Raw genomic sequence first — 57,671 nt, forward strand, 5'->3', positions numbered from 1 at the left:
GAGTGGGACAATAGTTGGTGATTGTCCATAAACTCTTAATGTGATCGGTGAGTCTGTTGTGAAGCCAAATTGATCCGTGGTTCTAATTGAAAAACTAAAAACTCCTGACTCTGGCTGTTGGTTTTGCCTTACTCTGATATTGCCGTTGGTCAACAATTCCGCCCAGATTGGTAAAGAGCCTCCTATCAACGAAGCGTTTATTACTCCGCCATCACTGTCGCTTGCTGTTGCTAATACATCACCGCTCCGGTAGTCATTGACAAACTTGGGTGGATTTATGATATATTGAGCGGGACAGTTGATGGTTATTTCAACTGTACTAGCTGAAGTAACCTGACTTGTTTGACCACAGCTGGTCCTAATTGTCCAGGTGAAGGTATGTATGCCAGATGGTAGGCCAGTCACAGTAGTGCGAGGGTTATTGGGTTCAGTGATCGTACCTCCTTCTGGACCTCCTGTTTTAGTCCAGGTTCCAATACCAGGGGAAGCGTTATTGGCTGCTAAGGTTACTGTGCCGCACGCTGTTCGGCTTGTGCCTGCATTAGACTGTACTGGGGTTGAGGAAGGTGTCGCTGACACCTCTGTGATTAATCTGACAGGGGTGGTGGCGCAACCGCCTAATACCTCCACATAAAAGCTTCTGGTACTGGTGATGCCTCCGGTGTAAGAGGTTGTTCTTGAAACTACTGCTCCTGTTCCTGTGAAGCTGGATCCTATGGCAGTTCCCGTATTGTCACGAATAGTATAGGTGTAAGCGCTGTTGAACTCCGTAGCAACGCTAATAGTGACCTGCTCCCCAGAGCATGGTGAGGGCTTATCTATGCTGACAGCTTGCTGCAGTCGTGGCCCCTGATTTACAGTAACCGTTGCTGTTCTGTCACTTTGCGAAGTGCATATCGTAGTGCCTGTGGGAGTAATCAATACACCTAAGTTTGTCGTGGCATAAAATGTTTGATTTGACACTAAGGTTATATTGGCTGTAGATTGAGCTGTTACTGCTGGGCCAATTGTAGCACGGGTATTTAGATTGATTAGCTGGTAAGTGAAGTTGGTAGAAGGTCCTGTAAGCGTTACGTTCGTCGTAACAGAAGAACAACCTGTCGCATTAGAGAGCACCAGACCAGTTGGCTGCGTCGGAGGGGCTGTCACAGTCACTGTTTTGTTGCCTCCTATACCTGTAGTAGGAGGACAGGTGCTGCCTGGTATTACGGCTCTAACTGAAAGAGTAGTAGTGGAGTTGGTGAGCTGCCCTGAGGTGAGTGTGATTGACCCACCTGTTCCTAATACGGATGCGCCGGTGGGTACTCCGCCGTTTGTGATAGCATAAGATACGCCTGCCTCAGAACCTCCTAACGTAACGCTGACAGTGCCATTGTAACAAATTGAGGTAGGGTTCACAGTGGTGGTGAAAGTTGAGGTCAGCGCACGACATTGTACTGTGGTCGTGATAGGAGCGCTTGGGCAGTTGGAAGACCCATTGCTGAAAGTAGCAGTAATTATTGCTCCAGGAAATATCTCGAGTCCGCTTAAGCCGTTCAGTAGCCAGGTGCCCGTCGAAGAAGTAGCAACTGGTGGGTATATAGTACCATCAACATCGAGTGAAACCTGGTAAGTAGTCGTGCTAGTGCTGGCAGGGCCTGTACCTGAAATGTTTACCAAATCTGTGGTTGAAGCGGGAGCTATTACAGGATTTATGGAAAACGTGGCACCTTGCGGTATAGCCAGTGGCAAAGGACCACTCACCGGAACTGAGTTGACGCTCCGCACCTTTCCAGGAGCCTTGGCACGAGCAGTTACTGCTGTGCCAGCAGATATGCCACCGCCTGCCACACTAGTGAAATTAGCCACCCAAGTGCCCTGTGCCGTAACAGTTGCCGTGATCGGGGTAGTATTGCCGCTTTGTGTAATCAATGTTCCGCTTCTAGTACCTGCCGTGCCCCCTGTATAAAACTGCAGTACTGTGCCTGCTGGTTCTGTAGAAGTGCCGGTTAAAGATGTGATACGTCCACATGCAGGGGCGTTGATGGTCGGTGCTGCCGTAGTCGCTTGGACTGTCAATAAATTAGAGGCGCTTGAATAAGAGTTAGGGCATGTAGTTTGACCACCGCCAGTTAGCGTCACACTCGTCCTGACATTAAGAATATCTCCCGGTACTAGAATCGCTGTCAAACTTGCAGGTATGTCGATGGCCCAGGTCGTAGTAGCTGTCGTAAATGGGACTGAAACATTGGTGGGTGATCCGTTCCTGAACACAACAAAGTCCCCCTGCAAAGAAGTGCCTCCCAAAGCTAGCGTTCCCGAAATGCGGGTAACATTGGTTGGGATCTCGTTCCAGCTAGTAGAAGTAGTGCTGCTTTGTGTAGTTCCATCATACACTACGTTCGTTATCTGTACAATCTGATTATTGACACTTGGTTGTCCATTTCTATAGCAAATCTGATTTGAACGCAGCGATTCGCATCCTGTTAATGTTGAGCCGCTCAGTGGGGTGGTGGTGGCAAAGAAGCTATTGTCTCCTAGATTTGTTACAGTAGCAGTTGTCCAAGTCGCTCCTGCTGTTGCTGCAGTAAAGTCCAAAGAAATTACTACAGTCGTAGGAGCACTGGTTGCATATACCCGGATTCTTTGAGTGCCGGTCAATGCAGTGGTTCCTGTGAAGCTTCTATTCTGCCCACTACCTCCAAGACCTGTAATTATTGGTGCAGGAGTAGAGGTACACAACCCTGTAACTACGGTAACTGGTGCTGACAAGGCAGAGACGGTTTTATTAGTAGGGGTAACGGTGGCTGTGATGATATTTCCTGGTTGAAGGACAGTCTTGCTATACCTGTTAAAGTCCATGTGCCGTTTGCGTTAACGGTAGTGGTACCAATGGATACGCCGCTCCTGAAAACAGTAATGGTTGAGCCCGCTGCTTCTACAGAGGTTCCTGAAATAGAAGTGCTATTTGCTTGAATGAGAGAATTAATCACAGGGGGAGTCGCCGCTATTTTAGGAAACTCTCCCGCTTGCAATTGATTAAGGCTGGTGGCAGGGAATGTATTAATTAAAGCATTCCAGGCACGCTGCTTGCTGAAGTCGTAAGATGCAAAATTTACTCCGCCTACATCAGACACGGAACCAGTGATGCCACTCTGTGCACTCGTCACGGTTATACCTGACATACGCAAAGGGGTACTTGCCGTAAGCAAGTCTGGTCCGGTGGTTGGGAAGGCGGATAAAGGAACAAAGAAATCGTAAAAATAGTCCGTGTTGTTGCTGTACGTAGATGCCGCCACAGCTCTCTGCGAAAACTGATCAACCGACCCTGACCAGATTTTAGCACCACCCGATGGGTTGCCTCTGTGGTCATATATACTTACATCGAAGTTTGATGCCATTACGACTTCAAACTCAAATCCTGGATTAGGTGTGGTAGAGGGATTGCCACCTGCCACCAAGTCTCCGAATCTTTGATTTGTGTCAATCAGAACGCTGTATCCTTTAGAAGCTGTGGAAGCTCCCCCTAGTCTTATGCGGAACATAAGGTGTGTGCCATTGAAGTACGCTGCTATGGGGGAACCAGTAGAGCCTATATCAGCTGCTGAAACCAAATCCGTATGTCCCCCAGTCGATCCGGTTGTCAGGTCACCAGTAGGTTCGTTTACCAAAGCAGGGAAAGGCCGGTAAGGAATCTCACTAAAATTGGGGCCTTCGTCCCTTACAGTAGCAAAGCCAGGAGGGGTTCGAGGCACTGAAGCATAGCCGTCTAGGTTCGGATCCAACACAGCTCTGCCGCTGCCAACGGCGGGTTTGTAAATAAGTCCTGGGGTTTGAGCTGCTACTTCAAAAAAACTGACCGAGAAGAAAAGAATAACTAGAAAAGCTGTAATGTATTGACTGTAGTATAAGTTTGTCTTCATAAAGTTGAATATAATTGCGCATTTTGCACTACAATGGATATGCAATCAGAGTTTAAATTGGACTATATATAAATTGTTGATTTTAAATGAAGGTATGATATACGGGCCTTTATTGGTTTAGCTACGTGTAGAGGCTCATTTAAGTACTATCTAAGAAGGATTTTTGTTTACATTAAATTGTATACAAATTGTTAAGAATTGACTGAGTCAATATGGCTGAATATATGAGTGTGTTAAACCTGGCAACTCTTATTATAAATCTGTCGGATGAGAGTTTGTTTGGAAAAGCATAGTAGAAGCATTTTAGAAATGGTCGCTTGGGTACTTACTTTCTTTGTTTCTTTATACCTGATAAAACATGGCCATTATGCGATTCCTATATTGATAATAGGATGTGGAGGGGGAATTTTTAGCGAATGATTATTTTAGAACACATGTCTTTTCACTAGATTTTTTAATGTAGAGGTATAGGACCGAAGGTGACAAAAGCTACCTCAAATTTAAAATGTGTCTTTAAAGAAAGAAGAGATAATTGAGGTCAAATCAGACATGTTGTTAGCCGTAGCTAACCTATTACACTTAAAATAATACTTGCAGCATTTCCGCCAAAACCAGCAGCATTGATCATAATTCGATTTGCATCAGCAGGAGATAAGCCAGGTAGTTGCGAAGTATAGCCTGGTAAAGAAATTTGTTGATGTGCAAACAGGTATAAAGCATACTGTAAGCTGAGTGCACCTGAAGCACCTAGTGTATGACCAAGCATGTGCTTATTAGTGGTGATGCAAGGTAGATTTTCTTTGAACACGGCCTTGATCGCATTCAGTTCAGCTTGATCGCCGGCTCTTGTACCAGGAGAATGGGTAATCATCACATCAACGGACTGCATGTGCTTTGGAAGCTGCGCTAAAGCGTGTCGCATGGACTGCTGAAAGTTTAGTCCTTTCGTTGTAATACCAGTTTTGCTTTTGATCTGCTCAAAACCAAAGCCTACAGCTTCAATGATCACATCACCTTTTTGAAGCTGAGAAATCAAAGTTTTCTCGAGTGCCAACACAGCGGCGCCTTCACCCAGCACAAAAGTGTTTTGGCCGGAAACACCATAAGGTTGACAAGGGAATGAGGCATCCTGTAGCTTGGAGTAGATGCCTATTGCCTTCATCTGAGCGATTGTGAAATCAGTAAGTGGAGCCTCTGTTCCGCCAGCCAGAAAACGATATGCCATACCTGCTCTGAGCCAGGCTACTCCGTTTGCAACAGCCATGAGAGCAGTGCTGCAGGTGATGGAGTGGCTGATCTGAGCTCCTCCGGCATTAACGGCATGGGCTACCCAACTAGAAAGATTTCCAAGGGTGGTGGTGGGAGAGGAAGAAGCAGAAAGCTGCCCTTGCTGAAAAGCATCGTAATGGTGCTCAAACAAGCCTGTAGCGCCTCTGGAGGAGCCTATGTTCACAGCCAGATTTTCCTGCAGCTCAGTATCAAACCAGCCTGCCTGCGTTACTGCCTGCTTGGCAGCATAGATGGCCAGCAGCACAGATCGGTCCAATTGTCGGTAATTTGCATTCGTGTCAATCAGCGCCTGCAACTGCGCCTCCGCCTCTGCTGATAGCGAAGCAACAGGCGTAGAACTGCCACCATGCTGTATGTACTTGAAGGCGGGTTTGCTTTCCAGATAAGCCTTTGTAGTGGAAGATGCATCGAACCCTAGCGGTGAAATAACACCACAGCCCCTGATCACGATATGTTCTTTCACGCTTTCCAATGCGGATGCAAAGGTATAAACAAAGATCGGGGTGACAAGCACATGGCTTGTCACCCCGATCAATATTCACCTGCTCTGACTAATTACCTTTGTTTAACCAGCTTGGAAGTAGTGTCAATGTCAGTCCCTTTTATTTTCAGGAAGTAGATGCCTGTGGCTAGATTCTGGGTCGGTAGCTCGAGCTCCGTGAATCTTCCCTCAATCACAAGCCTTTGATCGATGATTACACGACCTTGAGCATCCAATACGGTTACCTGAACCACTCCTGTCGATTCTGTTGCCAACTCCACACGAACGTTGTCAGTGAATGGGTTTGGGTACGCTTTTACTGAAGCAGTGACCGCTTTGATGTTAGCGGCTACTGTCTTACTATACTCAAACGTACCGTCGAAGTCTACCTGGCGCAGGCGGTAATAGTTGTTACCCGTGCCAGGGTTTATATCTTTGAAGGTATAGTGATTTGTCAAGCTGCTGGTACCTTTACCCTTCACAGTACCGATTTTGGTAAAGTTACGGCCGTCCTGGCTGCGCTCGAGTTCAAAACGGTCATTATCACGCTCCGAAGCAGTGCTCCAGTTAAGTATTACTTGATTCTGCTGCGCTGTAGCTTTAAACGAAACAAGTTCTACAGGAAGTGGGATCACAGGAATTGTACGAATTGTATAAGTGGCAGCAGACTCAGACTCAAAACCCATGTTGTCGATAGCAGAATATGTAAAGGTGGTCGGACTCACGTAGGCGGTTCCTTGTGTGAAAGTGAGTAGTGCAGCATCACCAATACTGATGATCTGGTTTGCAAGCACTGGAGTGCCATTGAGTCGTACAATACCCATATTCTCAGCCGGAAGTGACTTAATCATAAATGCTTCCACACTGCGGTCGTCCGATCCTTTGAGAGGGTCCAGTCGAACGGCATCTGGTATATCAGCATCAAACTCAAACACGACCGCTTCTGCCACAGGTCTTGTAGTAACAGGTATCGTGTAGCTTGCATCTGGAGAAAGCACGTTGTTTGTACTACTCACGCGGTAACTGAACTCAATTGTTCCGGTGAAGTTCGTATTTGGCTGGAAGAAAAGGTTAGCCGCCTGTTCTGGCGTCAGGATTCTATAGCCATTCACAAGTGGTAAGGAAGTAACAGGTGTTGTACCAGTGTATAGTATGCCCTGTGTGGAGGTCGGAAGCGAGGTAGCTAAAATTCCGAAGTTAAGTACATCATCCGTTGTTGCCCCCAACGATGTTATAGTCACAGTGCCAACTGAGTTCAACATCGGGTTTTCAATTATGTTTACTGCAAAAGGTGGCGGTGTGATAGTTACAAAAAGATAGTATGTAGCAATGTTTGATACGGCTCCTGCATTGTCCGTTGCACGGTAAGTAAATTCACGTGTAAAGGTATTATTGGCATTGTCTGTAATATAATATAGCCTATTCGTCGATATTGTTTGACCTATTGCCAAGGCCGTACCACCAGTTTCGGATGTGTATAATGCGCCGCGTGTAGGAATTGACAGAATAGTATAGCTTACCACGTTTCCGTCTGAATCGAAGGCATCCAGAGCAGGTATTTCTACTCTGCTGTTGCTTCTTGCCAGGTTGCCAGATGAAACATTGTTTGCAACAGGAGCCGCATTGACCGGGATAGAGTAAACTGCTGTATTGCTGCTGATGGCTCCCTGGTTGTCTGTAGCTGTAAAGGTAAAGGAAGCGGTGCCATAGAATTCCGCTGCAGGATCGAAAGTTAACTGAGAGGCCTGTGCTACTGAGATAACCTGTCCTGCTGTTGCTGCAACTCCATTCACAAACAACGTACCTTGTCCGGGAGATGGTAGTGTGTTGATAGTGAACGAAGCAATACTGCCATCGCTATCAGTTGCCATTAGCGCATCAATTGCTCTTTGAGCATCGGTATTGGAAATAACAGAAGATGAGTGGGTTGTGTTCTGAGCAACTGGTGATACGTTACCCGGCAAAACCAAATCAATTGAATAGGTGGCCGGAGTTAAGTCCTCAGCATTCTGGTTGTCTATGGCTGAGTAGGTAAACGTAAAAGTACCTGTGCCTCCGTTTGGCAAGAAGCGTAGGGAGTTTACATCAGTAGCCAATACCTCACTGCCTACTGAGAGAGGTGTAGTACCCAGGTATAGCCTACCCTGTGCAGCCGTTCCGGCGATTGAAGTAATTACGAATTTCGTAACTGAGCCAGGAGCTGTGTCTGCGCCTGTAAAGGGAGGTATAACTTTGTAACCGGGTGTGTTAGGTAAATTTACTACAGTTTTGTCATCAGTAGTAGGGCGGATGTTGTTAATCACCGGAATAGTGTAAGTGTTTGGTGACAGATCCTCAGCTTCTAGATTGTCTACTGCTGCATAGGTAAAGGTAATGTTCCCGGTAACAGCGCCATCTACAGGGTCAAAAAACAGATTACTTACCTGCGATGCGAGCACCTCGCTACCAACTGTCAATACTGTTGTGCCAAGGTATAGCGTGCCTTGCGTACTTGCATTCGGAAGAGTTCTGATAATGTATTTTGTAACCGAACCAGGGCTAGTGTCTGAACCAGAGAAGGCACTGATGGCTGTAAGGCCATTTGTGCTTGGAATAGAGGCAGTAGTTATATCGTTTGTCGTTGGACGGACATTGTTCGTTACCGTGAGCGTATGTGTAGCATTGTTGCCGCTTTCAGCACCTAGGTTGTCTACTGCTGCATAAGCAAAAGTAACAGTTCCACTAGCTGCATCTACAGGGTCAAAACGAAGATTGCCCAGTTGGGAAACCGGTACAAGCGTTCCGGCTGCTACAGGAGTTGTGCCAAGATAAAGCGTGCCTTGCGTACTTACATTCGGAAGAGTTCTGATAATATAGCCTGTTACTGTGCCTGGTGAAGTGTCAGTGCCAGAAAAGGTGCTTATGGCAGTTGGACCGTTGGTGCTTGGTATCGCTGTGCTGGTAGATGAGTTAACAGCCAATGGTCTGGTATTAACTGTTATATCTTCATTGGTGGTAGAACTTGAAACATAGTTAGACCCTGAAATTATAGCTGTAGATGTCTGGTAGGTTGTGTTTACACCGACAGCGGCACCGGTAGGAGGAGTAATTTTTCTAGTCGCCGTTGAGCGTGTTGGATCCAGATAAGATGCAGTCGCCGGGTTTTGGTATGTTCCCTCTACCACAGTGCCTGGGATGTTAACTTCGAATGTAATCGCTACCGTTGTTCCTGAAGGTATGCTCAGCGAACCAAATGAAACGGTGGTTTGACCAGCTGTAGGCAATGAAAAATTACCGGAAGGACTAACAGCTCCTGTTGTTGAATTGCCGCCATCGTCTGTGATTGCATTACCAAGACTCGCTCCTATATATGATTTGTAAGTAAACCCGGCAGGTAACACATCCTGAATAGTTACACCCTGTGCTGTTCCGCCGCTGTTTGTAACAGATATAGTATAAACGCCTACCGCTGCAGCGCCGCTCGTACGATTCAGTAAGGGGGTAGTAGTCGACTTAGTAACAGTTAGCTGAGGTAAACAAGCGGCTCCAGAAGCGCTGTTTGTTAGAGAGGCAAGACCTAAATTCTGTATCAGCACACCATTGTTGCCATTTGCAGCTCCAAATGCACTAGAACCAAATGTGGTGCCTGCGGTGCCTGCCACAACATTGCTTGCAGTGTTGAGTGCTGAGTTGGTATATATAACGCCGCCACCGCCACCGCCGCCAGGACCGTGTGCAGAGCCGCCGCCTGTATTTGTGCCACCATTACCACCGATTGCAGTTACTGTAACATTGCTTAGACTACCTGTGGCAGTGGTGATGAGCACACTACCACCTGCTCCACCTCCGCCACTGCCATCGTTTGTAACAGTGTTGTTGGCAGCAGCGCCGTTTGCACTTATTGTTCCTGTTCCAGACACAGAACCGGCACGTACCATAACAATACCACCACCGGCGGCACCGCTGCTTGCAAAACCACTGCCCGGGCTACCTGTACTGTTGTTGGTTGTACCGGCACCGCCGCCGCCGCCCATAACTAAGCGAGAGCCAGAGTTTGCTGAGAAAACAGCGCCGCCTATACCTCCAACAGATAAATTAGAGCTCCACGAGTTACCACCGCGGCCACCTAATCCACCGTTGGCACCGCCACCGCCGCCTGAGTTTTGGTCGTTGGCAGACGGATTGCCGTCGGTGCCACCACCACCTGCATTACCAGGTGCACCCCTGCCCATGCTGCCATTGGGATAGCCTTCGGAGCCTGTGTTCAATAATGTTCCATTGTTGTTAACGTAGGCTGGTGTTCCAGCAATACCTTCACCTTTCTGGGCATTGGCATTGTTCGTAGACAGCGTTCTTATGTCTGAATTAGAACCCGACCCGCCAGTTAGGTTTCTGCCGGCGCCTCCTCTAAAGCCTTTCCCGGTTACATCAATCGTTCTTCCATTAAAGTTAAGGCTGCCAGCAACATCCAGGGCCACAACGCCACCTGTACGACCATCCCATGCTGGACCAGTGAGTGTTGTACCAAGCGTAGCTGAACTATACTGTGGAATACGAATAACCTGAAAACGCTTCTGGCCCTGGCTTGTACCACCAGTATTATCAGTGTTTGTGTAAGAGTTTATCAGATTTGCAACTGTAAGCGTGCCACCCGTAACCGGAACAGCGTTTGTCGCTATTGCATATTCGTATTGACCAGCTGTAAAATTAGAGGTCAAATATCCTCGTCCGGAGCTATTGCTGGCGCCGTAACTCAGGTTATTTTCAGAGTTAATCTCAGCTCCCTGCATCTGAATGATCATCACGAGGTCACCCGCTGCAATTGGTACTGTTGCTCCGGCAGCATTATACGCTCCCAATGTAATACTTCTATTTGTACCAGCATTTACAGAATTAGTAGCTGGGTAGTAGGTGTTCACCACGGTAACAGCACCGCTTAAAATACCATCTTTACCTGGAGCTGCGCATACCTGTGCCACTGATTGGGTAGAAATCAATTGTAAGAAAAGCACTGATACAATGGTAACCAGCTTCATTAAGGGTAAATGTTTTTGCATAACTAAGTGTGTTTTATTTCGCTTTTAATCTTGAGCAATTGCATTTGGCTACTCTCTTAGTTGATGGTGATTTGACACACTGAAAGAATAGATTGCATTTGCACGCCTATATGAAATAAAAGTGCCACTTTAGGTGCAATTTTGCATGGAAGAGAAAATTATTTGAACAGGTAAAATATAAATTAATAATCAGTTAGTTACATAATTGAACAGTGACTATGACAAAGCCAAGCTGTAAGGAAAACTCAAATTGAATTGGAATACTATCCCATATTGGGAAAAAGTGTCTAAAGCGTGGAATTAACTTAAACTAGCTCTATAGAGGATGATGAAAACCAATATAGGATAATAGTATTAATTGCCAGGTAGGATGATTATTGAAGGATGTCTGCTAAGCAGAAGTTAATGTTAAATTAAACTTTTGATAACAGTGAAATTTAGGCAGACAGATTTAGGAAAATAAATTAAGCTTAAGGCTGGTTAAATCAATGGATGATAGAAATGCCTAAATAACATTTCTGATTTTAAGTGAAAAATGTTTCAGCCTAATCATGAAGTGTCGTTTGCGCTGGCGGCTCAAAATAGCGGTCCCCTGTGATGAGTTCCCGCATACCTTGTATCGTACGGTATACCTTGTCTAACTGCTCGTCGGTGATGCAGTAAGGTGGGATGACATAAATAATGTTGCCAAGTGGTCGTAGAATGACGCCTTGCTCAAGCGCAAAACTGTAAAGCGTATCACCCAATTTATTGAAGTAAGAGGTGCCATCGGCCTCAAACTCTACAGCTAGTATAGTGCCTTGCTGTCTTGCCTCTGCTACTTTAGTCTTACCCCTCAACTGATCGGCAAAAGCTGCGTGGCGCTGGCTGATGCGCGCGATATGATGTTGTGTTTCATCCTGCAGCAGCAAGTCCATGCTGGCCAGACCAGAAGCGCAGGCAACGGGGTTACCCGTATAGCTGTGCCCATGAAACAGCGTCTTGTGCTTGTCATCGCTTAAAAAAGCTTCATAGATTTTTTCATTGCAGGACGTGGCGCCTAATGCCATAGTGCCTCCTGTCAGTCCTTTCGACATAGTCACCATGTCGGGCTGCTGCTGCAGGTAATCACTGGCAAAGGTTCGGCCGGTGCGGCCAAAGCCGGTCATCACTTCATCCGCAATGGTCAGGATCTCGTGTTGCTGGCAGATGGAGAGCAGTCGGTCAAGAACGGATGGGCTATACATGACCATGCCCGCCGTACCGAGCACCAATGGTTCATAAATGAAAGCGGCTATATTCCCGTCGTGGGCATAAGCTTCCAATTGCTTTACTGTCTCCTCTTCCTGTCCAGGTATAGGCACATCAATGAAGCAAACTTCAAACAAATAAGACCAAAAGGGAGCCGTGAAAGCACTACGGGCGCTCACGGCCATGGCGCCGAAGGTATCGCCATGGTAGCTGTCGCGAAAGGCGATGATTTTACGCTTCGGCATACCTTTGTTCTGCCAATACTGGATCGCCATTTTGAGAGCGACTTCCACCGCCGTCGAGCCATTGTCAGAGTAAAAGATGCGGCTTTGACCTTGCGGCAGTATTTGAAGCAGTCTTTCGGCAAAAGTAACAGCGGCAGGGTGCGTGAAGCCGGCGAAAATCACATGTTCGAGTGTCTGTAGTTGTTCCGCTACTTTCTGCGCGATGTAAGGGTGGGCATGACCATGCAAGTTCACCCACCAGGATGCTACAGCATCTATATAGCTTTTGCCGTCCTCCGCATAGAGGAGCGCCCCTTCGCCCCGTACGATCGGTATAGGGAGTGCAGCGGTTTTCATTTGCGTATAAGGATGCCAGATAACTTGCTGGTCACGGCTGGCGAGATTGTCGGAAGCAGACATAGATGATATAGGCTTTGATGCGAAAGTATAAAAGACGGCGGGTAATGCCTACGGATCGTGCCTGAAAAACTGCTTCAGTATCCTTTTGCCCCGGCTGAGCATGGCGGGAGAGCCATCTTTTAGTAGAAATTCAATTTGGTCTTTCAGCTCGTCTTTTATCCACGGAAACTCATCCTGCAGGTATACCAGTACATCCAGGCAGTTGACTTTTACGGCAACGGGGGTGCGTGTCTGGATCAACCAATCAAACATTGTCTCTACTACGACGGAACGGTCAGGTAGAGCACGCCAGGCAGCTTTGTAGATCGGCTTTGTCTCAGGGTTAGCGCAGCACATGAGTATTTTGGTGAAATGCCTCTGGCAACTCAGGTTTTGCTGCTCGGGTAGCTGCGTGATGAATACAGGCAAACAAGGCATGAACTGTTTCGGGAAGGTATAGGCCACATGTTCCAACACCCAGGCTGCCCGAAAAGCAACAGGAGAGGTATGCTTAACAAAGCACAGATCCAGCAAATCATGCACCAGTAATTTACCTGAACTTGATTTTGCAGCAAGTTCCTGCACCTGCACTTTGCCAAGTGGATAACTTAATGCCTGTAACAGTGCTACTGAATCCATCTGCCGGATTTAAATTTTCAGGTAAAGTACCAGGTAAAAGATGGGTTATAAACCGTGTTATACCTGATAGACAGAAACCCTTGTCTGGGACCTATCCTGCATTATAATCAGAAATAGCGTCTAATGTATAGTAGAGTATAATCGATAGTCAATCGTTTAGTTTATCCTTTGTTATGTGAGCTTAAAGGTATGGTACAAAACTCTTAGCATACTCAGCAACAGCCTCTTGACAGAAGTCGGCTTCCTGGCGGATAGATGGCAGTCGGCGCAAACCTGTATACTTGATAATGAAGTCTTCGGATGTCTGGTTCTCCTCGCCATTGAAAATAATGCCCGCCACCGGCACTTTGCGGTAACGCAACACTTCTGCTGTGAGCAAGGTATGGTTAATGCTGCCGAGGTAGTTTCTGGAAACCAGAATCACTTCCAATCCCAGTTGCTGCACCAGGTCCAGCACCAGGTAGCGCTTGTTCAAGGGCACCATCAAACCGCCCGCACCTTCTACGATCAGGTTGTTCTGGGTTTCGGGTAGCTTCAATCCGTGCACGTCGATCTCTATACCTTCAGCGGCTGCCGCTTTGTGCGGAGAGGCGGCCATCTTGAGGCGGTAGGCTTCGGGATGAAATACGGATTTTTCATTTGAAATAAGACTCTTAACCGTATCTGTATCGGTAAAGTCCAGACCGCCCGCCTGTACGGGTTTCCAGTAGTCAGCTTGCAGGGCTTCGGTTAGAATGGCTGCGGCAACTGTTTTGCCAACGTCCGTTCCGATGCCTGTTACAAAATATCTTTTCATGTACCTTTCGCTATGGCCTGCACGAGGCCGTCAATTTCTTCTTCACTATTATAAGCATGCACGATCACGCGGAGCCGCTCTGTACCAATGGGAACAGTAGGGGGCATCACGGGGCGCACATCAAATCCTGCTTGTTGCAGTGCAGCCGCCAACGCCTTGAGCTGCCGGGGCTGTTGCGGGAAAACAGATAGAATTACACTGTCTTCCGGGGTGCAGCGTATGCCGCTAAGTTTGTTCAGTTTTTGGTACAGTCGGGTCGCGAGTTGCTGCACGCGCTCACGCTCAGGCTTGAGCTCGGGCAACAGGGTATAAGCGCACTTCAGGGTCACCAGCGCATGCGTCGGCAATCCTGTCGTGTATATAAATGCTCTACTGTAATTTATCAAAAAGTCGCGTAACACCTGGGGGCCAACCACAGCTGCCCCGTGACTGCCCATGGCTTTGCCGTAGGTGATCACTTGCGCAAATACCTGGTCCTGCAGTCCAAGTGCCACTGTTAATCCTTCGCCGTTCGGTCCGTACAAACCTACGGCATGGGCCTCGTCTACAATCAAGGCGGCTCCTTGTTCCTCACATACCTGAGCCAGTTCTTTTAACGGAGCTTTGTCGCCATCCATAGAGTAGACCGACTCTACCACCACGTATACCTGACCGGTTGCATGCTTCAGCTTCTGCCGCAAATCCTTCACGTTGTTGTGGCGAAATGCATAAGTTTTGGCAAAGCTCAGCCGTAGGCCGTCTTTCATGGAGGCATGGCTGGCCTCGTCATAAAATACAGTATCGCCACGCTGCGGCAATGCAGACAACAGGCCCACGTTAGCCGTATACCCTGAGTTGAAAAGCAAAGCTGCCTCTCCCTTGTGGTAGGACGCAATGATACCTTCCAGCTCTTCGAAGAGGCCATGGTTGCCCGATAGCAGTCGGGAGCCCGTTGCTCCCAATGGTAAATGTCTATAGTGCTCCTCTTCCTTGTGGATAAGCGCCCGCAATTTCTCACTGCGAGCAAGGCCGAGGTAATCGTTGGAACAAAAGTCAATCAGTCCGGCAGTGATTTTGAGCGTTCGCAGGGTATCCTGTGCCGCTCTATCCGCCAGCTTCTGCCGTAGTTTATTTTTCAGGACATCAGACATGGATTAGAACTCAGTTTTCTGATTTCAATATAGGGTTAATGTCTTGATGCCTCTGCTATTTGGAGATTGAAATGATGTAATCTCCTGATGAATCATCCCCCTACCCCCTTCAAAGGGGGACTTTTCTCAATGCGTACTCTAATAATGATTTACGCATATTGAGTGTCCCCCTTTGAAGGGGGCAGGGGGATGATAATCATTCACAGAAAAGCTATTGCTCTATTTACAGGGGTTTTGCCGAACAGTCTTCAGCCAAACGGCTAGCAAACGTGCTGTGCTTCTTCCTTGAAGGATTTTCTTGGGGTCAGACCCAAGAGGTCGAACATGGCTTTGTCGGCGTCAAAATCCGGGTTTGGCGTTGTCAGAAGCTTTTCGCCTGTGAAGATGGAGTTCGCACCAGCAAGGAAACAAAGGGCCTGATCGGTTACGCTCATGCGCTCACGGCCAGCTGACAGGCGTACCATGGTTTTCGGCATCAGGATACGAGCGGTCGCAATCATACGCACCATTTCCCAAACGGTAACCAAAGGTTGGTTTTCCAGTGGTGTGCCTTTTACAGGAACCAATGCATTTACCGGCACTGACTCTGGGTGCTGCACCAGGGTAGACAAGGTGTGGAGCATGCCGATGCGGTCTTCGTCTGTTTCGCCCAAACCGATAATGCCACCCGAGCAAACCGATATACCAGCCTTGCGCACGTTCTCAATCGTGTCGAGACGGTCGTCGTAGGTGCGGGTCGTGATGATATTGGAGTAGTTCTCCTCAGATGTATCGAGGTTGTGGTTGTAGGCGTACAGGCCGGCTTCTTTCAGCTTCTCAGCCTGGTACTCGTTTACCATACCTAAGGTACAGCAAACTTCCAGGCCCATCTCGTTCACGCCTTTCACCATGTCAAGCACTTTGTCGAAGTCGCGGTTGTCGCGCACTTCACGCCAGGCAGCACCCATGCAGAAACGGGTAGAACCACCGTCTTTGGCACGCTGTGCAGCCGTGAGTACTTGGTCCTGGCTTAACAGTTTGTGCACATCCACACCCGTATGAAAACGAGCTGCCTGCGGACAGTAAGAACAATCTTCAGGGCAACCGCCGGTTTTTACTGACAACAAAGTACATACCTGCACTTCACCAGTGGCTTGATGCTGTTTATGCACGTTAGCTGCTTCTACGATTAGCTCTAATACTGGCTTGTAGTAAATCGCTTTGATTTCATCTAGCGTCCAGTTGTTTCGAATCTCTGTATTTAGTCCGTCTTGCGTCATTTCACTCGGGTTTGGATTACGAAGGTAATTTGAAGATTTAGGAATAAAAAATCAAGGATGGGGGTAGTTTTGGTGGATAACTTGTTAACTTATTCAGCAACTGACCTATTTGTGTGGAAAAAATGGTTTGTTAATTTGTTGGGAAGCTGAGTTTGACTCCTTTGCGACGCTATGGCTTTGCGGGTTTATTTGGCAGGAAGCATAAGCATTGGGGATGTCGATGATGCATGCGGTAACTGAATACCTGATTTTACGGTATATCTGAATCTGTATTTTGTACCCACATTTTCTGGTTTGTTGATATATGCATTTAACCTCTACTCCTCCTACCATTACCCCCTTTTTGCTTTCTCCTGAAAATGTACTTCGCAAGCTCGCTGTAGTCATCTTTGTCCTGCTTGTAGCTGATATAGCAGGCATTCTGCTAGAAAGTGTTTTTGCATACGAATCCCGGTTGACCAGGCTTTTGGTGCATTACTTTAATTTCAATGGCGAGAGCAACGTCCCTGCTTTTTTCTCTTCGGTCATGTTGTTAACCGCAAGCGGTCTGCTTTTCTTGCTTCACCGGCAGCTCAAAAACGCACAAAAGGAGGGGTATACGCGCCACTGGTTCATCCTGGGCTGCATTTTCCTGTTTATGGCTATTGACGAAAACGTACAGCTGCACGAACGGGTGGCGGATTTTGTGCGTCCACGTCTGGTAACAGATTTGTCTGGTCTGCTACATTGGGCATGGGTGGTACCCTACAGTGTGCTGACCCTCGCGGTAGTGGCTTACTTTTTGGGTTTTGTGCTCCGCCTGCCGAACTATACCCGCAATCTGATTATACTGGCTGGAGCTCTGTTTGTGGGCGGTGCGCTGGGGCTGGAGTTTTTTGAAGGCTATCTCTATAAGCGTTACGGACTTGATCACCTCTACAACCGCATCCTCTATTGCCTGGAAGAACTGATGGAGATGTCGGGTGTGGCGCTATTCATTTACGCCCTACTCGACTACTTGGCCAGGTATAGCACCCAGGTGGTTTTTGTATCCAAAGACAGAGACGTATAATATTCGTAACTTTGCCGGCGCCCGGGTAGGTTGCCCGCCGCTTCATTTCTGAATTTATGTCATTTTCGTCACTGGGCCTTTCGGCACCACTTCTTCGTTCCATCACAGCGCAAGGTTACACCGCTCCTTATCCTATACAGACACAGGCTATACCTGCAATCCTGAAAGGGAAGGACCTGTTAGGTATAGCCCAGACGGGTTCCGGCAAGACCGCCAGTTTCGCACTGCCAATTTTGGAGGCATACCAAAAGAAGCAGGCCGGTCGAAACCGCTATGTACGTACACTGGTGCTGGTACCAACCAGGGAACTTGCCGTTCAGATCGAAGAGGTGTTCCGGGCTTTCGGAAAAGAACTTGACAGACCGGTAAAAACACTGGCAGTGTATGGGGGCATTTCCATCAACCCGCAGATGATGAAAATGAGCGGGACGGATGTGCTTGTCGCTACCCCCGGCCGTCTCCTTGACCTGATCGAACATAAGGCAGTGCATCTATCGGAAGTGGAAACGCTGGTGCTGGATGAAGCGGATAAAATGCTGAATCTGGGTTTTCAGGAGGAAGTTAATAAGTTGCTAGGCATGATGCCTACCCGTCGGCAGAACCTGTTATTCTCGGCTACGCTGAGTCAGGATGTAGAAGATTTGATCAGTAAGCTATTAACTGACCCTGTACGGGTAACAGTACAGGAGGAAGCTACAGTGCCGGAACTGATCAAGCAAGTGGCTTACCAGGTGGATCCTGAAAAGAAGGGACCTTTGCTACGTTATTTGATCAGACAGTACGACATGCAACAGGTGCTGGTGTTTGCCTCGTCTATTCGCACGGCCGATAATGTGGTGGGGAAACTCAAGAAGCATGGGATAGAAGCTGCTGCTTTTCACGGTGACAAAAGCCAGGGGGGCAGAACAGAAGCGCTTCGTCAGTTCAAAGCCGGTAAGCTTCGTGTGCTGGTAGCCACTGACCTTGCCTCCCGCGGTATAGACATCAAGTTTCTGCCTTACGTGGTCAACTATGAACTGCCTCGCTCCCCCAAAGACTACGTGCACCGAATAGGCCGCACAGGTCGCGCCGAAGCATCCGGAGAAGCTATATCCCTGATCACGCCGGAAGACGCTCACCACTTCAAGATCATCCAGAAGAAAATGGGAGTAAGAGTTGAGATTCTACCTACCGACGATATTGACCTGCAGGGGCAATAATCTGTAAAATACGCGTGAAAGGTCGCAAGCTTGTTGGACCTTTCACGCGTACACTAGAACGTATTCAGGTTATTTCTTTTTCAATAAGTGACCCAAATCTCCCGCTCTGAACCAACGGTAGCCATAGGCGTCCAGTGTGATATAATGCTTGCCCTTGTCATCAGCCTTGCTTTCGTAGTTCACCATCAGGTCGACTAGCTTGTGCTCTTTTTCCTTTTCATCGTTCTTTTTCCTTTTAAGATCGAGCACTACTTCATGTGCTTTCTCGTCAAAGTTATGCATGATGATCAACGAACTACCTTGCCAGCTGTAGTGGATGCAAAGCACTTTTGGTTTGTTCGTTTTCAAAATCTGCCAATCACCAAAACCGATCTCCGTGCACTCCTGCCTTAATCGGATTAGGGCCGTCATCCAGTTAAGAAGCGATTCAGGCTCACGGCGCTGGTTTTCGACGTTCACATGATGGTAGGAATAAGGGCCTTTGTCTATCACAGGATGCACTAGCTTATCAGCTGTAGAAAACCCCGCCTGATGGTCGTCCGTCCACTGCATAGGGGTGCGCACGGCATCACGTTCATTCAGGCTCAGGTCATCGCCCATCCCTATCTCGTCGCCGTAGCGGATCACCGGGGTACCCGGAAGGGAGAACATCAGACTATAAGCCAGTTCACTTTGCTGACGATTCCCCAGCATGGTAGAAAGCCGTCGGCGTATACCTCGACCGTAGAGTTGCATATTTTCTTCCGGAGCAAAGCGTGCAAATACTTTTTCGCGCTGCTCGTCTGTCAGACGGCCCAGATCCAGTTCATCGTGGTTGCGCAGGAAGTGTGCCCATTGCACGGTGGGCATGTGGGTGCGGGTATCTTCCAAGGCATCTATCAGCGGTTCTATTTCGCCTGTTGCAAGGGCGTAAAACAGATGCTGGTTTACATAAAAGTTGAACATCATCTGAATGCCGTCGCCATTGTCGCCGAAGTATTTTTTGGTTTCCTCAGGTAACACATTGGCTTCACCGAGCAAGATCGCATCGCCCTGTCGCCACTGCAGGAAGCGACGCATGTCTTTTAAATAATCGAAATTCAGTGCATGGTTATCCGACCCTGGCTCAGGTGACTCGATCATGAAAGGAACGGCATCCACCCGAAACCCGCATACGCCTAATTGCAACCAGAAACCCATGATGCGCTGTATCTCTTCACGCACCTTCGGGTTGTCCATGTTCAGGTCAGGCTGGAATTCATAGAAGCGATGGAAATACCAGGACTTGGCTTTCTTGTCATAGGTCCAGGTGGAGTCTTGCACACCCGGAAACACCATGCCCTCATCCCAGTCAGAAGGCTTCTTCTTGGACCAGACATACCAGTCGCGGTGCTCAGCGTCTTCGCTGCTGCGGGCATCCTGAAACCAGGGGTGCTGGTCGGAGGTATGGTTCACCACCAAATCGATGATAACCTTGATGCCACGCTTGTTGGCCTGGTGCATGAACTCAACAAAGTCGCCGCTGGAGCCATGCCGTTGATCTACGCCGTAGTAGTCACAGACGTCATAGCCATTGTCCTTATTCGGGGAAGGCTGAAAGGGGGCAAGCCAGACGCAGTCAATGCCCATGGCGTTGAGGTAATCGAGGCGGCGGGCCAGACCAGCAAAGTCGCCCACGCCGTCGCCGTTCAGGTCCATGAATGTTTCAAGATCGAGACTATAGATGATGGCATTTTTGTACCAGAGCTCTTCCAGCATAGCGAATCGGTTTTTTGTTGGTTAAAACTTGATTCGTCTATACGGGAGAATGTAGGCAAAAGTCGGAGGGAGGCGTGAACGGAAGGGCCGCTCAATACATATTTCGGCTTAACCAGTCGTCGTAGCGCATTTCAAATTTGACTTCGGAGTTGCCGTGTATACCTGTTTCGCGCCAACCCTGGCGACGGTAAAACTGCTCGGCTCTTGTGCCGGGGTCTGTACCCAGCCAGATGGTTTCTTTGGTTTGCAGGAAATACCAGTCCAGCATCATGCGATGCAGTTGTTTGCCTATACCTTGCCCTTCGTACTCCGGCAGAAGGAACAGCGCCCAAACATTGTTCTCCTCCATGTCAACAATCGAAAAGCCCACCACTTGCCCATCTGTTTCGCATACCCAGCCTTTGCCGCGCTCCGTCAGGTATAGCGCACAGAGTTCATTTGTTACCAGTGTCGGGTCGGAGAGAATGTTCTCTTTAACAGAATGGCGGATGATCTGGAGTTGCGGGATGTCGTCGGGTGAGGCTTCGCGGAATGTCATGGTTGTTTCAGGTATAGGCTGCAGTTTAGGAGCTTGACAATAAACAAAAAATCCCCCACTCTCTCAAGGGGGGATTTTGCTATACCTTCGTGAATCCTACTTCTCCTTCTCCTCTACAACTTCACCGTTGCGGTAGAGGCGGGTCTTGTATACCTTGCCTTCGTCGTTGTGATACTTCCAGGTGCCGGTCGCTCTGTTGTTGCGGTGTTGGCCGGTCACTTCCACTTTGCCGTCCTCGAAGTACTGCTTGTAAGCTCCGAAGCGTAAACCGTCTTTGTAGCTGGTTTCAGACTTCAGCTTGCCACTTTCATAGAACTCCTGACTGCTCACGATTTTACCGCTGTTGTTTTTGTCGTACTTATATTTTTCCTTGACCTGTCCACTTTCATAATAGACCAGTCGCTCTCCGGTTAACTTGTCCGCGTTATATGTTTCCGCAGTGTGCACTTTCTTTCCGGGAGCATCATAATAAGTTTTCCAGTTGCCTTGTCGCAATTTGGCTTTGTGCTGCGTTTCCGCTTTCAGGTTACCTGATGGATAGTAGGTACTCTCTTTGCGGTCGTCGCCTTTCTTGCTGTAAGTTCCTTCTTCTTTTAACGTACCGGAAGGATAGTACAGCCTGATTTTGCTGTCTTCCGCGTTGTTGCTGTAGTTGCCTTCCTCTTTCAGGGTGCCGTCCTCATAATAGACCTGGGATAGACCATGCAGATTGCCGTTGCGGTAAGTAGCTATGCCACGCGTAGATCCGTTTTCGAAATAGGACTTGGATGGACCGTGCATTTTACCAGCCATGAAACTGCCCTCCGTGCTCAGCTTGCCACTGCGGTAATAGCTCTTGAAAGAACCATTGCGTTGGCCTGCCACATTGATCACTTCCGTTTCGAGTTGCCCGTTGTCATAATAGGTTTTGTAGGAGCCTTCCAACATGCCATTGCTGTAGGTCGCCTCGGTTTCCAGGTTGCCGTTCTCATAATAAGTTTTAGCCGGACCGTTCTGCTTACTGTTTCTGTAAGTAATTTCAGACTTGGGTTTGCCATTCGGATAAAATTCCCGCACCAGCCCTTCGGGGAAACCATTCACAAAAGAAGTTTCCTTGCGCACTTTACCGTCAGCATAGAAAGTCTTGAACACATCGCTCTGCTGGTCTTTGTCATAACTGCCTTCTTGCAACAAACGACCGTCAGGATGGAAGGCTTTGAAAGGCCCCTGCTTCTGGTCCTGCACATAGGTGACCTGCATGCGGGGCTGTCCGTTTTGATAGAACTCTGTGAACACACTGTCCTTCTTACCCTCCACGAATTTGGCAAAAGCCTCCCGCTCACCGGTAGGGTAGAAGCGGTTGTAATAGCCTACAATAGCTGAGTCAGCCGTCATGTAATAGACCTCTTTGATGGCGTATGCGGAGCCCTCATGGTAAGTCACCACCTTGCGGGCCTGTCCATAAGCGGCTGCACTAGTGAATAAACCAACAAGCAAGATTGAAAGCAATTTCGACATAGGTACTAATTTCTGTCTATTGAATTTGAACAAGGTATAAGCATAGGCAGGTGAAGAATTCAAAGCAGATCTCTTTGCCGGATCACCTGGTTTATACCTTTTTTTTGGTGATCTCTTTTGCCACTAGTTTCATAAACGGGTCGGTGTCTCTCACGTATTGCCGGGCCAGTTCCACTGCCTTGGCATGATTAACTTTGCTCAAACTCAGCAAGGCGCGTCTGATCACATACTTGTCCTCCTCACTATTGATCAGGTGCAGTAGCATCTTTTCGCGACCCTCCACATCTTCGTTTCCAAGCAGTTCAGCCATTTGCCACCTGGCTTGTGGCTGGTTTGAAAAAACACCCTTCCGTACAAACCGGAGCTTATTCTCCAATTTCTCCTCCACGCTTTTCAGCACCTCGCCAGCTTCGTTGTCAATGGCCAGCGCATACACCAGTAACTGCGCCAGATCATGATTAAATTCCCTGTTGAGCTCCTCCAGCGCTTCATTGGCTGATTTATAGAGTGCGTCCCATTCGGGATACTCGGCTTCCCACTCTCCTAAACCTCTGTTTTCGTTATAAGTATCGGGCGTCATACCGGCCCATTCCCAGAACTTAGCTAGTTCGGTTTCTAGTGACATATGTGCTTCAAATTGGATAAACACCAAAAGTATGGCAAACAGTTTAATATACAGCCAAGGTATAAAAAAGAAGCCCTACGTATTAACGTAAGGCTTCCTGCAAAAAATATACCGCAAAGCGGAGATTACATTTTCTCGATCACAAGGGCAGAGGCACCGCCGCCGCCGTTGCAAATACCGGTTACACCGATCTTGCCGCCTTTTTTATCCAGCACGTTGCAAAGAGTCGTTACGATACGGGCTCCGGAAGCGCCAAGTGGGTGACCCAACGATACAGCACCACCGAATACGTTTACGTTGCCGCCTTCCAGACCCAGTTTTTGGTTGTTAGCGATCGATACTACCGAAAAGGCTTCGTTGATCTCGTAGAAGTCCACTTCCTCAGGCGATACACCAGCGTTTTTCAAAGCCTTAGGTATAGCCAGTGAAGGCGTCGTTGTAAACCAGATCGGATCCTGCTCCGCGTCAGCGAAACCACGGATTTTCGCGATTGGCTTCACACCCAGTTCTTCTGCTTTCTCTTTGCTCATTAGCAACAAGGCTGCAGCACCGTCATTCAGGGTAGAGGCGTTAGCAGCCGTTACCGTACCGGCTTTGTCAAACACAGGGCGCAGGCCAGCGATCTTGTCGAAGCTTACTTTCTTGTATTCTTCATCTTCAGAAACTACGATTGGGTCTTTGCCGCGCTGCGGAATCTCCACAGGCACGATTTCGTCCTTCATCATGCCAGCCTCAGCGGCTTCGGCAGATTTCTTGTAAGAGCTGATCGCGTATTCGTCCTGCATTTCGCGGGTGATCTTCATCTCACGGGCTGTGTTTTCAGCGGCGTTACCCATGTGGAAGTCATTGTAAACATCCCACAGGCCGTCTTTCATAAGACCGTCGATCATCTGACCATGTCCCAATTTCGCACCGAAACGGGCTTTATCCAAGTAATAAGGCACATTCGACATGCTCTCCATTCCACCTGCCACGATCACGTCTTTGTGACCCAGCATGATGGCTTGTGCCGCATACATGATCGCCTTCGTGCCTGAAGCACATACCTTATTAATAGTCGTACACTCTACTTCATAACCCAGGCCCGCTTTTACAGCAGCCTGACGGGCAGGAGCCTGTCCCACGTTAGCAGAAAGCACGTTGCCCATGATCACTTCCTGTACTAAGCTTTTGTCTACACCGGCTTTTTCCAGTGCGCCTTTAATAGCGGCTGCACCTAGTTCCGTGGCAGAAAGGCTGGCTAGCGCGCCGCCAAAGCTTCCGATCGGGGTACGTACAGCCGAAATGATATATACTTCTTTAGTTTGCATAAAATTGTGTCTAATAGTTTTATTCAGTGTGAAATTATCAGGATTAAGCCGGAAAACCAAACAATCGTTAGGTAAAAGGCTTGCTCATGGTTTAATGTTTTAATTGTTAAACTGTTAAGCCAGTTGAGAAGGGTTGTGCAGCATCTAAATGTTTGAGTGGAACTATCTGCCTTTAAACCTTTCTTATAGTTTTGTCTCTAAAGGGTATAACGCGCATGGGCGCAAAAAAATTTGTACATTTAGAGAACTAACCAAAACGCTAATCCAAAGCTTACCTATCTGCAATGAAGAAATTCTTATTGTTGATGGCGCTGTTCGGGACCGGCCTTAGTCAGGCAGAGGCACAGCAGCAAGCCACCAAAAAACCACTCACTCACGACGTATACGACAGTTGGAAAGGCGTAGCCGGAGACAAGATCTCCAACAATGGCCAATACGTGCTTTTCAACGTTGATCCGCAGGAAGGCGATGGCGCCCTGTACATCCGGAACTATGCCAATAGGGCTATGCAAGAGTTTGCCCGAGGTACCAAGGCAGAGTTTACGAACGACAGCCGCTACGCAGTTTTCCAGATCAAGCCGGAGTATAACAAGGTACGTGCGCTCAAGCTGAAGAAAAAGAAAGGCGACGATCTACCGAAAGACTCACTGGCGATTGTGGCGCTGGAGAACATGAACGTGGTGAAACTGCCGCGTGTGAAATCCTACAAATTGCCGAAGGAGGGGAACAATTGGGTAGCTTATCAACTGGAAAAACCACTTCCTGCTAAAAAAGAAACGGCCAGGAAAGAGGAGCCGAAAAAAGAAGGCCTCGAAATACCGGAAGCACCAAAAACAGTTGAAGCCAAAACTGAGCCTGCTAAAACAGCTGCCGCAAAGCCTGCTGCTAAGCCGAAGCAGAAGAAGTCAGAAGGGACGGAGTTGGTGCTTCGCAACCTACAAAACGGACAGGAACACCGCTTCAACCGTGTAGTAGACTACATGTTCTCTGAAAAGGGTAACATGCTCTACTTTGTGAAGGATGAACTCGACTCGCTGCATACGGCTGGGGTATATGCTTTCAACACAGTTGATCTTAAAGTAATGCCGATCGACACAGGTAAGGTGACCTACAAAGGCATCAGCACCGACAAGGCGGGCGAGCAACTAGCTTACGTAGCGACCACTGACACGGTGGGAGCGGAGCTGCGCTACTTCAACCTCTACCACTGGAATAGAAAAGACAACAAAGCAGTGACGCTGGCCGATACCATTACCAAAGGGATGCCAACGGCCTGGATGGTGAGCGAGCACGGCACCCTGCGCTTCTCAGAAGACGGCAAGCGTTTGTTCTTCGGTACTTTCCCGCGCCCGACCCGCTTCGAAAAAGACACTACGAAACTCGAAGAGGAGAAAGTAAGCCTCGATATCTGGTCTTACAAAGATCCGCTGATCCAGCCGATGCAGCTTAAGCAGTTAAGCCGAGACCAGAAGCGCTCTTTCTTGGCCATGTACGACCTGCGTGGCAAGAAAATGCAGCAGCTCGCCACCCTCGAAATGCCCGACGTATACCTGGACGCCTACGGACAGTCGGATGTAGCCCTGGCGGTAAGCGACGAGAAGTATAAAGTAACCATCGGATATGACACGCCAACCCGCAAAGATGCCTACCTGATCGATCTGAAGAAAGGAACAGCAAAACAAATTCTGAAAGAAACAAGAGGGTACCCACGCCTGTCGCCACAGGGGCAATATGTGTACTGGTACGAACCAACCGACAGCAGCTGGCATGCCATGACTACCAAAGGCGGCGCCAACATCAATCTGACCAAGCGCATCGGCTTGCCTTTCTATGAAGAAGACAACGATGTGCCTGCGCTACCGAGTTCTTACGGCGAGGCTGGCTGGGTAGAGAAAGATAATGCCTTTCTGGTATACGACCGTTTCGATATCTGGAAACTGGACCCAAGCGGCAAAAAAGCCCCTGAGAACCTGACAGACAAGTATGGACGCAACAACAAACTGCGCCTGCGCTACGAGCAACTCGACAACGAAGAGAAGTTTATACCTGCCGACGCCACGCTATACCTGAGCGCCTTTAATTATACTGACAAGTCATCCGGCTTCTTCCGTGACCATGTAAGCAAATCGATGCAGCCGGAGAAACTGGTGATGACACCACATTCCTATGCAGCCTTCCGTAAGGCTAAGAACAGTGATCGTACCACTTTCCGCCGTGGTTCTTTCCGGGAGTACAATGACCTCTATACCTCTGATCTGAGCTTTGCCAATGTTGAGAAATTGAGCAACGCCAATCCGCAGATGAACGAGTACCTGTGGGGCAGTGTGGAGTTGGTAAGCTGGAAGTCGACGGACGGTATACCTTTGGAAGGCCTCCTGTACAAGCCGGAGAACTTTGATCCGAAAAAGAAATACCCGATGCTGGTGTACTTCTACGAGCGCTCTTCTGATGGCATTCACAACCACCGCGTGCCGGCCCCGAGTGCCTCTACTATCAACATCCCATACTTTGTAAGCAACGACTACCTGGTGTTCGTGCCGGACATTGTGTATACCGAAGGCTATCCAGGTGAGAGTGCCATGGACTGCATTATACCTGGTGTGCAGCGTATTGTAGCTCAGGGCTTCGTGGACGACAAGAACATGGCCTTGCAGGGACAGAGCTGGGGCGGTTACCAGATAGCCTACATGGTGACGCGCACGAATCTGTTCAAAGCGGCCATGGCTGGTGCACCGGTGTCGAACATGACGAGTGCTTATGGTGGTATCCGCTGGGGCACAGGGCTGAGCCGTCAGTTCCAGTACGAGCGCACCCAGAGCCGCATTGGCGGTACGCTGTGGGAGAAGCCGATGCAGTTTATCGAGAACTCACCACTCTTCTTTGCCGACCGCGTGAAGACGCCATTGCTGATCATGCACAATGACCAGGACGGGGCTGTGCCGTGGTACCAAGGCATCGAGTTCTTTATGGCGCTGCGCCGTCTCGACAAACCTGTTTGGATGCTGGTGTATAATGGCGAAGACCATAACCTGATGCAGCGCAAAAACCGCAAAGACCTTTCGGTGCGCATGTCACAGTTCTTTGACCACTACCTGAAAGGCGCTCCGGCTCCGAAGTGGATGGACCAAGGTGTTCCGACTTTGCTTAAAGGCAAGGATTATGGCTTTGAACTGACTGAGCCGCAGGTTTCTTCTGCACCGAAGGAGTAGTTGCGATAAATAGCAACAAAAAGGGGAGCAGCCAGCTGGCTGCTCCCCTTTTTGTTTTAAAAGTCAGGCAGGTTATTTCCCCTTTTTTCCATTGTTCATCACTTTGATCGCTCCACAGGCCACAGGTAGTGTTGGCCAGTACTCACCGTCCACAGTCATGCCATGTAGTACAATTACATTATTCTGAAGTGGCAGTAAGGCTGCAGAGACCTCGAAAGTCTGCTTATAATCAATAGTGCCATCAGGTGCGGTTGAGAACGGCTCAAGCGGAAGAAGTACTGGACCATAGAATGGCAAACCTTCTCCTAGCTCAATTAAACCATCGCCATCCGTATCAGCTGACATAGGTGGACAGACAGCATTTTTGTTATTATCCACAAAGCCGTGAATGTGCTGCGGGTGTACCATACCTGGCTCCAGGCCACTTGCCATGATGTGCACTGTTACCATGTTGCCTTCCAGCGTCAAAGTAGCTGTACCCATCACACCAGAATCATTCAGAGACATCAAGTCAGCAGTATAAGTTTTGTTGAGGTTGAAAGAATTGTTTCTGTGAGCTTCCTGTAAGTTAGCAGATTGTAATGCGGCGTCAGGCGCTACTTCAGCTTGCTCGCAGGCGTTGAAAGTAAAGACTATAGCGGCTGCTGCTACATAAGTGGATGTTTTTTGGATTAGTTTTTTCATAATTTTTTATAATTTTTTTAATGTGACATACATACGATACATAATCAGTGAACTGAAATAATGTTTGTTGATTATGGGTAAACATGCTTAAAATTAGTGTGAGCGTATCAGAATAACTGGTGAATGGAAAATCCATGCCTTTGCTAAATATAATATACTGAGTTTATTATATTGTAAAAAATATATGTGGCTTCTTCAGTTAAGGCCTAGGCTTAAAAGCAGTGTGACAGGGTTTGTAATAATATGCTAAAATGAACTGAGATAGGATTATTCTTTTAACCAAGCAGTTTGCAACGATCTTGATTCGATAAGATATGCCGGTAGTTCCAGGTACTTGGTTTCGTTTTGTTAAAATTCAATAAAAACTTGCATTTGATATAGTCATTACTTAGCTTCAATTATCTATTAACTAAAGAAATAGAAGCTTGAAACGTCGCGATTTTATGTACCTGGCAGGTATGGGCGCTGGTGCGCTGATGCTGCCCATACCTGTAATGGGAAATCATGTGCCACCAGAAGTCCTTTTAGGTCAAATGGACGTGGCCTTGAAGAAAGAACTGGCTGATGTAGCCCTGAATTCAGCTCGCTCCAGTGGCGCGACTTATGCCGATATTCGCATTGGGCGCTACCTCAACCAGTTTGTGATCACCCGTGATAATAAGGTGGAGAATACAGTGAATACCGAGTCCTATGGGGCAGGTATACGTGTGATTGCCGACGGGGCCTGGGGCTTTGTCGCAGCTGATAACATCACGAAAGACAACATAGCCAACATGGCAAAACAGGCCGTCGCCATTGCCAAAGCCAACGCTAAACTTCTGGAAGAACCAGTTGTGCTGGCGCCGCAGCAAGGGTATGGCGAGGTAAGCTGGAAAACTCCGATTGAGAAAAACGCGTTGGCTATACCTATCAAAGAGAAAGCTGACCTGTTGCTGGCCGCTAATGATGCTGCCATGAAGAGTGGGGCCAACTACATGAACTCTCTTCTCTTCATCGTGAACGAACAGAAGTATTTTGCCTCTACTGATGGCTCATATATCGATCAGGATGTGCACCGCATCTGGCCAGTCTTCACCGCTACGGCCATTGACCCGGCCACAGGCAAGTTCGAGACACGGCAGTCGCTGAGTGCGCCGATGGGCATGGGCTATGAATACCTCGATGGTCGCAAAGAAAGCAAAATTGCCAGTGTGACGACACTCTACGGCAAGCACTACGACATACTGGAAGACGCCACCGCAGCTGGCAAACAAGCAGTCGAAAAACTGAAAGCTAAATCGGTGGAGGCAGGCAAGTATGACCTTGTGCTCGATCCTTCGCACCTCTGGCTTACCATACACGAGTCGGTAGGTCACCCGCTGGAGCTGGACCGCGTGTTAGGCTACGAAGCCAACTTTGCCGGCACCTCTTTTGCCACGCTGGACAAATGGAAATCCAAGAACTTCAAATACGGATCAGACAGGGTACACCTATTTGCGGATAAGACACAGCCGGGCTCACTCGGGGCTGTCGGGTATGATGACGAGGGCGTGAAGACCAAGCAATGGGATCTGGTGAAAGACGGTATACTGGTGAACTATCAGGCAACCCGAGACCAAGCGCACATTATCGGTGAGAAGGAATCGCATGGTTGCTGTTACGCCGACAGCTGGAGCTCGGTACAGTTTCAGCGCATGCCAAACGTGTCATTGGCAGCTGGCAAGACACCGCTCAGCGTGCAGGACATGATCAAAGATGTGAAGAAAGGCATCTACATCATCGGGGATGGTTCCTTTTCGATAGACCAGCAGCGCTATAACTTCCAGTTCGGCGGGCAGCTTTTCTATGAGATCAAAGACGGACAGATTGCCGGTCAGCTCCGCGATGTGGCTTACCAGAGCAATACACAGGAATTCTGGAATTCCTGCACTGCCATCTGCGACGAACGCGACTACCGACTAGGCGGTTCCTTCTTCGACGGGAAAGGCCAGCCGATGCAGTCAAGCGCCGTATCCCACGGCAGCTCCACTACCCGCTTCAACGGCGTGAACGTGATCAATACGGCTAGAAAAATCTGACAAGTTTAGGAGTTGGGGAGTTTAGAAGTAAACGAAGGGAGAGTGGTGACATGAAGATGGTGGAAACACTTGCCAAGTTTTATGAAAGTTCTCTCACCTTTCTAACTTCCAGCCTTTCTAATTACATAACTCTCAAACTCCTGAACTCTCCAACTCTTTAACTCAAGAAATTATGATATTCACAGAACAACAGGCAAGGGAGATCATGCAGAAGGTGCTGCAGTTTTCCAAAGCGGATGAATGCGTTGTAAACCTGCAGGGAAGCAATAGCGGCAATATCCGGTATGCAAACAATGCCGTGTCGACAAGCGGCGAGAACAGCACTACCAGCCTTGTGGTTACTTCTGCCTTTGGCAAGAAAACAGGTATAGCGACCATCAATGAGTTTGATGATGCCTCACTGGAGAAGGTGGTACGCCGATCGGAAGAACTAGCTCAGCTGGCACCCGAAAACCCGGAGTACATGCCGATACTGGGTCCTCAAAAATACCGCAGCTCCAACGCTTTTTTTAAGAGCACCGCTGATTTCTCTCCTCAACAGCGGGCGGAAGCAGCGGCGGCCAGCATACTGCCTGCCCGAGAGCGCAAACTGAAGGCCGCTGGCTACCTGCAGCACAACGCCGGCTTCCAGGCCATGCTCAATTCCAAAGGACTGTTTGCCTACCATCCGAGCACCGATGTGGAATTCTCGGTGACGGTGCGCAACGAGGCAGGCACAGGCTCCGGCTACGCCTCCCGCGGGTATAACGACATCACGAAACTAAACACAGCCACGGCCTCCAAAATTGCCATGGACAAGGCAGAAGGTTCTGCCAAAGCAGTAGCCATCGAGCCGGGCAAGTATACCGTGATACTGGAACCTGCAGCTGTGGCGGTGCTCCTGGAGAATATGTTCTTCAACATGGATGCCCGCAACGCCGATGAAGGCCGCAGCTTTATGAGCAAGCAGGGCGGCAAGACCAAGATAGGGGAAAAGCTGGTGGATGCGAAGGTGAACATTTACTCAGACCCTAGCCATCCAGAATTGCCGACCGCTACCTGGAGTGGTGACGGCAGACCCCTGGAGAAAACACATTGGATTGAGAACGGGGTATTGAAGAACTTATATGCGTCGCGTTACTGGGCAGAGAACAAAGGGGCGAAATCGATTCCGATGCCAAACAACGCGATCATGGAAGGAGGGAAGGCATCGCTCGATGAAATGATCAAAAACACAAAACGCGGCATCCTGGTTACGCGTCTGTGGTACATCCGCTCCGTGGATCCGCAGACACTCTTACTGACAGGCCTCACACGGGATGGTACCTTTTTGATCGAGAACGGGAAAATAAAACACCCGGTTAAGAACTTCCGCTTCAATGAGAGTCCGATCATTATGCTGAACAACCTGGAGGAAATGGGGCGTCCGGAAAGGGTGGTGAGTGGCGAGTCGAACGTGAATTACATTCTGCCGCCGCTTAAGGTACGTGACTTTACGTTCAGCAGTCTCTCAGACGCTGTGTAAATGGAACAGGACGTATTTTAAGGTGCCTTTTAACTGATAATATTAAAACCGCTTCGGTCAATCCGGGCGGTTTTTACTTTATACCTACTGGTAGTTTTCCAGGCTTTCCCACGGCTGCGCAGTACGCATAAACTGTCCGGTTCCAAATGCCACTTCCTTGCCGCGATCATTATACAAGGTTGCCTCCGCTATGAACAGATTTTTAGCGATAGAACGCACTGTGCCAACCGCTCGCAAGGTGCCACTATTCACAGGTCTTATCAAATTGATCTGGAAAGAGGAGGTAACGATAAACACATCCGTTACAAGCGAGGCAACAGCAAAGTAGGCGGCATCGTCGAGCAGCTTAAAGTAAGTAGCGCCGTGTATCGCCTGTGCACCGTGAAAGTACTTTGGGTCAACAGGAAGGGTGATTTCCGATTTGCTATGCGAAACCGTAATCGTACTGCCATGGAACAATTGCTGCACATTGGCGCTCAGGTATAGCTTCTCGAGTTTTCGGTAATGCTCTTCTGTTTTAATCGACATAAGGCGTTTATTTTAGGTGCAAGTATACGCAATGGTGCTCAGGTGATTGCGCTTTCGTAGCAGAAAGAAAAGAAAGGGATTGTAGGAATGTTAGTATATTGGCGAGGTGTATGATGCCGCAAGAACGAAGCAGTTCAGCTGCCATCAAAACCGTTACATATGCATTAAACGATAGCATTTCAAACAAAATACTATGTCAGAAGAATTAAAGCAGTGCCCTAAATGTAGCTCACCTTACGGCTACGCGATGAGCGATGAATTATACGCTTGCCCTGAATGTGGCAACGAATGGAATCCGAACGAAGTGGAAGAAGAGGCAGGCTTGAAAGTCGTAGATGCGAACGGCAACGTACTTCAGGATGGGGATACGGTTGTGGTCATCAAAGATCTGCCTGTGAAAGGAGCTCCCAAACCTGTGAAAGCTGGTACCAAAGTGAAGAATATACGCTTGACCGACGGAGACCATAACATCGACTGTAAGATCGACGGCTTTGGCTCTATGGGGCTTAAATCTGAGTTTGTGCGAAAGGCATAAATAAGAGGTATTCCTTCATACTTCTCCCTCTTTCTATGGTCGATATCTTCACTGAAATAATCATCAACAGACCGCTGACAGAAGTTTCGGCTTATGCTGCTGATCCGGATAATGCGCCTGTATGGTATGATAACATAAAGACGGTGGAATGGAAGTCACCGAAGCCTTTGGGAATTGGTTCGCAGGTAGCTTTCGTCGCTCACTTTTTGGGAAAAAAGCTTGCCTATACCTACGAGATCGTGGAGTATATCCCTGGTCAAAAACTGGTGATGCGAACTGCTGAAGGGCCCTTTCCGATGGAAACAACCTATACCTGGAATGCGATTGATGCGGGTAGCACACAGATGACCTTGCGCAATGCCGGTCAGCCTTCAGGTTTCTCAAAAGTATTCGCTCCCTTTATGGCTGGCATGATGCGAAAAGCCAATAACAAGGATCTGAAAAAGCTGAAAGATATACTGGAACACAATTAACCTATCATCTTCTGTAAGACAATGAATTATCCTTACAGCCCCGGCATCAATCACATAGAGTTCTGGGTAAAAGACCTGGCTGAATCGGTGCGTTTCTATGGGGAGCTATTTCCGATGATTGGCTGGTATGCGCTCAACGAAACTTCTTTTAGCTGTGGCCAGCACGAAATCTATTTTAAGCAAATGCCAGTTGCATTTTGTGATAGCCTGGGTGTGCGGCATATTTGTTTTCACGCAACTAGCCGGGAGGTGGTTGACCAGGTAGGACAGTGGCTGCGCCTGCAGAAAGCAGATATCATTCGCGGTCCACAGGAGATGCCGCAGTATAGCGCAGGGTATTACACGATCGATTTTCGTGACCCAAATGGTTTCGTATTGGAAGTAGCATTTACTCCTGACGCCAAGCTTTAAAGAACGCGAATCAAGCGCATAAAAAAACAAAGGCAGCTAATACTAGCTGCCCGTTTTCATAGTTATATTTTGTGCTATGAATTCATTATACTCCTATTCCAAAACTATGTTGTGGCAGGGGCATAAATTCCTGTTGACGTGCACTTTTGCTTAGCAAATACTGCCTGATTTAAGGTAGCACCACCGATGCCATACGCAGTTCTTTTACACGGTCTTCAAAGTACTCCGCAGGTTTCCCTTCGCCAAGTATAGACACACTGCCGAATAGGTCTGTCAGCTCTTGGCTATGCTCCGCTTTCTGACCTTTGCGAATGTCGATGTAAGCAAAGCGCGTCCAGATCACTGAGATGATCGCGCCTGTTTCCGGATCGACCATCTGACCTTCCATCATAAGGTCCGAACCGCTATACCAGCGCAAACAGGTTTTGATCGTCACCGTTTCCATGAACTTCACTTCACGCAGGTAAGCGATCTGATTGGACGCAACTACCCAAGCTTTACCGGTCTTTTTTCCCATGGCATAAATATCGAGACCATAATTGTCGCGCAACTGATCTTCACGGGCATTCAGGTAGTAGTCAATGTAACGTCCGTTGTTCAGGTGACCGAATGGGTCGCAGTCCTCGAAGCGAATCAAGGCTTTACTTTCCAGTATTTTGCTATACTCTTTTTCCATCATATTAAATTTTTAAAAAAGACCGATTGGTTTATTTTAGATCAAAAAAAATCAGGTTTTCAAGTCAGACTCGAGCATATGCTCCAGTTGTGATATAACTGTATTAAGGTATTTATTGTCGCCGTAGGCTTTCGAAAGCATGATGCCACCTTCCACCATACTCACAAACAGAATAGAAAATCTGTGAGCATCCGTTTCACGCTTGAATTCACCTCTCTCTATACCTTGCAGCACAATATTAGCGACAGCTTTATGTAGCCTGTTGAGCACTTTGACAACACTTGCTCTTAGCAGTGGATTGGTATCATCGGCTTCAACTGCCGTATTCAAAACCGGGCATCCGCCTTGTACAGGAGGCGAAAATAGGTAGGTTTTGTAAAATTGAAGAATTGCTTTCAGCTTATCGGAGGCACTTTCTTTACTGGTTATTCGCTCCCCGATCATGCGGGTGATAATGCCAGCCGCGTGTTCAAAAGCTGCCAGGGCAATCTCCTCTTTGCTATCAAAATGCCCGTAAATTCCTCCTTTTGTCAATCCGGAAGCGGCCATAATGTCCTGCATCGACGTGCCGGCATACCCCTTCTGATTAAACAGAGGGGCTGATCGCTCTATGATAAGCTGGCGTGTACGTTCTGCTTTAGATAAGACTGTATCCATGATTACTAGATGATTACGCAAAATAAACCAATCGGTTTGTTATTTCCAAATGGGGACTTACCAATCTGGTTTAGAGGGATCAGACTTACGGGTAGCTTTTTTGGGCAATTGCTGTATGTACTGCTGTTCAGCGCTGCGCATAGCTTCCAGCATCAGGCGGGCCTTCTCGGGGTTAATGTTGTGTTGATGTAGTCGGTTGTTGCGGGTCTGCGCTCTTTGCTCGGCCTCAGAGAGCGGTTCTGCGCTACGGCTTCGCTCCGGTCGGTTCGGGTCGAAGTTGCTTTCCGGGTTCATTCCTTGTGTATCGCCCGGCTCACGGCCGCTTATCTCTGTCTTTTCAGAGGGCTTGCCGTTTTCTTTCCCATTCTGCTCCTGACCTGTTCCGCCTTGTTCCTGCTGCTGTCCCTGATCATCCTGTTGGGGTTTGTCCGCCTCAGCTTCCTGGTCACCTTCGCTGTCAGGATTTTTGCGCGGTTGCTCCACCTGATCCTCTTCTTCCTGGTTCGGCTGCTGAGGTTTAGGCTGGCCTTGAGCGGCTTGCTGATCGGCAGCAAACTCTTCGTCCTCTTCATCAATCTGAGCCAGATCAGGACGGTCCTCCAATAGCTTTTTGATCAGTTCGTAGTTATACCTGGCGGCTTCGTTGCCTGGTTCTACAATCAGTGTTTGGCGGAAGTAAGTGAGGGCCTGTTTGTATTTTTTACTTTGTGCAGAGATGGACCCAAGCTGAAGAAGCGATACAGCCTTGATGTGGCGGGACGCATGGTTAGACAGAAGGGTATACTGTTGCTGTGCTTTTTGCAATTCGCCTAATCGGTAATAGGCGTGCCCCAGGTTGAGCCGTACCTGATCATCCTGCACATCAAGGTCTTCCAGCAAGTACTCATAAGAGGCCACAGCTTCTATGTAGTCTCCTCGTTTATAGGCCGCCGCAGCCAGTTTTGCATGCTCATTCATGAGCGAGACGGTACGTAGTCCCCCCGACAGAAATCCGATCAACAGTATGGCAGCTACAATTGCTTTCATATCCTGATCAGTTTAACGGTAATAAGTATATCGAGCAGTATAAGCAGCAGAGCCAAGGCCAAAGGATAAACATATTTATTGGCGGTAACATCAATAGTTTTGCTTTCGCGCAGCTCACCCTCAATGTTATTGATGGCATTGATAAGGCGGCTCACTTCACTGATGCGGCCATTCACCTCAAAGTACTCACCATCGGTTGCTTCCGCCAATTGCTCGAGTCCCTCCGGGTGCAGACGAGTGAGGACAGGGTTACCCTGCTGGTCTTTCTTAAATGATGAGCCAACCGGTATCTGAGCGCCGTCTGTGGTGCCAATGCCGAGTGCAAAGACCCTGATATTTTGCTCACGTAATCTGTCGGCCCAGTCGGACGTGCGGCCTCCGTAATCTTCACCATCACTTATGAGCACCAGGATGCGGGCTTTTTGTTCACTTGCTTCCGGAGATGCTGCCTGCCCAAATTTCTGAGAGACGAGCTCGAGAACAGGTATAAAGCTAGTGCCTCCATGCGGTAGCAAACCGGTACGAAGGGTTTGTGTGTACAGCGTGAGTGCTTGCTGGTCGTAAGTGAGCGGGCTTTGCAGATAGGCTTCTGAATCGAACACGATCAGGCCGATACGATCGGAGTTGAAGCGGCTGATCAGTCGTATGATATCATGTTTCGCCCGTTCCAGGCGGGAAGGCTGTACATCGTTGGCATCCATGGAAGTCGAAAGGTCCACAGCAATGTAAATATCCTTTCCAATGGTCTTGATCTCTTTTTTCATGGCCCCGAATGAGGGGCCAAGAATAGCGATGATAAGCAGCACGATGTAGGCGTGTCGTAGCACAAACTTTACCCAAACACCGTGAGGACGCTGACCAAAAAAAGCCGACACCTTGCGTACGCGCCATAAATAGCCGATGTACAGCCCCAGAAAGAGGATGCCGAATAGTGTTTCGAGCAGCGTAAGCGTTTGGTACCAGGTCATATTGTGCAGGCTTGGGCAATTGCCCGATGACAAATATAAGAAACGAAAGCCAATGTACAGGGCTCTTGCGTAGCGCTAAAAGCGGATACAGGTATAGGTAGTGATGTCGATGCAGTAATAATGAAGTGAACAGGGGGGATCAGCGTAATTTTTTTTAAAAATTTATCGCTTCGGAAAGCTGAATAGAATCAAGTAGTTAGTTTTCGAAAAAGGAGTTTAGAGGTATGTCAGGCGGGTTTATTTGCTAAAATTTTGGTGAGTGCTATTGTGTGGGCAAATTTAATGTAGTATGTTTGCAATCTCTTCAGCAGGGAGAGACCCGGAGGGGTGGGTGAGTGGCTTAAACCAGCAGTTTGCTAAACTGCCGTACTGGAAACGGTACCGGGGGTTCGAATCCCCCCTCCTCCGCAAGCGAAAAAAATAAATTGAAAAAGTTTTGACAATTTAAATTCTTCGCTTACTTTTGCACCGCGTTCAACATTAACAGCGACATCAAAATCGCTAACCGGAGTTGAAAGCATAGTTCGGGGTGTAGCGTAGCCCGGTATCGCGCCACATTTGGGATGTGGAGGTCGTAGGTTCGAATCCTGCCACCCCGACTTAAAAATTTCGGAAGCAATTCCGAAATTTTTTGTTTAAGGGTAGAGCTAAGCTCTCCTAAGGACGCTGGTCTCGTAGCTCAGCTGGATAGAGCAACTGCCTTCTAAGCAGTAGGTCTTTGGTTCGAATCCAAACGGGATCACTTCAGTATCAAGCACTTATAAGGTAAAACTTGTAAGTGCTTTTTTTATTTGCACACGTTTTGTACAGCGTCAGTTGATGATATTTTGTTCCATCCTGAAAAGAGCTTGATAGAAATGGCCGGCACTCCTAATGCTAGCAACCTAAAGGGATAGTGACCTCAATTTTTCATCTTGAAACAGCTAAAAGATCTGAAAATATCTGTGCTGAAAATATATTCCAGACTTCTGCCAGTGGTTGAAATGTAATACGGAGAATAAATTTGGTAGGCTTGTTACTAACTCATGCGTAGCAAAGGCTTAATTCCCCTTCTTATTTCCTACAGAAACTTCACAGTGATATAGCTGTCCGTATTCCTGCCCTGATCATCCGTACACGATATCTTATACCTGCCAGCCTGTTTGGGCTCAAAGAATACCTTCTCGTTAGCGGCCGTGGACTTCAGAAATTTGTCGTTGATGTACCAGTATACCTGCTTTACCTCGTTGTGGGCGTTGCAGTGCAGCATCAGTTGCTGGCGTTCGGCTTGTTCCAGCAAGTACTCCATACCGGCGGCAGGAGAGGTGATCAGCGGAGCATACTCTTTAAAAATTCGGCTGCAGTTAGGGTTGTGTGCGGGAATCGGTTGGTAAGGGATTTTCTCAGCATCATAAAAAGTAAGCAACTCCGGAGCATGGTTGGGATAGAGCTGTTGTACAAAACCTGTCGGGGGCTGGCAACTGGTACAGTAGCTATACCTATGGTTTTCAGAAACGGCAATGCGTTTCAAGTGGCTGCACTTTTGGGTGGAGGAGATGCCAGGAATAAACGTGTCCAGCACCTGGTTACTGCAGAAACTGTTGGCTGGGCTGCCGCTTTCGGTGCACACCGCCCTTAAACCAATGCCCTTGGGTTGCTGAAACCACCCGTCAGTGGAATTATAATCGATGCTGTTGAAGATGTCGAAGAGCAGGGGAGTAGCCGTGTCAGTGCCGTTGAGTTCGGGTACACCCTCGCCGGAAAAGTTGCCCACCCAGACGCCTATGGTATACTTTCTATTATAGCCAATGCTCCAGGCATCTTTGCGGCCATAGGAAGTGCCGGTTTTCCAGGCGATCTTAGGCAGGTTCGGACTGTTGTGGGCGTTGTGCGGCAGGTCAGGACGTGTAAGCTGTGTCAGGATCTGGTTGACCATATAGGCCGATCCCGGCGATAACAGCTGCGTTTCCTGTTCTATTGAGTCCTGTTGCAGCCACTGGATAGGGCTATACCTCCCTTGGTTGGCAAAAGCGGCGTACAGTGCAGTCAGTTCCTCCAGCTTTACATCGCATCCACCCAAAATCAAAGACAAACCAAGTTGGTTGCCCATGCGCTTCATCTCCGAAAATTCCGCCTGCTTCAATTTCTGTACAAAGGTATGTACGCCTAGCTGGTCGAGCACTTTCACAGCGGGCACATTGAGCGAGGTTGCCAGTGCGTGTTCTATGGTGACGTTGCCGTTGTAGTTGCCGAAGTAATTTTGCGGTCGATAACCAGCATAATCCACAGGTACATCGGTAACCACGGTTTTAGGGGTGAGCAGGCCTTTGTCGAAAGCGGCGGCATAGAGGAATGGCTTTAAGGTGCTGCCTGGCGAGCGAACCGCCCGCACGCCGTCTACTTGCCCATGGTGTGCAAAGTCATTGAAATCGGCAGAACCCAGGTAGGCCTCTACGGCTCTGGTTTGGTTGTTGATTACCAGCACCGCCGCATTGTGGATGTTTTTGTAGCGCAGCCGCTGCATGTAGTTATAGGCCAGTTGCTCCACTTTTTCCTGCACCTGCCGGTTAAGGGTTGTTTTGATGATCGGCTGGTCTTTGTATCTGCGGAACATGCGGTAAGCGAAGTGCGGCGCCACCTTGGGGGCATCCTGCCTGCGGGCCTCCAGCGGTTCTAGCATGGCATCCTCAATCTCTGCGGCCGGAAAAGCCTGTTGTTCCTGGTAGTATTTCAGCCACTTATTCCGAAAGGCTACAATCCGTTCATTCTGTTCCCCAATGCGCAGTGAAGAAGGTTTGTTAGGTATAACCGTCAGCGTGACCGCCTGCGCCAGACTCAACTGTTTGGGAGATTGATGAAAGTATAAAACAGAAGCCGCCTTTACACCTTCTATATTCCCACCAAAAGGTACCAGGTTCAGGTATAGCTGCAGGATCTCGTCTTTGCTGTAACGCCATTCCAATTGCAGTGCCCGGAACATTTCATAAGCCTTGTTGGCATAGGTGCGCTGCTGCGGGTATAGCAACCGGGCCACCTGCATGGTAATGGTAGAGGCACCGGAGGTTTTTCGGTCACTGATAATGTTGTAGGCTATGGCTCTGGAAATGGCAAATGGGTTGACCCCGGGGTGATAGTAAAAATACTTGTCCTCCTTTAGCAGTACCGTTTTTTTAAGGACAGGATTTATCTCGTCCGGCTCCAGCTGCATCCGCCACTTATCGTCACGACTCAGAAAAGCATTGATCACGCTGCCATCGGAAGCGGTGATCACAGTAGAGTAGGAGATGTTTACTTTTAGTGGGTAGAGGTGGTTGAGGATGGTAAAGGTGATGCAATGAAGAAGCGCAAAGTATAGCGTATACCTGAGCCAGGGCTTGCTAAAAATTAGCAGCCGATGGCTTAGATGATACTTTGGTTCTTGTGTTTGCATTTGTTTAAGGTATTATCTTTCATATAGTTGTCATCCCCTGCCCCCTTCAAAGGGGGACTTTTCTCTATTATAGTTCCCCCTTTTGTAAGGGGAAGGGGTGGGTTTTATCTCTGTAGCTTCCGCTTAACCTCCCTTCTACCAAGTTCCTTTCAGGATGACAAATACAGGTTGTTGGACCAAAGTCCCCCTTTGAAGGGGGCAGGGGGATGACTTACGTATGCTGAAAATGAACTCTTCCTTCTCAAACTTTCTAACTCCCAAACTTTCTAACTTCTTTACCTTACTTTCACAACCCCACCTCCCGAATAACTATGATACTCTGCATTGTACATGGCATCTGCTCCGATCGGGCCTAACTGGAAATCACCTTTCGAGACCGCACGCACCTGGTAGAAGAAGTATTGCTGGGCTGGTTTAGCGGTGGCGTATAGGTTTATCCTATCGTCACGGATGTCAATATGATCCGGCGTGGCGGGTTTTTGGGCTTCTATCCAACCGAACTCACGGGCTGTCATCAGGCGAGGGTTTTCTATCTCGAAGCCGGCCGGCAGCATGTCGGTAATGGCTACATTCGGTATGCTCCTGCCGTCCAGCGACTCCAGTTCTACCCGCACTATCACTAGGTCATTTTGTTTAAAAGTGTTGTTCGTAATCTCGTTGCCATTCCGGTCGAAGAAGGCTTTGCGGACCTTCAGGTAATTGTCTTCCTTTTTGATGTCGCCGCTCTGGCTGATACCTTCGAGCTCCCAGAAATAGTACAGGCTACCTGTTCCTTTGCCGCGCAGGCTGATCGGACCGCTGCCAACTGAATTCGTTAGCGTTAGGTCGTTGCCGGTAAAGGTGCCGATCACTTTGCCGTTCTGGTATACCTGTGCCGTTTGGTTGCCCTGGTTCCTACTTGTTAGCTTACCTAAAGCCATCAAGGCAAAAGCACGTTCCTGGGTATTGTACCAGCGCTTAGAGCGCAGTTCATCCGATAAATGACGAGCCAATGTACCGATCTGCGGGTTATCCGGATCAGCCTCTATCAAACTGTTCAGCGAGATCGCCATGTCGCGGATCGGGGAGTAGAAGCTGCCGCCCAAAGCTCGTACCGAGGTTTCGCCGGAGAAGGAGCGAGGCAGGATCTGGTTAAAGCTTTCGCGACTTCCGTTCAGGGCATAGGTGCTAGCCAGCAGGTAGCGGGCGTCGATCGACAGCAGTTCCGGTTTGGCTTTGTAGTAATTCATGGTAGACCAGTCCACTTTGCCGGCTATACTGAGCACGTACAGCGAGTAAGTGGTTTCACGGGCGGCGATGTACTTGCTTTGCACCTGGCGGCTGGCATCGTAGTAACGGTACTCTTCCATGGCCTTGCCCTTTACCTTTTGCTGCAGGTAGCTGACGGCTTTGTCCAGCACCTGTTGCGTTACGGGGAATCCGGCTTTCTTCGCTTCCAGCAGAAAGTGCGTGGCATAGGTGCTGCTCCACCAGTCAGTGTAGGTAGCGCCGGGCCAGTAGGTAAAGCCGCCGTCGTACTGCTGCATCAACTCGATTTTAGTGATGGCCTCCTGTACCAGGTAGTTCGGGTTAAAGGTACGGCTCTTCTGGTCCTGGTTCAGGGAACGGGCCAGATCGGTGTAGTAGAGCAGTGGGAAGGCTGTAGAAGTAGTCTGCTCCAGACAACCATGCGGGTAACGCAGCAGGAAGGTAATATCATCGGTGAACTGTGCCAGCGGCGAGCGGCTCACCACCAGCTTAGCCGATACCGACGAAGGTATAAAATCATTGGCCAGTTTGATGTCGGCGTTGGCGCCGTCTTTTACACTTCCGGCTTCGGTTACTTTGGTCAGCGGGGCAATGGGGCGAACGGTGATGTCGGTGTTGCTGGCGAAAGACTCATTCAGCGCATTTACCACCACTTTTACTGTTGCTTGCCCAATGGCAGGCATAGCCACTACTTTATAAGTCACCTGAGCCTCAGCATTCGGGTTTATACCTGTTGACTTCCTGGTTTCGCCGACCACACGCAGCGGACCTGTAACCGAAATAGTGCTGGCTGCCGTGGTTTTCGTCGTAGTGGTATTGCTGAGCGTTACCGGTACAAATATGGTGTCACGCGGGCTTACAAAACGAGGAAGCGCCGTGCTGATCACCACCGGATCAGAAACACGCATCATCTTTTCAGACGAGCCGAAGGCATTGTCCTTGTAAGCCACGGCCATGATGCGTACTGCTCCCGAAAACTCCGGTATACGCACCCGCACCGTGGCCTCACCGTTGCTGTTTGCTTTTAGCTGTCCGCTCCACAGCGAGACCAGCTTAACCCGTTTGTTGGTAAGCGGATTGATGCGTTTGGCCAGGTCATACCCGTCACCGCCAACGCTGGAACGAGCACCCAACTCAGGGAATAAGTAGGGGTATAGGTCGTAGCCGGTCACCTCCAACGCTCGCTTCTGGTAGAAAAAGCCATGCGGGTCGGGTGTCTGGTAATCCTTTATCTGCAGGATGCCTTCATCCACCACAGCCAGGGTTAGCTGCGCGTTAGGAGCAGTCTTTACTTTCACCTCCTGCACCCTGCTTGACCGGGACGCTTCCGGGGCCAGTATGGCGACATCCAGTTTTGTGCTCTTTTTGGTAACCGATAAGGGCTTAAAGCCACGGGCAATGGTTAGCGGCATCTGGCTGTCTTTTACCTGCCGCAGCGCGATGGCGGTGATGTAGGCTGTTGGCAGATGCTCGTCTTTGATCGGCAGGGTAAGCGATGCCGCCTTTTTGTCGGTTTTGAGGTAGTAGTAGCTCAGTACTTTGTTCTGCTCAACCGTGACCAGAATTTTGCCTGCAAACGGCGATTTGAACAGGATTTTAGCCTGGTCGCCAACTTCATACTGCGACTTGTCCAGCGAGATGTCCACTTCGCCTTCGGTATTCACGGCAAATGAAGTGCTTTCAGTGTCACCCCAACCATAGGCATAGAATTCCTGCGCCACGTAATTGTAGGCGCCGGGTCGCATTACACGAATTTCATACTGGCCAGAAGAAACAGGTGTAAAGTTAAACGTGGCGCCGCTGGCAGGTATGGTCATGTTTTGGCTGATGATCACGTTTTCTTTGCGCTGCGACTTATAGTTATACTCATCGCTGTAGCGCTCAATCACCGACTCGTAGGTATAGCGTACCAGTTGCACTTTGGCAGTAGTCGAAATAGGTGCTCCATTTCGGTCCAGGGCGATAAGCGGTATGTTCATAGCGCGGCGGGTACTCACGTAATCATCAAAATCCCGTATACCGAAGAAGGCCCGCTGCGTACTCACATCAAACTTGCTGAGGCGGTTTACCGGCCGGCCTGTCTCGTCAAAAACCGTGGTATAAAGCGACCCATCCAGTAAACCGATATCCTGAAAATTCTCTAACTCAAATACTTCCTGCGCTTTGCCCTGTGCATCTGTCTGGCCCTGGCGGGTGCTGGTCTGGATGTTTACGGAACCGGAAGTACGGATGTCAAAGGTATAATCGGGATAGCGTTTGGCTTCGAAGGCTTTCTTCTTCAGGCTGAGTTGCGTTTCGTAGTTGCGATTGGCTGCTGGCGGCCCAAACAGGTTTTGCGCCGTTAGGTTAAGTGTGAGTTTCTCGCCGGAGTTGTAAGTGCTTTTGTTGAGCACAGCTGTCACCTTCAAGCGGTCCGGCATAAACTCTTCTACACCTATTTTCTTCGAATTGAGCAGCACATCGTTGCCGGAGTATACTTCCAGGGTATATGTGCCTGTCACGGCAGCGCCATTCAGTATAAAACTGGTTTCGCTGGCGCCCTGGCTGTTCAGTTTGCCTTTGGTGCTGCGGTACTCTTTGCCATTGGGCAGCAGCAATTTTACTTTGATGGGCAGGCTTGCCACCGTTTTCCAATCCGGGGTTCGGACGATGGTGTTGACATGTATGGTGTCGCCGGGGCGATAGAGGTCGCGGTCGCCATAGATAAAGGCATCATAGTTCAGGTCGGTCAGGCGTTTGCCACCGACATCAAAACGGGAGGTGTTGACCTGCGTCTGGCTGTAAGGCATGTAGTTAAAGTCGTCGCCTTTGCGGGCTGTGATCATACCCATCTTAAAGTCCGGGGCAGTAGTGCTGATGTTGCTGAACCGGGCTACACCATCTTTATCGGTCGTAGCTTTGTGCACCACCTGGTTATTCGTGCTGATAAAGCGGATCTCGACCCCGTCCAGCGTGTTCGCATCGCGTATGGAGTTGGCAAAAACCACCACTTCATCCTTGCCCTGCTTAGCGATCAAGCCGATATCCGAAACTGATACGATCTTGGAATCCTTCAGCCAGTTTTTGTCAGTGCTTGCCACTGTGATCACATACAGGCCTTTGAACTGGCTGTCGAAGTCGAGATCGTGCAGGTTGAGGTTGAGCAGGTGGGCATTGCCTTGTTTGCGCAGGCTTTCGGTATTGTATTCGCGCTCAAACAAAGTATTGCCGTTGTTTTCATTTACATCAAAGTAAGAACTGGAGTAATATTCTTCTGTCTCTTCGTCGTAGTAACCATCGTACATTTTGCCCTCGCGGAGGTAGTGCAGAATGTTGTTTTCGTATACCTTACTGATGCTCACCTTAATGCGCGGAACGCCGCTCAGGTTAAGGGCAATGTTGCGGGCCCCCTGGCTGCTGAGGTAGATGCTTTTAGCATTGGCAAAGCTGATGCCTGGCTGTGCAGCAGCAAAGGTGACGCTATGCCGGTAAGGCTGTCCCATCTGTTTTCCTGCCATACCTGCCAGGTCGCCGGAGAGTGTCAAGGTATAGGTACTGTTCTGATTGAAATTACCTTTCAGGACCAAGCCGTTTTGCAGACGCTCTACGGTGTACTCTCGTCGAGGACTTATGGTGATCAGTTCGCCGAGACTGCTGTTAGTAACAGGTTGCGTGGTGAAGATATAAATGCGTTCCTGACCTTCTTCCAAAGCCGTGGTTACTTCCGATACCATCATGCGCTGGCGACTTGGCAATAGGACATCACGCTCTATGGTATGGTCGGTTTGGTTGGTACTGCCGGCCACACGCAGCCCTTTGACAATGTGCAGCCGCAGTGGAATCTCTTTGTCAGTCTGCCCTGCCACATTTTTTACCCGAATGGTGATGTTGTCGCGGTTACCGCTGGCCAGTTCTACAGGCAGTTCTTTGGTACCGGCATAGACCTTTAAATGCTCCCGCAACTCCTGGAAAAGCACCGGGTAGTTAAAGTCAAGTTGTAGACTAGCCTCCAACTGGTTTGGTGCGTTCTGGTTTGCCACCCAATAACTTTTAACCTGCTGCAGCCTGAGGTAGGGAGTATGAAAAGCAAATCCTTGCCCTGCTGGGAGCTTATACTTTTTAGCGGAGTGCCTGAGTAGGTTTTCGGTTAACTCAGCCTTGTAGTCCGTAGTGGGTGCAAATGGTTTATCAGGCGAGAAAACCAGCTCGTTTGGAGCTGTCCATTTATATTTGCCGGCTACCTTTGGCGTGATGGTCAGGTATGGAATCGTGTCCCATTGGTTGAGCAGCGAATCACCCACCAGGTCTTTGTCGAACTTGAACGACAGGTTCTGCTCCCTGGCGATTTCCTGGTCAAAGTTCTTGCTTTCCAACTTCAGTTCGTCGCTATTGCTACGGCAGCTGAAAAAGCAGAGTATACTCAGCAACAGACTATACCTGATTAGGTGTTGCAACGGTGCCGGGTGAAGTTGTTTTAGTTTCATAGTATGGAAAGGTGAAAGCAAATAACCAGCAATTTGTGAATGACCATGTTATAGGTTAGTATTTTATTTGTCTCTAGCCCATAAGTGGCTATAGACCGCTTCTAACTTCCAGGTATAAGCATGCTTGATTTACACTGACAATATAGTGATTTCCTGTATCACCTATACCTTAAAAGCCATCTATAAAGGTGCAATCCCTGAGGGTAGACTCTTAGGTATGGGTTTAAGATTATGGTGTTGAGTTTGACAGAGAAATATTGCAGCGAGTGTTTAAAAAGTATGCCAATAGAATTCTACTGAACTGTTGTGGTATTTTGGTATATTAGCTGAGGGAAATATGAAGGGTTAGGAGTAAGGATAAAAAGTTCCAGAGATGCTTTGTGGTTGCTTTGAATAGCTACCAGTACCCTTTTACATAGTGCCAATTACCGTATGTTCACGTTTTCGAGGTAGTTACGGGAAATAAAGAACTATAAGAGGGCAATATTTTTTTATAGATTATAGTAACTTTTAAGTTACATTTACTGTTGAAAATACAGCAGATGGAGAAAATCAGAAAAATCATTGCTTACAAAAACTACTTTGAAGATTTCTTGAAAGAGCAGCCTGTTAAGGTGCAGGACAAGATATTCAAGATTTTGGAAGCGATAGAAACACTTGAGCGAGTGCCTCAGAATTACCTGAAGCACTTGACAGGCACAGACGGACTATATGAAGCACGTGTACAACTTGCTTCGAACATTTGGCGGGTGTTCTGTTTTTTCGACGAAGGCAAGCTGGTCATCTTGCTTAACGGCTTTCAGAAGAAAACACAAAAGACACCAAAGAAAGAAATCGATAAGGCACTACAATTAATGGCTGAATATTATGAAGGGAAAAGATAAAGAAAGAGAAGTTAGTTCTTGGGCGGACATCAAGAACAGAGTGTACGGAGTAAAAGGCACAGAGAGACGTGATAACCTTGACAGGGAGTTCGAGTCTTTTAAAATCGGACTTGAATTGAAAAAGGCGCGTGAAGCTCGACATCTTACCCAGCAGGAGTTAGGGGAAATCATTGACAAGAAAAGAACTTATATATCCAGAGTTGAAAATGACGGGAGTAATCTGACACTCAAAACCTTATTTGATATTGTTGAAAAAGGGTTGGGCGGAAAAGTTAAAATCTCGATTGAGCTTTAAAAGAAGAATTACTAGCCCGTAACCCGGTGCAGCCGTAACCCTTTGCTATGCTAAGGGCTTCGGCTGCACCAATCCGTTCAGATCTAAAGAACCTCTAATATTGAAAACCTCACAACTAGCCAATAGCTACGACAAGATTGCTGCGCAGTGGGACGCCGATATGTTCGGATCTGACTACGGTGTCTCTTTGATCGATAGGGCTATACTGTACTGTGCTGAGAAGAAACAGGCACTGGACGTAGGATGCGGGAGTGGAGGGCGCATTATAAACAGGATTTTAGAAAGCGGATTTGAGCTAACCGCCATCGATATTTCAGAAGGCATGCTACAACTGGCTAAGAAAAATCATCCGAACATAGAATTTGAACAAGCCGATATCGTCAATTGGGAAACAGAAGCCAGGTTTGATCTGATAGTTGCATGGGATAGCATTTTTCATTTGCCTTTGGAGTCACAGAAACCGGTAGTCGAGAAGCTTTGCCATTTCTTAAACCCGCAAGGTATCCTGGTATACACGTTAGGTGACGCAGAAGGGGCACATGAAGATAGTTGGCTTGGCCAAAAGTTTGGATACAGCTCTATTGGAATAGACGGGAATCTGAAGATAATTAGCGAAAGTAACTGTCAATGCAGGCATTTGGAACTGGACCAGTACCCGCAACGGCACGTAACTGTTATAGTAAGAAAGAACAGTTGATCACAAGAAAGGGAAAGGCAATGAAGTCAAACAATAGCGAGGGCGAACCAACATAGGCCGTCAACGAGCCGGGTTCGCAGCCATACTACCATGGCACCAAGGCTACCCTAAAGCAAGGCGACCTGATTGAGCCTGGCTATAGCTCAAATTACGGTATGCGCAAAAAGGCTTCCTATGTTTATCTGACTGCGACCCTGGATGCTGCTGTTTGGGGCGCTGAGCTAGCCTTAGGCGAAGGTGCCGGCAGGATTTACATCGTGGAGCCAACCGGCCCGATCGAAGACGATCCTAATCTGACAGACAAGAAGTTTCCCGGCAATCCAACAAAGTCTTACCGCACCAAGCATGCTCTTCGGGTCACAGGTGAAGTGAAAGAGTGGCAGGGACACGCACCAGAGCAGCTCCAGGCTATGAAGGACCACTTGGCAAAACTGAAGGAAGTGGGCATCGAGGCGATTGAGGATTAAATTTACAGGGCTTTTGCCGCCTGATATTAGCTGCTGTCAGAATTTGTTTTTCAAGAATTCACTTTAAACTAAAATTTCCTTCCTGTCATTTCTGCTTTATTAGCTATCTTCAACTTTTGCCAGGTATAGTAGCCATACACCCGCCTCAGCTTAATCTACTCAAGTAATGTATAGGTTCTGCGGTAGAGCAGATCAAGGGCACAGTTGTGCTTCCTAAACGGCACAGCTCGTGAAGCAGTATGGTTGATAAACGCTTGTGCTATACCTGACAACCTGTTAAAATACCGATTAACCGAATATTTGATCATGAAAGGCGAGTCCTTGCATATACCGGAAGACCTTATCTCTAAGTTAAAAGAGTTAATACCGAGTGCATTTACGGAAGACAAATTGGACTTAGCTTATCTACGTGATTTGCTGGTCGATCAGGTACACAAGGAGCCGGAGCGATACCAACTGTCATGGACCGGAAAAGCAGATGCTTACCAACAACTTGAGGAGCCTATATCCGACACGCTTATACCTGTACGGGAGGCGTCTGTGAACTGGGAGCATACTCAGCATGTGTTTATTGAGGGAGATAACCTGAAGGTGCTGAAAGCGCTTCAAAAGGCATATGCCGGTAAAGTAAAAGGTATCTATATTGACCCGCCCTACAATACTGGTTCAGAGAAGTTCATCTACGCCGATAATTTTTCAAAGAAGACGGGGCGCTCTCAAACTGACCGCAAGCAGAATGGCCATTCCAATTGGCTCAGCATGATGCTGACAAGGCTGATCCTCGCCAGGACGCTTCTTCGTGAAGACGGGATTATATTCGTGAGCATCGATGACAACGAACTGGCTAACCTGAAGCTGGTGATGGATGAGGTGTTCGGGGAAGATAACTTTATCGATTACTTTTCCTGGGCCAAGTCTGAAACACCGGCCAACCTCTCCAAAAAGAGTAAAAAAGTAGTGGAGTATGTGCTCTGCTACCAGAAAAATAAGAACAACGAGAAATTTAAGGGTATCCAGAAGAACAGCACTAGTTCCAATGGGCTGCTCAACCAAACCAATAAACCAGGTACCCTGACGTTCCCGGCTGGTATAGTGACCACCAGTATAAAGGATGGCCTGCTCCCAAAAGGGAGCTATGGGACGGACAGTTATGTCATTGAACTGCTGGCTGACACTGAGGTGAAAGCTGGTCTGTTTGTAAAGCCTGTCGTGCTGAAGGCAAAGTTCAAGTGGTCACAGCCTAAGCTGGACGACGAGATAAGCAAGGGTACAAGAATCAGTATCCCTACAATCAAACTTAGCCCTTCGTACGAAAAGCTGGTATATGACAAAGAGGTGCCGCCGAACCTGATCAACTCTAAAGTCGGCGTGGGTACCAACGAAAATGCCAGTGCCCAACTGGAAGCCTTGTTTGGGGCGAAAGTTTTCGATTTCCCGAAACCACCCAGCCTGATCAAGTACCTGCTGGGCTTCTCAGACGATCCGGATGGCATTTTTATGGACTTTTTTGCCGGTTCAGGTGCCACTGCCCAGGCCATACTGGAAATGAACCAGCAGGATGGCGGCAACAGAAAGTACATCTGCGTGCAGCTCGACGAGCAGATCACCCCAACAACCAAAGCTTATCAGCAGGGATTCAGAACCATATCTGAAATCACAAGAAAGCGCCTACTCTTATTACATAATAAAGCAGAGGAGGGGGCAAGGAATACCGATACAGGTTTCAGGTATTTTAAACTAGCGCCCTCTGGCTTTCCTGTAAGAAGAGATGGGCTCCAGACGGAAAAGGATCCCACAAAGCAGCTCACGCTTTTCCAGCGGGTCAAGACCGATGAGGGCCAGCAGGAGCGTAAATTATGGGAACTGCTTCTCAGGTCAGGTATACCGTTGACTGCTGCTATAAACGAAGTGCCTGTAGGTGATACCGTGCTATACGAAGTAGTGCAGGAAGGGCTCCTGTTTGGGCTGGATACGATCAACGAAGAGGTGCTTCGGAAAGCGATAGAACTGAAACCCACTGCTTTCATCTGTCCGGATACACTTTTCCAACTAAACGAAATAGATAAGACTAATTTACAACTAACCTTGCAGGACATCGGTATTGATTTTAAATCAATCTGATGAAAAGCAATGCTAGTGCAACACTTTGATTTTGACGCATACCTTGAGATAGCCAGGCGGTGTGCGGCAGCCATGGTAGGCAACGGCCTCTACTCCCGGTTTGGTCTTTCAGTTAATGAGCGCCTCGAGAAGGCCGTGCTGGGTTGTATGGGGGAATACGCTTTTGAACATTGGCTAAAGTCTCTGGGCTATACCTATGAGGTCGATCGGGCGGGTTTTGAGAATAGAAATTCGGATGCATTTGATTTCCTGATAGGCGACAGTAAAATAGATGTGAAAGTCGCGAAGAAGTCAACGGCACGTCCACCGCATGACAACTGGACATACGGTTACCCGCAGGAGCAGAAGCCGGCCTCCAAAGATTATGTAATCGTGGGGTGGGTGGACTTTGCTCAAAAGCAGGTGGGGTTTTACGGCTGGATTGCTGGTAGTGACATCAGCAAGCTGCCGGTGGTGACGAAGAACACCTTCGCCGGCTACAGCTACCGAACGCCCAACCACGAGTTCAAATGGGGTGCCTTGAATAAAAATTTTGAACGTTTCTTTCAGAATATTCTGCTCCGAAAGGAAGCATAAAGCTGATCGTATCTACCTAATCGTCGTCATTACATTGCCATACTGACTTCTTTGAAATTATACTATATTTGCGCCCCGCCTCAACAGGCGAGCAGTGTTTTCCGTTAGCATATACCTGCAAGTAGTACGCGAACACCCTTAAAGCCTGAATTGAACATGACAACTGATACCATCGATAAAGCTGCACTTTTCTCTGAAGTAGAGCAGCAACTCAAACAGCAAAAATTTAACATCAGCAGCCAGGACCAGGACCGTCCGTGGGGCGGCTTCTTTGTGATTGACGAAACGCAGGCACAGGACTTCGCCAATGCTTATTTTGATAGCATGCCAGTTGATCAGCTAAAGATATCTGGTAAACTGAGCCCTAAAATATTGCTGGTGGCACCGAACAAAAGACTGAGCTGGCAGTACCACCATCGTCGCGCCGAAATCTGGAAAGTAGTGAAAGGAACAGTCGGAGTCGTGACCAGCGACACCGACGAAGAAGGAGAAGTGAAAGTGCTGCGCCCCGGCGATCTGATCACGCTGCGCCAGGGAGAGCGCCATCGCCTGGTAGGGCTTAATGAGTGGGGTGTGCTGGCCGAGATCTGGCAACATACAGATGCTAACAACCCATCCAACGAAGATGACATTGTGCGAGTGCAGGACGACTTCGGAAGATAAAATTGAAAATTGACAGGTATAAAAACGGCCGCTATAAACTAATTATAGCGGCCGTTTTTATTTACACTGTAAGTGTTTTATTGCTCCAGCAAGTGACGACATTTAAACAGCTGCTTTTCTACTTCCGGTATGGAGAAGCGCGGATTGTTATTGCCGAAGTTGGTTTGCACGTAATTGAGGATGTTAGTGATCTGCCCTTTGTTGAGTTGTTCGAAACCAGGCATGCCCTGGTTGTAGTTTTTGCCATTCACGACAATGTTTCCCTTCTGGCCATGTTGGATGATGCAGGCCAGCTCGTCGCGGTGGTTTTCGAGGTAGTCGGCGCCTGCCAGCGGCGGAATCAGGTTGCGGAGTCCGCTGCCGTCTTCCATGTGGCAGTTGGCGCAATACTGGGTATAGAGCTGCTGTCCTTCGTTTTGCTTATCGGTATAGAAGCACTGGGTCAGGGTGAGCAGGGCAGCTAGACCGGCAGCATAAGCCAGAAATTTAGTTTTTATCAGCATCCTTCTTCTTTTTCTTTTTAGGCAGGAGGGCAGGTATGTCACGGATCAGGCGGTCAACCTGGGCTGGATCGGTGCCGTCGTAGATGCCGCGCACGTGGCGGTTCTGGTCCACAAGCACAAATGCGCCGCTGTGCACAAATCCGCCGGGCTCCTCTTCATCTTCCATCGCCGATACCATGTACTGCATGGCAATGCTATAGATGCTGTCTTTCTCGCCGGTTACAAAATGCCACTTGTCACTGTTCACCTGTAGGCGGTCGGCGTAGTCACGTAGCACGGCCACTGTATCGTGTTTCGGGTCAATTGTATGGGAGAGGAGCATCACCTGCGGCTCGTTCTCAAAAGCCTCGTAGATGCGCAGCATCTGGCTCTTCATCTTAGGACAGATGGTCGGGCAGGTGGTAAAGAAAAAGTCGGTGACGTATACCTTGTCCTGCACGGTGAGGCTGGTGACCACCTGGCTGTCCTGGTTGATAAAAGCGAAGTCAGGTATGCGATGGTACACGGTGTCGGTTACCTGCTGGCCATCAACTTCACGTTGCACCAGCTCACGCTCACCTAAGTAGGGGAGTTCGCTGTTTTCAGACGTGCTCTGGGAGCAAGCCTGCCAGCCTAGCGCCGAAAGGCCAAGTAGCAGTGCTGAAAAAAGGGTGCTCAGTTTATTTCTTTCCATAAGTTGCATAGGTTTCTTGTGCATGGGTGATGGTGCTGTCCATCAGTGATTTTACCCTTTCCATTTTCTGGTGCTCTTCGTTCAGGTATAGCATGGCCTGCTGGTGTGCCAACGTATCGGGTGCTTTGTATTGCCGCATCCACTCCATCATGGCTTCATCGGCATCGTTCAGTTCTTGTATACGACGCGTAAGCAGGCTAATAGTGGCAGTGTCGGCAGACTGCGCCTGCAGGGTGTCACGCAGGCTGGTGAGGTTGCGTCGCAGGCGGTAGATCTTGCCCATGTCGGCCATCGCTTCGTCGTGCAGGTCCATCACCTCTGTCTCCAGTGCTTGCTGGCTGTGTCGTTCATTTGCACCGCCCTGGCAGGCGATCAAGGTGAGGGGAAGGCTCAGGTATAGCAGCCACTTTTTCATGGTTCAGCTGACAAGTTTTAGTATAAAAACGAATATACCTGCAAAGGTATAGGATATGGTAGAATAAAGGAGGTATCCAGCGCATAAGTTTAATCTGAGGGGAGAGGCAGGCCAGCCATAAAAAAGCCCGGCACAGCGGCCAGGCCTTGGTTTGACATACAAATGTTCTGCTTACACAGGTAAAGCCAACTCCGAGTGCAGGGCTTGTGCTACCTGGTTGTACTGTCCTTCGGAGATACGGCTTCGCAAAAATTTCATCACATCCTGAAACGCATAGTGGGCATGCTCCAGTGTCGGGAAATCAGCCATGTCGGCAAAGGCATCTTTGGAGCGGATAAACTCCAGCCACTCTTCTTCATGGCGAATACGCACGGGCTCTTCCCGCAGGGTAAAGCCATCAAAGTATATACCTTTCCAGACGATGGGCAGTTGAGCCGCCAGGTGGATGGCCTCGCCGGCAGGTATACGGTCGCGGATGGCATGGAGTACCGCCCTGAATATGCGGGCTGCCTTTAGCTCGTCCTCTATACCCAGGTAGTGGCAGAGCTCGTGCAACCATGTTTTGGCTTCCTTCTGATAATTCTCAAAGTTCATGGACATGTTTACCTCCTTTTTTTATGGTTAAACATCATTTGCTCTGTTATTTACAACGAAACAACCAAAGGAGGGTTATCACTTAAGGGGGAGGGTGCTTCTATACCTGGTAGCAGGCCTGAAACACTGGTGAACCCTCCGGGAAATCGACAATTCCACTACCATTTTTTAAATACAAAGAACACGGCCAGCAGGATGAAGATAAAGCCTACGATGTAATTCCACTTAACCTCTTCTTTCAGGTATAGCACAGAAAAGCCCACAAATACGACCAGTGTGATCACTTCCTGTATGGTTTTGAGCTGGAAAGCTGTGAACTGTCCATGGCCGATCCGGTTAGCTGGTACCTGAAATACGTACTCAAAAAAGGCAATGAACCAGCTCACCAGAATAACTTTCCAGAGCACAGTGTCTTTGAACTTCAGGTGACCATACCAGGCGAAGGTCATGAAGATATTAGAGATAAGAAGAAGGATGATCGTTTTCATAGCCGAAATTTAACACAAGGCGCATACAAGATGGCAGAAATTTTAAGCAACCTTAACAATGCCGCGGCAGTATGACCGTTTAGTAAACGATGCAATGCCTGACTGAGCTATGAAAAAAACCGGATCGGTCCTCAGCCGATCCTAAGGGCAAAGTAGACCAAACGCGAGTGAGATCACTTGTGCTAGTTTGCCAATATATTTTGCATTCGACTTAATCAAAAAGACTGCCTTCACAAGAGGTGGTCTTTTTGTGTTTTCAGGGTTTAAGTATTTGTAAAACAGGCACTAATGCTACTGATATTTTGTTTAAAACAAGGCATGCTTCGGGCTTATACCTAAAGGGATCACAGGTATACAGCAATCAGTGAAAAGTACTGTTCCGAAAAGCATAGATAAAACGAAATAAATTGGTAATTTTACCTATTCAATCTACCCAGATACACACATGAGTGACGTAGAAGAAAAACAATTGCATAACAATTATTCAGCAGATAGTATTCAGGTACTGGAAGGACTTGAGGCCGTGCGCAAGCGTCCTGCCATGTACATCGGTGACATTGGCATCAAAGGCCTGCACCACCTGGTGTGGGAAGTAGTGGACAACTCCATTGACGAGGCCTTGGCCGGTCATTGCGATACGATCAATGTAACCATCAACACAAACAATTCCATCACCGTGTCGGACAACGGCCGCGGTATACCTACCGACTTCCACCAGAAAGAAGGCCGCTCGGCCCTGGAAGTGGTGATGACGGTACTGCACGCTGGTGGTAAGTTCGATAAAGACACATACAAAGTATCCGGTGGTCTGCACGGTGTAGGTGTATCCTGTGTGAACGCACTTTCAACCGATTTGCACGTAACAGTACACCGCAACGGGAAGATATTTGAGCAGCACTACAACATTGGGGTGCCCGCTTACCCGGTACGCGAGATCGGTACGACTGACAAAACAGGTACAACCGTAACGTTCCAGCCTGATGCGTCTATCTTCACAACCACGGAGTACAAGTATGATACCATTGCCAGCCGTCTGCGTGAGCTTTCTTTCCTGAACAAGGGCATCCGCATTAACCTGACGGACCTGCGTGATACTGGCGAAGACGGGGAGCCGTTGAACGACTCTTTCTTCTCGGAAGGCGGTCTGAAAGAATTTGTGGCTTACCTGGACGAGACACGTGAAAACCTCATTCCGGAGCCAATCCATATCGAGAGCGAGAAAAACGGGGTGCCTGTAGAGATTGCCTTGCAATACAACACGTCGTATACCGAGAACATCTTCTCGTATGTGAACAACATCAACACCATAGAAGGTGGTACCCACGTAGGTGGTTTCCGCCGTGCCCTTACCCGTACTTTGAAGGCCTACGCCGACAAGTCAGGTATGCTGGACAAGGTGAAGATCGAGATTGCCGGTGATGACTTCCGCGAAGGCCTGACAGCCGTTATTTCTGTGAAAGTAGCAGAGCCTCAGTTTGAAGGGCAGACCAAAACCAAATTGGGTAACTCCGATGTGGGTGGTGCCGTGGACACAGCGGTAGGCGAGATGCTGAACCAGTTTCTGGAGGAAAACCCGAAAGAAGCCCGCATCATTGTGCAGAAGGTAATCCTGGCGGCGCAGGCCCGTAACGCAGCCCGTAAGGCCCGCGAGATGGTGCAGCGCAAGAATGTGCTCTCCAGCACCAGCTTGCCAGGTAAACTGGCTGACTGCTCTGACAATAACCCGGAAAACTGCGAAATCTACCTGGTGGAAGGTGACTCAGCGGGTGGATCTGCCAAGCAGGGCCGTAACCGTATGTTCCAGGCCATCCTGCCGCTTCGTGGTAAGATCCTGAACGTGGAAAAAGCGCAGGAGCACCGCATCTACGAAAACGAAGAGATCAAGAACATGATCACCGCCCTGGGCGTGAGCTTCGGAACGTCAGAAGGTGAGAAAGCCCTGAACATGGAGAAGCTTCGCTACCACCGCATCATCATCATGACGGATGCGGACGTGGACGGATCGCACATCCGAACCCTGATCCTGACTTTCTTCTTCCGTTACATGAAGGAGCTGATCGAGAATGGCTATATCTACATCGCACTTCCTCCGCTATACCTGGTGAAGAAAGGTAAAGAAGAGCGCTACTGCTGGAGTGAGCAGGACCGCTTGGATGCGATTGCTGAACTAGGCAAAGGCAGAGAAGAAAGCGTAGGCGTGCAGCGTTACAAAGGTCTTGGTGAGATGAACCCGGAGCAGCTTTGGAACACGACCATGGACCCGGAAACCCGCAGCTTGAAGCGTGTAACGATTGAGTCAGCTGCTGAGGCCGACCACCTGTTCTCGATGCTGATGGGCGACGAGGTAGGTCCTCGCCGTGACTTCATCGAGCGCAACGCCAAGTATGCCCGTGTAGACGTGTAATTTTATTAGACCTATAGTTTAGAGCGGCTGCTTTCGTAAGAAGGCAGCCGCTTTTTTTATGTGAGTACTGCAAGACTGGCTGATTTTAGAGGCTGCTATACCTGAGGGCACGATGCTCTTTGTAAAACTGCCACGCGATCAAAAGTAACAATAGAAACCCCCAGCAGCCTGCCAGTAGCCAGGTGCTGACATCACTTGAAGTCGATGTAGAGGTGCTGAATAATGTTCTGGAGGATTCGTAGGCGATGTTGGCACCCCAGTGTATACCGAAAGCAAGCCAGAGCGATTTGGTGATGATAACAGCATAGGCCAGCACCAGGCCCAGTAACAAAAGATAAGTTAGTACCGCAGCGCCATCACCCAGCCGCCAAATGTGATTCAGTACATAGATCAGAGCGGAAAGGAGTACCCAGTAAATCGGTTTCATATACTTTTCTAAATGGGCATACAGATAACCGCGTGTCAAAATATCTTCAGCAATAGAAGGAATTGCCGTCATCAGGAGCAGCATGGGAAGCTGGCCTGTAAATGTTGCAAGAGAAGTGCTTGCTACAACATGTTCATACCCCAGAAAAATGGAGAGGTAAAACGACAATGCGAAAAATATCAGACCAAGCAGTAATCCCATCAAGAGCTGGCTTAGCCATTTAGATTTCAGACTTAAGCCATAGCCACCAAGTCCCTGCCAGCCTTGTGCTCT

Annotated in this window: 43 protein-coding genes, 3 tRNA genes and 1 pseudogene (1 of these 47 running past the window's edge); 19 read left to right on the forward strand and 28 right to left on the reverse strand. The window is 48.6% G+C overall.

The features are described 5' to 3' along the window. The 9 genes from AC5FX6_RS00005 to bioB all read right to left on the reverse strand — a co-directional run. A partial coding sequence (locus AC5FX6_RS00005) for a beta strand repeat-containing protein (protein WP_493594975.1) occupies nt 1–2,577 on the reverse strand: 2,577 nt, incomplete at its 3' end. Between the two features lie 152 nt (nt 2,578–2,729). After that, the gene (locus tag AC5FX6_RS00010) at nt 2,730–3,902 is read right to left on the reverse strand and encodes a hypothetical protein (RefSeq protein ID WP_493594976.1); all 1,173 of its coding nucleotides are present in this window, start codon (nt 3,900–3,902) and stop codon (nt 2,730–2,732) included. Between the two features lie 565 nt (nt 3,903–4,467). Further along, nucleotides 4,468–5,655: a beta-ketoacyl synthase N-terminal-like domain-containing protein gene (locus AC5FX6_RS00015; protein ID WP_493594977.1), complete on the reverse strand. Its 1,188-nt coding sequence runs from the start codon at nt 5,653–5,655 to the stop codon at nt 4,468–4,470. Between the two features lie 92 nt (nt 5,656–5,747). Beyond that, on the reverse strand, nt 5,748–10,709 hold the full coding sequence (locus AC5FX6_RS00020) for a T9SS type A sorting domain-containing protein (protein ID WP_493594978.1): 4,962 nt from the start codon (nt 10,707–10,709) through the stop codon (nt 5,748–5,750). A gap of 545 nt (nt 10,710–11,254) precedes the next feature. Continuing rightward, the gene (bioA, locus tag AC5FX6_RS00025) at nt 11,255–12,583 is read right to left on the reverse strand and encodes an adenosylmethionine--8-amino-7-oxononanoate transaminase (RefSeq protein ID WP_493594979.1); all 1,329 of its coding nucleotides are present in this window, start codon (nt 12,581–12,583) and stop codon (nt 11,255–11,257) included. A 48-nt stretch (nt 12,584–12,631) separates the two neighbouring features. Next, a complete protein-coding gene (locus tag AC5FX6_RS00030; RefSeq protein WP_493594980.1) occupies nt 12,632–13,201 on the reverse strand; it encodes a HEAT-like fold family protein in 570 nt (189 codons plus the stop codon). Between the two features lie 181 nt (nt 13,202–13,382). Beyond that, the gene (bioD, locus tag AC5FX6_RS00035; protein WP_196115501.1) at nt 13,383–13,997 is read right to left on the reverse strand and encodes a dethiobiotin synthase; all 615 of its coding nucleotides are present in this window, start codon (nt 13,995–13,997) and stop codon (nt 13,383–13,385) included. Next, nucleotides 13,994–15,127: an aminotransferase class I/II-fold pyridoxal phosphate-dependent enzyme gene (locus tag AC5FX6_RS00040; protein WP_493594981.1), complete on the reverse strand. Its 1,134-nt coding sequence runs from the start codon at nt 15,125–15,127 to the stop codon at nt 13,994–13,996. Before AC5FX6_RS00040 ends, bioD begins: the two co-directional genes overlap by 4 nt. Before the next feature lie 260 nt (nt 15,128–15,387). Further along, a complete protein-coding gene (gene bioB, locus AC5FX6_RS00045; RefSeq protein WP_493594982.1) occupies nt 15,388–16,386 on the reverse strand; it encodes a biotin synthase BioB in 999 nt (332 codons plus the stop codon). A 304-nt stretch (nt 16,387–16,690) separates the two neighbouring features. Here bioB and AC5FX6_RS00050 point away from each other — a divergent pair, with 304 nt between their 5' ends. Both AC5FX6_RS00050 and AC5FX6_RS00055 read left to right on the forward strand, forming a co-directional pair. Continuing rightward, nucleotides 16,691–17,437 (forward strand): DUF8692 domain-containing protein, encoded by a 747-nt coding sequence (locus tag AC5FX6_RS00050; protein WP_493594983.1) that lies wholly within the window; start codon nt 16,691–16,693, stop codon nt 17,435–17,437. 56 nt (nt 17,438–17,493) lie between these two features. Continuing rightward, nucleotides 17,494–18,636 carry a DEAD/DEAH box helicase gene (locus AC5FX6_RS00055; RefSeq protein WP_493594984.1) on the forward strand — a complete coding sequence of 381 codons (1,143 nt, stop codon included), beginning with the start codon at nt 17,494–17,496 and terminating at the stop codon, nt 18,634–18,636. 69 nt (nt 18,637–18,705) lie between these two features. On the opposite strand, the gene AC5FX6_RS00060 is transcribed toward AC5FX6_RS00055, so the two are convergent. The 5 genes from AC5FX6_RS00060 to AC5FX6_RS00080 form a co-directional block, all read right to left on the reverse strand. Beyond that, on the reverse strand, nt 18,706–20,373 hold the full coding sequence (locus AC5FX6_RS00060; RefSeq protein ID WP_493594985.1) for an alpha-amylase family protein: 1,668 nt from the start codon (nt 20,371–20,373) through the stop codon (nt 18,706–18,708). A 91-nt stretch (nt 20,374–20,464) separates the two neighbouring features. Beyond that, complete coding sequence (locus AC5FX6_RS00065; RefSeq protein ID WP_493594986.1) at nt 20,465–20,911, reverse strand: GNAT family N-acetyltransferase; 447 nt, start codon at nt 20,909–20,911, stop codon at nt 20,465–20,467. A gap of 96 nt (nt 20,912–21,007) precedes the next feature. Continuing rightward, nucleotides 21,008–22,408, reverse strand: coding sequence for a toxin-antitoxin system YwqK family antitoxin (locus tag AC5FX6_RS00070; protein WP_493594987.1), 1,401 nt, complete (start codon nt 22,406–22,408; stop codon nt 21,008–21,010). Between the two features lie 91 nt (nt 22,409–22,499). Beyond that, on the reverse strand, nt 22,500–23,033 hold the full coding sequence (locus AC5FX6_RS00075; protein WP_493594988.1) for a HEAT repeat domain-containing protein: 534 nt from the start codon (nt 23,031–23,033) through the stop codon (nt 22,500–22,502). A 125-nt stretch (nt 23,034–23,158) separates the two neighbouring features. Next, the gene (locus tag AC5FX6_RS00080) at nt 23,159–24,343 is read right to left on the reverse strand and encodes an acetyl-CoA C-acyltransferase (RefSeq protein WP_493594989.1); all 1,185 of its coding nucleotides are present in this window, start codon (nt 24,341–24,343) and stop codon (nt 23,159–23,161) included. A gap of 284 nt (nt 24,344–24,627) precedes the next feature. On the opposite strand from AC5FX6_RS00080, the gene AC5FX6_RS00085 reads away from it, so the two are divergent. Continuing rightward, nucleotides 24,628–27,552, forward strand: a complete 2,925-nt coding sequence (locus AC5FX6_RS00085; protein ID WP_493594990.1) for a S9 family peptidase — start codon at nt 24,628–24,630, stop codon at nt 27,550–27,552. 72 nt (nt 27,553–27,624) lie between these two features. Here the strand turns inward: AC5FX6_RS00085 and AC5FX6_RS00090 are convergent, their stop codons facing one another. Further along, the gene (locus AC5FX6_RS00090; protein ID WP_493594991.1) at nt 27,625–28,236 is read right to left on the reverse strand and encodes a hypothetical protein; all 612 of its coding nucleotides are present in this window, start codon (nt 28,234–28,236) and stop codon (nt 27,625–27,627) included. A 425-nt stretch (nt 28,237–28,661) separates the two neighbouring features. Between AC5FX6_RS00090 and AC5FX6_RS00095 the strand changes: the two genes are divergently transcribed. Both AC5FX6_RS00095 and AC5FX6_RS00100 read left to right on the forward strand, forming a co-directional pair. After that, nucleotides 28,662–30,293, forward strand: coding sequence for a TldD/PmbA family protein (locus tag AC5FX6_RS00095; protein WP_493594992.1), 1,632 nt, complete (start codon nt 28,662–28,664; stop codon nt 30,291–30,293). Between the two features lie 172 nt (nt 30,294–30,465). Beyond that, nucleotides 30,466–31,797: a TldD/PmbA family protein gene (locus tag AC5FX6_RS00100; RefSeq protein ID WP_493594993.1), complete on the forward strand. Its 1,332-nt coding sequence runs from the start codon at nt 30,466–30,468 to the stop codon at nt 31,795–31,797. 84 nt (nt 31,798–31,881) lie between these two features. Here the strand turns inward: AC5FX6_RS00100 and AC5FX6_RS00105 are convergent, their stop codons facing one another. Further along, the gene (locus tag AC5FX6_RS00105; protein ID WP_493594994.1) at nt 31,882–32,325 is read right to left on the reverse strand and encodes a PaaI family thioesterase; all 444 of its coding nucleotides are present in this window, start codon (nt 32,323–32,325) and stop codon (nt 31,882–31,884) included. 193 nt (nt 32,326–32,518) lie between these two features. Here AC5FX6_RS00105 and AC5FX6_RS00110 point away from each other — a divergent pair, with 193 nt between their 5' ends. From AC5FX6_RS00110 to AC5FX6_RS00120, 3 genes are read left to right on the forward strand one after another with little or no spacing between them, the layout of a single operon-like run. Further along, nucleotides 32,519–32,860, forward strand: a complete 342-nt coding sequence (locus tag AC5FX6_RS00110) for a zinc ribbon domain-containing protein YjdM (protein ID WP_493594995.1) — start codon at nt 32,519–32,521, stop codon at nt 32,858–32,860. Nucleotides 32,861–32,895: 35 nt separating this feature from the next. Then, nucleotides 32,896–33,333: an SRPBCC family protein gene (locus tag AC5FX6_RS00115; RefSeq protein WP_493594996.1), complete on the forward strand. Its 438-nt coding sequence runs from the start codon at nt 32,896–32,898 to the stop codon at nt 33,331–33,333. Between the two features lie 21 nt (nt 33,334–33,354). After that, a complete protein-coding gene (locus AC5FX6_RS00120) occupies nt 33,355–33,744 on the forward strand; it encodes a VOC family protein (RefSeq protein ID WP_493594997.1) in 390 nt (129 codons plus the stop codon). Between the two features lie 169 nt (nt 33,745–33,913). Here the strand turns inward: AC5FX6_RS00120 and AC5FX6_RS00125 are convergent, their stop codons facing one another. Genes AC5FX6_RS00125 through AC5FX6_RS00140 form a run of 4 tightly spaced genes read right to left on the reverse strand, consistent with a single transcriptional unit; the run spans nt 33,914 to nt 37,071 of the window. Next, the gene (locus AC5FX6_RS00125) at nt 33,914–34,423 is read right to left on the reverse strand and encodes an acyl-CoA thioesterase (protein WP_493594998.1); all 510 of its coding nucleotides are present in this window, start codon (nt 34,421–34,423) and stop codon (nt 33,914–33,916) included. A 48-nt stretch (nt 34,424–34,471) separates the two neighbouring features. After that, nucleotides 34,472–35,077 carry a TetR/AcrR family transcriptional regulator gene (locus AC5FX6_RS00130; RefSeq protein WP_493594999.1) on the reverse strand — a complete coding sequence of 202 codons (606 nt, stop codon included), beginning with the start codon at nt 35,075–35,077 and terminating at the stop codon, nt 34,472–34,474. A gap of 57 nt (nt 35,078–35,134) precedes the next feature. Beyond that, nucleotides 35,135–36,103, reverse strand: coding sequence for an aerotolerance protein (locus tag AC5FX6_RS00135; RefSeq protein WP_493595000.1), 969 nt, complete (start codon nt 36,101–36,103; stop codon nt 35,135–35,137). Next, entirely contained in the window at nt 36,100–37,071 is a 972-nt protein-coding gene (locus tag AC5FX6_RS00140) for a VWA domain-containing protein (RefSeq protein ID WP_493595001.1), read from the reverse strand. Before AC5FX6_RS00140 ends, AC5FX6_RS00135 begins: the two co-directional genes overlap by 4 nt. Before the next feature lie 321 nt (nt 37,072–37,392). Here AC5FX6_RS00140 and AC5FX6_RS00145 point away from each other — a divergent pair. The 3 genes from AC5FX6_RS00145 to AC5FX6_RS00155 all read left to right on the forward strand — a co-directional run bounded on the left by AC5FX6_RS00145 (nt 37,393) and on the right by AC5FX6_RS00155 (nt 37,813). Then, nucleotides 37,393–37,479, forward strand: a tRNA-Ser gene (locus tag AC5FX6_RS00145). Nucleotides 37,480–37,596: 117 nt separating this feature from the next. Next, nucleotides 37,597–37,670: transfer RNA gene (locus AC5FX6_RS00150), tRNA-Pro, on the forward strand. A gap of 69 nt (nt 37,671–37,739) precedes the next feature. Further along, nucleotides 37,740–37,813 (forward strand) — tRNA-Arg (locus AC5FX6_RS00155). Nucleotides 37,814–38,131: 318 nt separating this feature from the next. Here the strand turns inward: AC5FX6_RS00155 and pbpC are convergent. Further along, complete coding sequence (gene pbpC / locus AC5FX6_RS00160; RefSeq protein ID WP_493595002.1) at nt 38,132–40,480, reverse strand: penicillin-binding protein 1C; 2,349 nt, start codon at nt 40,478–40,480, stop codon at nt 38,132–38,134. A 275-nt stretch (nt 40,481–40,755) separates the two neighbouring features. Further along, nucleotides 40,756–46,191: an alpha-2-macroglobulin family protein gene (locus tag AC5FX6_RS00165; protein WP_493595003.1), complete on the reverse strand. Its 5,436-nt coding sequence runs from the start codon at nt 46,189–46,191 to the stop codon at nt 40,756–40,758. 542 nt (nt 46,192–46,733) lie between these two features. Here AC5FX6_RS00165 and AC5FX6_RS00170 point away from each other — a divergent pair. The 7 genes and pseudogenes from AC5FX6_RS00170 to AC5FX6_RS00200 all read left to right on the forward strand — a co-directional run bounded on the left by AC5FX6_RS00170 (nt 46,734) and on the right by AC5FX6_RS00200 (nt 51,894). Beyond that, a complete protein-coding gene (locus tag AC5FX6_RS00170; RefSeq protein WP_493595004.1) occupies nt 46,734–47,075 on the forward strand; it encodes a type II toxin-antitoxin system RelE/ParE family toxin in 342 nt (113 codons plus the stop codon). Further along, on the forward strand, nt 47,059–47,370 hold the full coding sequence (locus AC5FX6_RS00175) for a helix-turn-helix domain-containing protein (protein ID WP_116545156.1): 312 nt from the start codon (nt 47,059–47,061) through the stop codon (nt 47,368–47,370). Before AC5FX6_RS00170 ends, AC5FX6_RS00175 begins: the two co-directional genes overlap by 17 nt. Nucleotides 47,371–47,470: 100 nt before the next feature. Further along, nucleotides 47,471–48,067 carry a class I SAM-dependent methyltransferase gene (locus AC5FX6_RS00180; protein WP_493595005.1) on the forward strand — a complete coding sequence of 199 codons (597 nt, stop codon included), beginning with the start codon at nt 47,471–47,473 and terminating at the stop codon, nt 48,065–48,067. An 80-nt stretch (nt 48,068–48,147) separates the two neighbouring features. Beyond that, a pseudogene (arr, locus tag AC5FX6_RS00185) lies at nt 48,148–48,534 on the forward strand (NAD(+)--rifampin ADP-ribosyltransferase); the annotation flags it as partial. A gap of 306 nt (nt 48,535–48,840) precedes the next feature. Further along, nucleotides 48,841–50,655, forward strand: coding sequence for a site-specific DNA-methyltransferase (locus AC5FX6_RS00190; protein WP_493595006.1), 1,815 nt, complete (start codon nt 48,841–48,843; stop codon nt 50,653–50,655). Between the two features lie 9 nt (nt 50,656–50,664). Then, on the forward strand, nt 50,665–51,231 hold the full coding sequence (locus tag AC5FX6_RS00195) for a hypothetical protein (RefSeq protein WP_493595007.1): 567 nt from the start codon (nt 50,665–50,667) through the stop codon (nt 51,229–51,231). Nucleotides 51,232–51,387: 156 nt separating this feature from the next. Next, the gene (locus AC5FX6_RS00200) at nt 51,388–51,894 is read left to right on the forward strand and encodes a cupin domain-containing protein (RefSeq protein WP_493595008.1); all 507 of its coding nucleotides are present in this window, start codon (nt 51,388–51,390) and stop codon (nt 51,892–51,894) included. A 77-nt stretch (nt 51,895–51,971) separates the two neighbouring features. On the opposite strand, the gene AC5FX6_RS00205 is transcribed toward AC5FX6_RS00200, so the two are convergent. The 5 genes from AC5FX6_RS00205 to AC5FX6_RS00225 form a co-directional block, all read right to left on the reverse strand. Further along, on the reverse strand, nt 51,972–52,397 hold the full coding sequence (locus AC5FX6_RS00205; RefSeq protein WP_493595009.1) for a c-type cytochrome: 426 nt from the start codon (nt 52,395–52,397) through the stop codon (nt 51,972–51,974). Beyond that, the gene (locus tag AC5FX6_RS00210; RefSeq protein ID WP_493595010.1) at nt 52,381–53,070 is read right to left on the reverse strand and encodes an SCO family protein; all 690 of its coding nucleotides are present in this window, start codon (nt 53,068–53,070) and stop codon (nt 52,381–52,383) included. Before AC5FX6_RS00210 ends, AC5FX6_RS00205 begins: the two co-directional genes overlap by 17 nt. Further along, nucleotides 53,057–53,485, reverse strand: a complete 429-nt coding sequence (locus AC5FX6_RS00215; protein ID WP_493595011.1) for a hypothetical protein — start codon at nt 53,483–53,485, stop codon at nt 53,057–53,059. Before AC5FX6_RS00215 ends, AC5FX6_RS00210 begins: the two co-directional genes overlap by 14 nt. A gap of 171 nt (nt 53,486–53,656) precedes the next feature. Next, on the reverse strand, nt 53,657–54,085 hold the full coding sequence (locus tag AC5FX6_RS00220) for a DUF2267 domain-containing protein (protein ID WP_493595012.1): 429 nt from the start codon (nt 54,083–54,085) through the stop codon (nt 53,657–53,659). Between the two features lie 152 nt (nt 54,086–54,237). Then, nucleotides 54,238–54,567 carry a DMT family protein gene (locus tag AC5FX6_RS00225; protein WP_493595013.1) on the reverse strand — a complete coding sequence of 110 codons (330 nt, stop codon included), beginning with the start codon at nt 54,565–54,567 and terminating at the stop codon, nt 54,238–54,240. Between the two features lie 445 nt (nt 54,568–55,012). On the opposite strand from AC5FX6_RS00225, the gene gyrB reads away from it, so the two are divergent. Beyond that, nucleotides 55,013–56,971, forward strand: a complete 1,959-nt coding sequence (gene gyrB / locus AC5FX6_RS00230; RefSeq protein WP_493595014.1) for a DNA topoisomerase (ATP-hydrolyzing) subunit B — start codon at nt 55,013–55,015, stop codon at nt 56,969–56,971. Nucleotides 56,972–57,056: 85 nt separating this feature from the next. Here gyrB and AC5FX6_RS00235 read toward each other — a convergent pair whose 3' ends face one another. Next, nucleotides 57,057–57,671, reverse strand: the 3' portion of a protein-coding gene (locus AC5FX6_RS00235) for a CPBP family intramembrane glutamic endopeptidase (protein WP_493595015.1). Its footprint extends 141 nt past the window's final position; only the last 615 of its 756 coding nucleotides appear in the window; its start codon lies beyond the right edge, outside the window; it ends in the stop codon at nt 57,057–57,059.

Source organism: Pontibacter sp. LHS2, from assembly GCF_058932845.1.

Coding starts and splice junctions, on each gene's coding strand:
- AC5FX6_RS00100 (WP_493594993.1), top strand. CDS start 30,466: ATGATATTCACAGAACAACAGGCAAGGGAGATCATGCAGAAGGTGCTG.
- AC5FX6_RS00200 (WP_493595008.1), top strand. CDS start 51,388: ATGACAACTGATACCATCGATAAAGCTGCACTTTTCTCTGAAGTAGAG.
- AC5FX6_RS00175 (WP_116545156.1), top strand. CDS start 47,059: ATGAAGGGAAAAGATAAAGAAAGAGAAGTTAGTTCTTGGGCGGACATC.
- AC5FX6_RS00140 (WP_493595001.1), bottom strand. CDS start 37,071: ATGACCTGGTACCAAACGCTTACGCTGCTCGAAACACTATTCGGCATC.
- AC5FX6_RS00020 (WP_493594978.1), bottom strand. CDS start 10,709: ATGCAAAAACATTTACCCTTAATGAAGCTGGTTACCATTGTATCAGTG.
- AC5FX6_RS00170 (WP_493595004.1), top strand. CDS start 46,734: ATGGAGAAAATCAGAAAAATCATTGCTTACAAAAACTACTTTGAAGAT.
- AC5FX6_RS00210 (WP_493595010.1), bottom strand. CDS start 53,070: ATGGAAAGAAATAAACTGAGCACCCTTTTTTCAGCACTGCTACTTGGC.
- AC5FX6_RS00065 (WP_493594986.1), bottom strand. CDS start 20,911: ATGACATTCCGCGAAGCCTCACCCGACGACATCCCGCAACTCCAGATC.
- AC5FX6_RS00225 (WP_493595013.1), bottom strand. CDS start 54,567: ATGAAAACGATCATCCTTCTTCTTATCTCTAATATCTTCATGACCTTC.
- AC5FX6_RS00075 (WP_493594988.1), bottom strand. CDS start 23,033: ATGTCACTAGAAACCGAACTAGCTAAGTTCTGGGAATGGGCCGGTATG.
- AC5FX6_RS00220 (WP_493595012.1), bottom strand. CDS start 54,085: ATGTCCATGAACTTTGAGAATTATCAGAAGGAAGCCAAAACATGGTTG.
- AC5FX6_RS00195 (WP_493595007.1), top strand. CDS start 50,665: ATGCTAGTGCAACACTTTGATTTTGACGCATACCTTGAGATAGCCAGG.
- AC5FX6_RS00135 (WP_493595000.1), bottom strand. CDS start 36,103: ATGAAAGCAATTGTAGCTGCCATACTGTTGATCGGATTTCTGTCGGGG.
- bioB (WP_493594982.1), bottom strand. CDS start 16,386: ATGACGCAAGACGGACTAAATACAGAGATTCGAAACAACTGGACGCTA.
- AC5FX6_RS00085 (WP_493594990.1), top strand. CDS start 24,628: ATGAAGAAATTCTTATTGTTGATGGCGCTGTTCGGGACCGGCCTTAGT.
- AC5FX6_RS00115 (WP_493594996.1), top strand. CDS start 32,896: ATGGTCGATATCTTCACTGAAATAATCATCAACAGACCGCTGACAGAA.
- AC5FX6_RS00120 (WP_493594997.1), top strand. CDS start 33,355: ATGAATTATCCTTACAGCCCCGGCATCAATCACATAGAGTTCTGGGTA.
- AC5FX6_RS00205 (WP_493595009.1), bottom strand. CDS start 52,397: ATGCTGATAAAAACTAAATTTCTGGCTTATGCTGCCGGTCTAGCTGCC.
- bioA (WP_493594979.1), bottom strand. CDS start 12,583: ATGTCTGCTTCCGACAATCTCGCCAGCCGTGACCAGCAAGTTATCTGG.
- AC5FX6_RS00030 (WP_493594980.1), bottom strand. CDS start 13,201: ATGGATTCAGTAGCACTGTTACAGGCATTAAGTTATCCACTTGGCAAA.
- AC5FX6_RS00215 (WP_493595011.1), bottom strand. CDS start 53,485: ATGAAAAAGTGGCTGCTATACCTGAGCCTTCCCCTCACCTTGATCGCC.
- AC5FX6_RS00055 (WP_493594984.1), top strand. CDS start 17,494: ATGTCATTTTCGTCACTGGGCCTTTCGGCACCACTTCTTCGTTCCATC.
- AC5FX6_RS00090 (WP_493594991.1), bottom strand. CDS start 28,236: ATGAAAAAACTAATCCAAAAAACATCCACTTATGTAGCAGCAGCCGCT.
- AC5FX6_RS00070 (WP_493594987.1), bottom strand. CDS start 22,408: ATGTCGAAATTGCTTTCAATCTTGCTTGTTGGTTTATTCACTAGTGCA.
- bioD (WP_196115501.1), bottom strand. CDS start 13,997: ATGAAAAGATATTTTGTAACAGGCATCGGAACGGACGTTGGCAAAACA.
- AC5FX6_RS00190 (WP_493595006.1), top strand. CDS start 48,841: ATGAAAGGCGAGTCCTTGCATATACCGGAAGACCTTATCTCTAAGTTA.
- pbpC (WP_493595002.1), bottom strand. CDS start 40,480: ATGCAAACACAAGAACCAAAGTATCATCTAAGCCATCGGCTGCTAATT.
- AC5FX6_RS00040 (WP_493594981.1), bottom strand. CDS start 15,127: ATGTCTGATGTCCTGAAAAATAAACTACGGCAGAAGCTGGCGGATAGA.
- AC5FX6_RS00010 (WP_493594976.1), bottom strand. CDS start 3,902: ATGAAGACAAACTTATACTACAGTCAATACATTACAGCTTTTCTAGTT.
- AC5FX6_RS00060 (WP_493594985.1), bottom strand. CDS start 20,373: ATGCTGGAAGAGCTCTGGTACAAAAATGCCATCATCTATAGTCTCGAT.
- gyrB (WP_493595014.1), top strand. CDS start 55,013: ATGAGTGACGTAGAAGAAAAACAATTGCATAACAATTATTCAGCAGAT.
- AC5FX6_RS00050 (WP_493594983.1), top strand. CDS start 16,691: ATGCATTTAACCTCTACTCCTCCTACCATTACCCCCTTTTTGCTTTCT.
- AC5FX6_RS00125 (WP_493594998.1), bottom strand. CDS start 34,423: ATGATGGAAAAAGAGTATAGCAAAATACTGGAAAGTAAAGCCTTGATT.
- AC5FX6_RS00165 (WP_493595003.1), bottom strand. CDS start 46,191: ATGAAACTAAAACAACTTCACCCGGCACCGTTGCAACACCTAATCAGG.
- AC5FX6_RS00105 (WP_493594994.1), bottom strand. CDS start 32,325: ATGTCGATTAAAACAGAAGAGCATTACCGAAAACTCGAGAAGCTATAC.
- AC5FX6_RS00080 (WP_493594989.1), bottom strand. CDS start 24,343: ATGCAAACTAAAGAAGTATATATCATTTCGGCTGTACGTACCCCGATC.
- AC5FX6_RS00110 (WP_493594995.1), top strand. CDS start 32,519: ATGTCAGAAGAATTAAAGCAGTGCCCTAAATGTAGCTCACCTTACGGC.
- AC5FX6_RS00130 (WP_493594999.1), bottom strand. CDS start 35,077: ATGGATACAGTCTTATCTAAAGCAGAACGTACACGCCAGCTTATCATA.